Annotated in this window: 53 protein-coding genes, 1 pseudogene and 1 riboswitch; of the genes and pseudogenes, 29 read left to right on the top strand and 25 right to left on the bottom strand. The window is 62.8% G+C overall.

All coding sequences use genetic code 11. The annotated features are described in order from the left end of the window. The first annotated feature begins 135 nt into the window (after positions 1-135). Together NE852_RS14005 and NE852_RS14000 are read left to right on the top strand one after the other, a co-directional pair. Complete coding sequence (locus tag NE852_RS14005) at positions 136-1,038, top strand: LysR family transcriptional regulator (RefSeq protein WP_008533676.1); 903 nt, start codon at positions 136-138, stop codon at positions 1,036-1,038. Positions 1,039-1,208: 170 nt separating this feature from the next. Further along, positions 1,209-1,985, top strand: a complete 777-nt coding sequence (locus tag NE852_RS14000) for a DUF1194 domain-containing protein (RefSeq protein WP_008533678.1) — start codon at positions 1,209-1,211, stop codon at positions 1,983-1,985. 338 nt (positions 1,986-2,323) lie between these two features. Here NE852_RS14000 and NE852_RS13995 read toward each other — a convergent pair whose 3' ends face one another. Then, complete coding sequence (locus NE852_RS13995) at positions 2,324-3,013, bottom strand: VOC family protein (protein ID WP_008533679.1); 690 nt, start codon at positions 3,011-3,013, stop codon at positions 2,324-2,326. Positions 3,014-3,160: 147 nt separating this feature from the next. Continuing rightward, complete coding sequence (locus NE852_RS13990) at positions 3,161-3,595, bottom strand: 6,7-dimethyl-8-ribityllumazine synthase (RefSeq protein ID WP_258155711.1); 435 nt, start codon at positions 3,593-3,595, stop codon at positions 3,161-3,163. A gap of 80 nt (positions 3,596-3,675) precedes the next feature. After that, a riboswitch (FMN riboswitch) is annotated at positions 3,676-3,818 on the bottom strand. Between the two features lie 266 nt (positions 3,819-4,084). Between NE852_RS13990 and NE852_RS13985 the strand changes: the two genes are divergently transcribed. Continuing rightward, a complete protein-coding gene (locus tag NE852_RS13985) occupies positions 4,085-4,531 on the top strand; it encodes an SRPBCC domain-containing protein (RefSeq protein ID WP_008533683.1) in 447 nt (148 codons plus the stop codon). A gap of 185 nt (positions 4,532-4,716) precedes the next feature. Beyond that, positions 4,717-5,046, top strand: a complete 330-nt coding sequence (locus NE852_RS13980) for a GCG_CRPN prefix-to-repeats domain-containing protein (RefSeq protein ID WP_008533684.1) — start codon at positions 4,717-4,719, stop codon at positions 5,044-5,046. 90 nt (positions 5,047-5,136) lie between these two features. On the opposite strand, the gene NE852_RS13975 is transcribed toward NE852_RS13980, so the two are convergent. Further along, a complete protein-coding gene (locus NE852_RS13975; protein ID WP_008533685.1) occupies positions 5,137-5,361 on the bottom strand; it encodes a hypothetical protein in 225 nt (74 codons plus the stop codon). Between the two features lie 239 nt (positions 5,362-5,600). On the opposite strand from NE852_RS13975, the gene NE852_RS13970 reads away from it, so the two are divergent. The 3 genes from NE852_RS13970 to NE852_RS13960 all read left to right on the top strand — a co-directional run bounded on the left by NE852_RS13970 (position 5,601) and on the right by NE852_RS13960 (position 8,773). Beyond that, on the top strand, positions 5,601-6,692 hold the full coding sequence (locus NE852_RS13970) for an adenylate/guanylate cyclase domain-containing protein (RefSeq protein ID WP_258155710.1): 1,092 nt from the start codon (positions 5,601-5,603) through the stop codon (positions 6,690-6,692). A 204-nt stretch (positions 6,693-6,896) separates the two neighbouring features. Next, positions 6,897-7,538, top strand: coding sequence for a helix-turn-helix transcriptional regulator (locus NE852_RS13965; RefSeq protein WP_008536678.1), 642 nt, complete (start codon positions 6,897-6,899; stop codon positions 7,536-7,538). Further along, positions 7,535-8,773: an MFS transporter gene (locus NE852_RS13960; protein WP_258155709.1), complete on the top strand. Its 1,239-nt coding sequence runs from the start codon at positions 7,535-7,537 to the stop codon at positions 8,771-8,773. Before NE852_RS13965 ends, NE852_RS13960 begins: the two co-directional genes overlap by 4 nt. A gap of 10 nt (positions 8,774-8,783) precedes the next feature. Here NE852_RS13960 and NE852_RS13955 read toward each other — a convergent pair whose 3' ends face one another. Further along, positions 8,784-9,692: a LysR family transcriptional regulator gene (locus NE852_RS13955; protein ID WP_008533690.1), complete on the bottom strand. Its 909-nt coding sequence runs from the start codon at positions 9,690-9,692 to the stop codon at positions 8,784-8,786. Positions 9,693-10,082: 390 nt separating this feature from the next. Next, the gene (locus tag NE852_RS13950) at positions 10,083-11,105 is read right to left on the bottom strand and encodes an LLM class flavin-dependent oxidoreductase (RefSeq protein WP_008533691.1); all 1,023 of its coding nucleotides are present in this window, start codon (positions 11,103-11,105) and stop codon (positions 10,083-10,085) included. A gap of 784 nt (positions 11,106-11,889) precedes the next feature. On the opposite strand from NE852_RS13950, the gene NE852_RS13945 reads away from it, so the two are divergent. Beyond that, positions 11,890-12,720: a glycerophosphodiester phosphodiesterase family protein gene (locus NE852_RS13945; RefSeq protein ID WP_037174666.1), complete on the top strand. Its 831-nt coding sequence runs from the start codon at positions 11,890-11,892 to the stop codon at positions 12,718-12,720. Positions 12,721-12,847: 127 nt separating this feature from the next. Beyond that, positions 12,848-13,129 (top strand): hypothetical protein, encoded by a 282-nt coding sequence (locus NE852_RS13940; RefSeq protein ID WP_008533696.1) that lies wholly within the window; start codon positions 12,848-12,850, stop codon positions 13,127-13,129. Between the two features lie 246 nt (positions 13,130-13,375). Here the strand turns inward: NE852_RS13940 and NE852_RS13935 are convergent, their stop codons facing one another. Both NE852_RS13935 and NE852_RS13930 read right to left on the bottom strand, forming a co-directional pair. Beyond that, positions 13,376-13,798, bottom strand: coding sequence for a hypothetical protein (locus tag NE852_RS13935; protein WP_258155707.1), 423 nt, complete (start codon positions 13,796-13,798; stop codon positions 13,376-13,378). A gap of 5 nt (positions 13,799-13,803) precedes the next feature. Continuing rightward, positions 13,804-14,601: a thioredoxin family protein gene (locus tag NE852_RS13930; RefSeq protein ID WP_258155706.1), complete on the bottom strand. Its 798-nt coding sequence runs from the start codon at positions 14,599-14,601 to the stop codon at positions 13,804-13,806. A gap of 115 nt (positions 14,602-14,716) precedes the next feature. Here NE852_RS13930 and NE852_RS13925 point away from each other — a divergent pair, with 115 nt between their 5' ends. From NE852_RS13925 to NE852_RS13915, 3 genes are all read left to right on the top strand, one after another. Continuing rightward, the gene (locus tag NE852_RS13925) at positions 14,717-15,934 is read left to right on the top strand and encodes a helix-turn-helix domain-containing protein (RefSeq protein ID WP_258155704.1); all 1,218 of its coding nucleotides are present in this window, start codon (positions 14,717-14,719) and stop codon (positions 15,932-15,934) included. Between the two features lie 27 nt (positions 15,935-15,961). Then, positions 15,962-16,600: a DUF5074 domain-containing protein gene (locus tag NE852_RS13920; protein WP_037174669.1), complete on the top strand. Its 639-nt coding sequence runs from the start codon at positions 15,962-15,964 to the stop codon at positions 16,598-16,600. Between the two features lie 428 nt (positions 16,601-17,028). Then, entirely contained in the window at positions 17,029-17,943 is a 915-nt protein-coding gene (locus NE852_RS13915; protein ID WP_008533704.1) for a phosphotriesterase, read from the top strand. 25 nt (positions 17,944-17,968) lie between these two features. Here the strand turns inward: NE852_RS13915 and NE852_RS13910 are convergent, their stop codons facing one another. Next, positions 17,969-18,481, bottom strand: a complete 513-nt coding sequence (locus NE852_RS13910) for a GNAT family N-acetyltransferase (RefSeq protein ID WP_008533706.1) — start codon at positions 18,479-18,481, stop codon at positions 17,969-17,971. Positions 18,482-18,691: 210 nt separating this feature from the next. Continuing rightward, a complete protein-coding gene (locus tag NE852_RS13905; protein ID WP_008533707.1) occupies positions 18,692-19,600 on the bottom strand; it encodes a LysR family transcriptional regulator in 909 nt (302 codons plus the stop codon). Positions 19,601-19,710: 110 nt separating this feature from the next. Here NE852_RS13905 and NE852_RS13900 point away from each other — a divergent pair, with 110 nt between their 5' ends. The 3 genes and pseudogenes from NE852_RS13900 to NE852_RS13890 all read left to right on the top strand — a co-directional run bounded on the left by NE852_RS13900 (position 19,711) and on the right by NE852_RS13890 (position 22,816). Next, positions 19,711-20,562 carry an NAD(P)H-binding protein gene (locus NE852_RS13900; RefSeq protein ID WP_258155702.1) on the top strand — a complete coding sequence of 284 codons (852 nt, stop codon included), beginning with the start codon at positions 19,711-19,713 and terminating at the stop codon, positions 20,560-20,562. Positions 20,563-20,707: 145 nt separating this feature from the next. Beyond that, positions 20,708-22,404, top strand: a pseudogene (locus NE852_RS13895) (ATP-binding protein). A 10-nt stretch (positions 22,405-22,414) separates the two neighbouring features. Beyond that, positions 22,415-22,816 (top strand): response regulator, encoded by a 402-nt coding sequence (locus NE852_RS13890; RefSeq protein ID WP_088685310.1) that lies wholly within the window; start codon positions 22,415-22,417, stop codon positions 22,814-22,816. Positions 22,817-23,006: 190 nt separating this feature from the next. Here the strand turns inward: NE852_RS13890 and NE852_RS13885 are convergent, their stop codons facing one another. Further along, a complete protein-coding gene (locus tag NE852_RS13885) occupies positions 23,007-24,428 on the bottom strand; it encodes a PLP-dependent aminotransferase family protein (protein WP_037174675.1) in 1,422 nt (473 codons plus the stop codon). A gap of 180 nt (positions 24,429-24,608) precedes the next feature. Between NE852_RS13885 and NE852_RS13880 the strand changes: the two genes are divergently transcribed. Further along, complete coding sequence (locus NE852_RS13880; RefSeq protein ID WP_008533717.1) at positions 24,609-25,472, top strand: DMT family transporter; 864 nt, start codon at positions 24,609-24,611, stop codon at positions 25,470-25,472. Positions 25,473-25,524: 52 nt separating this feature from the next. Here the strand turns inward: NE852_RS13880 and NE852_RS13875 are convergent, their stop codons facing one another. Beyond that, the gene (locus tag NE852_RS13875; RefSeq protein WP_008533718.1) at positions 25,525-25,860 is read right to left on the bottom strand and encodes an antibiotic biosynthesis monooxygenase; all 336 of its coding nucleotides are present in this window, start codon (positions 25,858-25,860) and stop codon (positions 25,525-25,527) included. A gap of 286 nt (positions 25,861-26,146) precedes the next feature. Here NE852_RS13875 and NE852_RS13870 point away from each other — a divergent pair, with 286 nt between their 5' ends. After that, positions 26,147-26,593, top strand: coding sequence for a DUF4168 domain-containing protein (locus NE852_RS13870; protein WP_008533719.1), 447 nt, complete (start codon positions 26,147-26,149; stop codon positions 26,591-26,593). A 77-nt stretch (positions 26,594-26,670) separates the two neighbouring features. Here the strand turns inward: NE852_RS13870 and NE852_RS13865 are convergent, their stop codons facing one another. Next, on the bottom strand, positions 26,671-28,104 hold the full coding sequence (locus NE852_RS13865; RefSeq protein ID WP_258155700.1) for a hypothetical protein: 1,434 nt from the start codon (positions 28,102-28,104) through the stop codon (positions 26,671-26,673). Positions 28,105-28,672: 568 nt separating this feature from the next. Here NE852_RS13865 and NE852_RS13860 point away from each other — a divergent pair. Beyond that, positions 28,673-30,325, top strand: coding sequence for a globin-coupled sensor protein (locus tag NE852_RS13860; protein WP_008533723.1), 1,653 nt, complete (start codon positions 28,673-28,675; stop codon positions 30,323-30,325). 269 nt (positions 30,326-30,594) lie between these two features. On the opposite strand, the gene NE852_RS13855 is transcribed toward NE852_RS13860, so the two are convergent. The 4 genes from NE852_RS13855 to NE852_RS13840 all read right to left on the bottom strand — a co-directional run bounded on the left by NE852_RS13855 (position 30,595) and on the right by NE852_RS13840 (position 33,453). Then, positions 30,595-30,981 carry a cupin domain-containing protein gene (locus NE852_RS13855; RefSeq protein ID WP_008533724.1) on the bottom strand — a complete coding sequence of 129 codons (387 nt, stop codon included), beginning with the start codon at positions 30,979-30,981 and terminating at the stop codon, positions 30,595-30,597. 145 nt (positions 30,982-31,126) lie between these two features. Then, on the bottom strand, positions 31,127-31,393 hold the full coding sequence (locus tag NE852_RS13850; RefSeq protein WP_008533725.1) for a DUF2277 domain-containing protein: 267 nt from the start codon (positions 31,391-31,393) through the stop codon (positions 31,127-31,129). Between the two features lie 136 nt (positions 31,394-31,529). Further along, entirely contained in the window at positions 31,530-32,441 is a 912-nt protein-coding gene (locus tag NE852_RS13845; protein WP_008533726.1) for an ankyrin repeat domain-containing protein, read from the bottom strand. Positions 32,442-32,520: 79 nt separating this feature from the next. Further along, positions 32,521-33,453, bottom strand: a complete 933-nt coding sequence (locus NE852_RS13840; protein ID WP_008533727.1) for an AraC family transcriptional regulator — start codon at positions 33,451-33,453, stop codon at positions 32,521-32,523. Between the two features lie 99 nt (positions 33,454-33,552). Between NE852_RS13840 and NE852_RS13835 the strand changes: the two genes are divergently transcribed. Beyond that, complete coding sequence (locus NE852_RS13835; protein WP_008533728.1) at positions 33,553-34,311, top strand: SDR family oxidoreductase; 759 nt, start codon at positions 33,553-33,555, stop codon at positions 34,309-34,311. Between the two features lie 36 nt (positions 34,312-34,347). Here NE852_RS13835 and NE852_RS13830 read toward each other — a convergent pair whose 3' ends face one another. Then, positions 34,348-35,559, bottom strand: coding sequence for an ROK family protein (locus NE852_RS13830; RefSeq protein WP_008533730.1), 1,212 nt, complete (start codon positions 35,557-35,559; stop codon positions 34,348-34,350). 196 nt (positions 35,560-35,755) lie between these two features. On the opposite strand from NE852_RS13830, the gene NE852_RS13825 reads away from it, so the two are divergent. The 6 genes from NE852_RS13825 to NE852_RS13800 all read left to right on the top strand — a co-directional run bounded on the left by NE852_RS13825 (position 35,756) and on the right by NE852_RS13800 (position 43,118). Further along, positions 35,756-37,042 (top strand): ABC transporter substrate-binding protein, encoded by a 1,287-nt coding sequence (locus NE852_RS13825; protein ID WP_008533731.1) that lies wholly within the window; start codon positions 35,756-35,758, stop codon positions 37,040-37,042. 136 nt (positions 37,043-37,178) lie between these two features. Next, complete coding sequence (locus tag NE852_RS13820) at positions 37,179-38,063, top strand: carbohydrate ABC transporter permease (RefSeq protein ID WP_008533732.1); 885 nt, start codon at positions 37,179-37,181, stop codon at positions 38,061-38,063. Beyond that, complete coding sequence (locus tag NE852_RS13815; protein ID WP_008533733.1) at positions 38,063-38,914, top strand: carbohydrate ABC transporter permease; 852 nt, start codon at positions 38,063-38,065, stop codon at positions 38,912-38,914. Before NE852_RS13820 ends, NE852_RS13815 begins: the two co-directional genes overlap by 1 nt. A gap of 37 nt (positions 38,915-38,951) precedes the next feature. Then, positions 38,952-40,097 carry an ABC transporter ATP-binding protein gene (locus tag NE852_RS13810; RefSeq protein ID WP_258155699.1) on the top strand — a complete coding sequence of 382 codons (1,146 nt, stop codon included), beginning with the start codon at positions 38,952-38,954 and terminating at the stop codon, positions 40,095-40,097. Positions 40,098-40,113: 16 nt separating this feature from the next. Continuing rightward, positions 40,114-42,246, top strand: a complete 2,133-nt coding sequence (locus tag NE852_RS13805) for a beta-galactosidase (RefSeq protein WP_258155697.1) — start codon at positions 40,114-40,116, stop codon at positions 42,244-42,246. A gap of 431 nt (positions 42,247-42,677) precedes the next feature. Further along, positions 42,678-43,118, top strand: coding sequence for a hypothetical protein (locus NE852_RS13800; RefSeq protein ID WP_008533741.1), 441 nt, complete (start codon positions 42,678-42,680; stop codon positions 43,116-43,118). A 259-nt stretch (positions 43,119-43,377) separates the two neighbouring features. Here the strand turns inward: NE852_RS13800 and NE852_RS13795 are convergent, their stop codons facing one another. The 3 genes from NE852_RS13795 to NE852_RS13785 all read right to left on the bottom strand — a co-directional run bounded on the left by NE852_RS13795 (position 43,378) and on the right by NE852_RS13785 (position 47,009). Continuing rightward, a complete protein-coding gene (locus tag NE852_RS13795) occupies positions 43,378-44,007 on the bottom strand; it encodes a hypothetical protein (protein ID WP_008533742.1) in 630 nt (209 codons plus the stop codon). Positions 44,008-44,097: 90 nt separating this feature from the next. Next, positions 44,098-44,880, bottom strand: a complete 783-nt coding sequence (locus NE852_RS13790) for a hypothetical protein (RefSeq protein WP_205621986.1) — start codon at positions 44,878-44,880, stop codon at positions 44,098-44,100. Continuing rightward, the gene (locus NE852_RS13785; RefSeq protein ID WP_205621987.1) at positions 44,877-47,009 is read right to left on the bottom strand and encodes a class I SAM-dependent DNA methyltransferase; all 2,133 of its coding nucleotides are present in this window, start codon (positions 47,007-47,009) and stop codon (positions 44,877-44,879) included. The genes NE852_RS13790 and NE852_RS13785 overlap by 4 nt, the downstream gene beginning before the upstream one ends. A gap of 437 nt (positions 47,010-47,446) precedes the next feature. Between NE852_RS13785 and NE852_RS13780 the strand changes: the two genes are divergently transcribed. Then, positions 47,447-47,977: a dihydrofolate reductase family protein gene (locus NE852_RS13780; RefSeq protein WP_008533743.1), complete on the top strand. Its 531-nt coding sequence runs from the start codon at positions 47,447-47,449 to the stop codon at positions 47,975-47,977. A gap of 138 nt (positions 47,978-48,115) precedes the next feature. Here the strand turns inward: NE852_RS13780 and NE852_RS13775 are convergent, their stop codons facing one another. Continuing rightward, entirely contained in the window at positions 48,116-48,718 is a 603-nt protein-coding gene (locus tag NE852_RS13775; RefSeq protein ID WP_008533744.1) for a hypothetical protein, read from the bottom strand. Between the two features lie 244 nt (positions 48,719-48,962). Here NE852_RS13775 and NE852_RS13770 point away from each other — a divergent pair, with 244 nt between their 5' ends. Further along, a complete protein-coding gene (locus tag NE852_RS13770; RefSeq protein ID WP_008533748.1) occupies positions 48,963-49,493 on the top strand; it encodes a dihydrofolate reductase family protein in 531 nt (176 codons plus the stop codon). Positions 49,494-50,079: 586 nt separating this feature from the next. Here NE852_RS13770 and NE852_RS13765 read toward each other — a convergent pair. The 4 genes from NE852_RS13765 to NE852_RS13750 form a co-directional block, all read right to left on the bottom strand. Further along, positions 50,080-51,870: an ABC transporter ATP-binding protein gene (locus NE852_RS13765; protein WP_258155694.1), complete on the bottom strand. Its 1,791-nt coding sequence runs from the start codon at positions 51,868-51,870 to the stop codon at positions 50,080-50,082. A gap of 435 nt (positions 51,871-52,305) precedes the next feature. Further along, the gene (locus NE852_RS13760; protein ID WP_052034589.1) at positions 52,306-52,749 is read right to left on the bottom strand and encodes a carboxymuconolactone decarboxylase family protein; all 444 of its coding nucleotides are present in this window, start codon (positions 52,747-52,749) and stop codon (positions 52,306-52,308) included. Continuing rightward, positions 52,685-53,113 carry a MerR family transcriptional regulator gene (locus tag NE852_RS13755; RefSeq protein WP_008533755.1) on the bottom strand — a complete coding sequence of 143 codons (429 nt, stop codon included), beginning with the start codon at positions 53,111-53,113 and terminating at the stop codon, positions 52,685-52,687. The genes NE852_RS13760 and NE852_RS13755 overlap by 65 nt, the downstream gene beginning before the upstream one ends. Before the next feature lie 147 nt (positions 53,114-53,260). Continuing rightward, positions 53,261-53,893, bottom strand: coding sequence for a TetR/AcrR family transcriptional regulator (locus tag NE852_RS13750; RefSeq protein ID WP_258155693.1), 633 nt, complete (start codon positions 53,891-53,893; stop codon positions 53,261-53,263). Between the two features lie 124 nt (positions 53,894-54,017). Between NE852_RS13750 and NE852_RS13745 the strand changes: the two genes are divergently transcribed. After that, on the top strand, positions 54,018-54,266 hold the full coding sequence (locus tag NE852_RS13745; protein ID WP_205621989.1) for an alcohol dehydrogenase catalytic domain-containing protein: 249 nt from the start codon (positions 54,018-54,020) through the stop codon (positions 54,264-54,266). Next, on the top strand, positions 54,263-55,009 hold the full coding sequence (locus NE852_RS13740; RefSeq protein WP_205621990.1) for a zinc-binding dehydrogenase: 747 nt from the start codon (positions 54,263-54,265) through the stop codon (positions 55,007-55,009). Before NE852_RS13745 ends, NE852_RS13740 begins: the two co-directional genes overlap by 4 nt. Positions 55,010-55,350: the final 341 nt, after the last annotated feature.

The following is a 55,350-nucleotide window of genomic DNA, read 5'->3' as shown; positions in this document are numbered from 1 at the left end:
CGAGATGGGGCCGCCGCGATCGCGCCGCCATCGGCTTGTTGTTCGTTTTCGCAAGGTGAATATGGCGAAATCTTCATTCCCCGATTAGGTGGAAATATCTGGATTCTCTTTTGCATCAGTGCAAAAGTGACGGTCATGGCCGATTTGAACGACATCGCCGTTTTCGTGAAGGTGGCGCAATATGGCAGCTTCAGCCGTGCGGCCCATTCGCTGGGCATGCCTGTTTCCACCGTCAGCCGGAAGGTGACGTCGCTCGAAGAGCAGCTCGGCGTCACGCTCTTGCAGCGGACGACCCGCAAGCTCAGCCTCACCGCGCAGGGGCGGGCCTACTACGACAGGTGCAGCGAACCGCTCGCCCATCTGATCGACGCCGAGCAGGCGCTGACGGAAACACAGAGGAAGCCGGAAGGGCTCTTGAAGATCTCCGTGCCCGTCACCTTCGGGCAGGAGGTCTTCTATGAATTCATCTCGTCCTTCCTGAAGGCCTATCCCGATATCCAGGTCGATCTCTTCGTCACCAACCTGTTCCTCGATCTGGTCGCGGAGAATATCGATCTCGCCATCCGTTTCGGCGAACTCAAGGATTCCTCGATCGTCGCGCAGCGGCTCGGCAAGAGCGTTCGCTATCTGGTTGCGACATCAGGCTATCTCGAGGGCAGGGCGCTTCCGTCAAAGCCCGAGGATCTGAAGGAGCATCGATGCGTGCTGTTGAACGGCCGCAACGGCGAGGCGGACTGGCATCTGGTCAGCGGCCGCAAATCGATTGACGTGCGCGTGTCCGGGCCGGTATCGAGCCGCGATTTCGATGCGGTCAGCGCCTTTACCTATCGCGGCCACGGCATCGGGCTCCTACCTTCGACCTATTGCGACGAAGAGATCAAGCGAGGCGAGCTCATCCGCCTGCTGCCCGACTGGTCGTCGCCGGAAATCTTCGTGCACGCCGTCTACCCGACCCGCCGCTTCCTGCCCTTGCGCCTGCAGGTCTTCCTCGAAGCGCTAAAGGCATGGAAAAGCCCTTTGTGGCTGCCTTTGCGTTGAGGGTTGCGGGATCGGCGCGACAAGAGAGCCTCGCGCGGAGGGCGCGGCTCAAGGCAGCTCGCCCGGCCAATCCATCACCGAAAATTGAAGCCCAGCGCGTGGCGGCGCGTCCTGCCCCGATCAAGCTGTGGTAAAATTTGCCGGCTTGTGAATGGCGCGGGGATTTGCCGATGCTGACGACACTTGCGGTGCTGATGGGTCTTTCCGGCGTCGCCCCGATCGCGGAGATCGGGAGAAGCGAGGTCGATGTGGCGCTGGTGCTTGCCGTCGACACCTCGCGGTCGATGGATTTCGAGGAGATCGGCATCCAGCGCCAGGGTTATGTCGAGGCGCTCAAGCACAAGGAATTCATCGATGCGGTCAAGGGTGGACTCACCGGCCGCATCGCCATCAGCTATTTCGAATGGGCGGGCTATGTCGTCCAGGATTCGGTGATCGACTGGCAGGTGATCGAGACGGAAGCCGATGCGATCGCCTTTGCCGACAAACTCGAAGCCCGGCCGATCGCCACGCAGCGGCGCACCTCGATCTCCACCGCCATCGCCCAGGGCGCCAGCATGATCATCGCCAGTCCCTTTCAGGCCAGGCGGGAGGTGATCGACGTTTCCGGCGACGGCCCGAACAACTCGGGCAATCCGGTGATGCTGGCCCGTGACAGGGCGGTGGAAGCGGGCATGGTCATTAACGGCCTCGCCATCATGCTGCGGCCTTCCGATGCGCCCGAGGGTCTCGACAAATATTACGCCGATTGCGTCATCGGCGGCCCCGGCGCCTTTGTGCTGCCGGTCCACAAGATCGAGGATTTCGCCGTCGCCGTACGCCGCAAGCTGGTGCTCGAAATCAGCGGCCTTTGGCCGCCGGTGACGGTGCGTGAGATTGCGGGGGATGCGCCCGCGGCCGACTGTCTGTTTGGCGAGAAACAGTGGCGGGACTTTTTCGAGCGGTGAGGGGTGGTGGCTTGCCGGCGCGATTTGGGATGAGAGGACATGTCGTGTGGCACCCCCCTCTGTCCTGCCGGACATCTCCCCCACAAGGAGGGAGATCGGCTGGGCGTGACGGCTTCCCCAAACAGCCGAGCATTGTGATTGCCGCTGCCGTTCGACAGGGGGCGTGGTCAAGCCTCCTGTCGATCTCCACCCTTGTGGGGGAGATGGCCGGCAGGCCAGAGGGGGTGCCACACGGCATGCCGGTAAAGAAGAGACGCGCGGCATCCAATAGAGCTTCGCCCTGGGCGCCTGCGAGGGCCTCGAAGGGCGAAGCGGGGGCTTACGGCCTCTGCCGCCACCTACAACGGCAACTCCCGGCCCGCCCGTTCGCTGACCATGTATTCGGCGTACCAGTCCGGCCAGTTCTCGTCGTGTTTGCCGCCGTTTCGTTTCTCGTGTTCGCCGTGGGCGGTGGCGGCGCGGCGCAGCGCGGCGGCGAGGTCGCTTGATGTCGAGAAGGCCGTCTCGTCGGCGTCGATGCGGCCCGGCAGCCGCGTGGTGACCTCCTGGAACAGCCAGCCGTTGCCATCGGGATCCTTGAACGAGGCGAAGGAGCGGTAGCTGCGGTGGTCGGGATCGCGGCCGGCGATTCTGAGGCGTCCGAACAGATAGGGTTCATCCTTGCCGGCATAGACGCCTGCTGCGTCGTGGAAGACGTCGCTCACCTCGACGCCGCGGGCGATGAGATCGCGGCGGGCGGCCTCGATGTCCGAGACGACGAGGTAAAGGCCCTGGGCGGAGCCGGGGGCGGCGGCGGTGATATTTTTGCCGAAGATGATCGCGCAGCCGGAGCCGGGCGGGGTGAACTGGATCACCCGGAAATCGGCATCATTGGCGAAGTCGGCGTCAAGCCGCCAGCCGAGGCCGTCGTAAAAGCGTTTCGCGCGGTCGACGTCCGAAACGGGGATGACGACCACTTCGAGCTTGGTGTCGACCGGTCGTGTTCTCGTGGATAGGGTGGGGGTTTCACTGCGCATTGCATTGCTCATCTTCAGCTCCCTTGAGGTTTGGACGCATTAAGAATGGCGATACATGTCGGGGTCGAGTGGACCACAGCGCGGCGAGGGCGTCGAATCAATTCTTCTGTCGGTAGGGAGAAGACGGCGGGCCGATCCCGCCGCCTGTTGCGCGGGTCTCTACGCCGCAAGAGCGGCGCGCGTCTTGCCGATCATCAGAGCGGCGCGCGCGGCCTCGCGGCCCTTTTCGACGAAGTGAGCGCGGTAGATCTGTTGATGGTGCTCGGTTTCCTGATAGTGATGCGGCGTCAGCGAGACCGACAGCACCGGCACGCCGGTATCCATTCCGGCGCGCATCAGCCCGTCGACGACGGCCTGGGCCACGAAGTCATGGCGATAGATTCCGCCGTCGACGACGAAGGCGGCGGCGATGACGGCGCCATAACGCCCGCTCGCGGCAAGATCGCGCGACAAGAGCGGCATTTCGAAAGCGCCTGGAACATCGAACACGTCGATCTGCTCGGCGGGAATGAGCTGTTGAAAGCCTTCAAGCGCACGATCGACGATATCGGCGTGCCAGCCGGCTTTGATGAAGGCATAACGGGTGGGTGTCATGGTAATCTCCTTTGGCGTACAGACACGTCACCCAAGGCGATCACGAGCGTCCGCCGCCAGCCCGAAAGGGCAGCGGCAACGCACGTTCTCTTTCATCCGGACTATGACCGTCGGCTCAGGCATCTCACCTGATCTGCTGACCCTTCCGAGGAAGGCGCTCGCGGGCTCGCAATCGAAACTGCATACCGCCGGTAGGGACTTTCACCCCGCCCTGAGAACGGCGCGACAATAGGGTCAAGGCGGCGGGCTGGCAATAGGGGAAGATGGTTTCGGGATGGAGGCGGGGTTGCGACCCCAAGAGAGCCTCTCCTGAGGCGCCCCGCAGTGGCCTCGAAGGACGAGGCGGGTGCGCTATCGGCTGATGGATGTGTGCTCCAACGCCCTTGTTGAGCGCGCTCTTCCGCCTAAATGCTTCTGCTGAGGACATCCATGTCGAAAAAGCATCTCGTGCCGCGTCATAGGGCAGGACAGCAATCATGGGAGAATGTGATGCCAGACCCATTCATCGTGCGCCGCGAGGCGCATATAGCAGCACCCCCGGCTGCGGTGTTTGCACTGATGACCGATCCGGAGAAGATCCTGCGCTGGATGGGAACGGAGGCGCAGATCGAGCCTGAGCCGGGCGGGCTCTATCTCGTCAACGTGACAGGCGCCCGCTTCGCGCGCGGTTCGTTTCGCGAGGTGGTGCCGGTTCATCGCCTGGCCTACAGCTTCGGCTGGGACGGCAGCGAGGTGGTGCCGCCGGGCTCGAGCCTGGTCGAGATCGACCTGATCGAGCAGCCCGACGGGACGCTCCTGCGGCTCACCCATAGCGGCCTGCCGAGTGCGGAGCAATGCGCCGGCCATACGGAAGGCTGGGTGCATTATCTCGGGCGGCTGACCGAGGTCGCCGCCGGGCGCGATCCGGGTCCGGATGTCTTTAGCGGCAGGAAATGAACGGTTTTGCGCGGGCCTCGCCACGGCCCGCAACCGCCTGACATTGCGGAAAAAATGGCCGTCCGGCGCACTGCCCGGCCGTCCGCAAACGCGCCTTTTTCCCCGGCAAACATGAACGCGCAATTCATCCCCAGTTCAATTTGGCATCCCTAAGGTGGGTACGGCTGGATTGAATGGAGTTCGTTATGAAGGCACTTTCTATCGCGGCTGCCTTGCTCGCTGGCAGCCTCTCGATCGGCACAGCTGAGGCCATGCCGATGGGGTCAATCAACGTTCAGAGCAATATCGTCAAGGCCGACTACGCCTGCGGTCGCGGCTGGCACCTGACGCCGTGGGGCGAATGCCGCCGCAACTGGCAACGCCCGCCGATGGCTTTTTATGGCGGTCCGCCGCGCTGGGGCTGGGATGGTCCGCGCTGGCGCCACGAACGCCGCTGGGATCGGGATCGTCGCTGGAATGACGACCGTCGCTGGTATGGCGATCGCCGCTGGGATCGCGATCGTAACTGGGATTGATACCCCGCCCAGAACCAAAACCCCGGAACCAAAACGATGGAGGCCGGCGCGATCTTCGCCCGGCCTCTTTTCATGCGCGGACGCTTGGGCTCAGATCGGAGTGACGAGCCAATGCTTGCCGTCGATCAGCTCTTCGAGCTCGACCGGATCCTTGACGCCGAACTCGAACCATTCGACGAGTTCCTTCGCTTTCCGCTTGCTCTCTTCGGCGGTGAATTCGATCCCGTAGCGCGTGCACCATCGCCGAAGGATCGACGTCAGCAGCGTTATGTCGTTTCCGTCAAGCGGATCTTTCGGCCAGTACGTCGTGCCCATCGCAACCCCTCAATCATACGATGACGAACGGCGCATAATGGAATCAAATCCGCGCAAGTTTAAAGTGTTTTTTTCTTTGTTTTCCACCGCGCTGAATGGTTTTCCACAGGGTTGTTTGGCGGTGGGGTTGACAGGGGTTGCGGGGGATGGCCGCGGGCGCAAGAGCCAAGAGGAAGCGCTGCGTCCGCTTGCGGACGCACCGGGGTTGCCGAGGCTCGGACCGAGTGCAATGCTAGGGCATGGATCTGCCTTCCTCTCTTGCCTGGTTGATTGACGAGGCCGCCGCTTCGCCCGGTCCCGAACGGTTTCTCGCCGAACTCGGGCGTCGGCTGCTGGCCGATGGCTTGCCGCTCGCCGGCGGCGCGCTGACGCTTTCGGTGCCGCATCCGATCATTGCGCGGCGCACATGGCTGTGGCGGGCGGAGAGCGGGACCGTCATCGAGGCGCTGGCCTTCGCCGCGGCACCGCCCGTCGGGGCCGGGCGTGAGTGGCTGGCCGGGCTCGGGCCGGTCTGGGAAGAAAGGATCGGGCCTTCTCCGGACGACCCCATCCTCGGCTGGGCAGGCCTTGCCGACGGGGCAGGGGCTTTTGCTCCTGGTGATGCGGCCCGGCTGCGCGAGGTCGCGCGTTTTGCCGCAGCACCGCTTGCTGCCCTTGCGGCGCGCGAGGCGCGGGCGGCCCTGCTCGAAGCCTATCTCGGCCGGCGCAGCGCTGCCCGGGTGCAGGCCGGCGCGCTTGCGCGCGGCACAGGCGAAATCATCCGCGCCGCCCTTCTCTGCGCTGATCTCAGAGATTTCACCGCCCTTTCCGAAGTGACCGAGCCGTATGCGATGATTGCAGCGCTCGACGCCTATTTCGACCGTGTCGCCGGCGCCGTGCATGCCTTCGGGGGCGAGGTGCTAAAATTCATGGGCGACGGCGTGCTCGCGATCTTTCCCGTCGCGGGCGCCTCCGGCGAAGAGGCCGGGGGCGATCGCAATGCTTGCGAGGCGGCGCTGAGGGCGGTCGCCGCCTGCCGCGCCGGCATGGCCCATCTCGACCAGCTGCGCCGGGCGCAGGGGCTGGCGCCGCTGCCCTTCGGCGCCGCACTGCATTTCGGCGAGATCCTCTGGGGCAATATCGGCGCGGCCGACCGGCTTGACTTCACCGCCATCGGTCCGGCTGTCAATCTCGTCAGTCGCCTGGAAGGGCTTTGCAAGCCGCTTGGCCGCAGCGTGCTGATCTCGGGCGCGGTGGCGGCGAACACTGGATCAGCCCTCACGCCGCTTGGCGAGCACGCCTTGCGCGGCATCGCCGAATCCTGCGCCGTCTTCGCCTTGCCGGAAGATTAGCGTGACGCCCCAGGTGCGGGGCGCGGCGATCAGCCTGGTGTCGCCTATCCCTGCGTTGCAGGCTTTCAGTCCGGGCTATGAGGCGAGGGGGCGGAGCTTCTCTCATCGGCGGGCGACCTCGCGTCGCGCTCGCATCTCCTGATGTATGTATAATTTGCAAAGAAATGTTTGCAAAGTTTTCTTTGCAAACTATACTCTCGGCTCATGAAAAAGCCGCGCCCACAGCCCGCCACAGATGCCCGTACCCTCAGCCGGGTCGTTCCCGATCCGGCCGCGCTGAAGGCGCTGGCGCATCCGGTGCGGCTGCGCATGCTCGGCATGCTCCGGGTGGATGGCCCGGCTACGGCGACGCAGCTGGCCGTGCGCCTCGGCTTGAACAGCGGAGCCACGAGCTATCATCTGCGCCAGCTTGCCCAATATGGTTTCATCGAGGAGGCGCCGCATGTCTCGCGGCGCGACCGCTGGTGGCGCGCAAGCCACGAACTGACGTCAGTGCCGGCGAGCGAGATCGAGGGGGAGGCGCTCGATCTCGACATCGCCTTCAACCAGGCGGTACTCTCCCTGCAGGTCGGCCAGATGCAGCAGGCGGCGGAGGAATATGCCGAACTGCCGGCCGAATGGCGCAAGGCGAGCACGGCGAACGACATCATCATCCCGATGACGGCAGAACAGGCCGAGGCCCTGACCCGGCGGCTGACCGACATCATCCTGGAAGCGATGCGGGCAGCGCCGCAGCTCGGCGAGGCGGCGTCTCGGAAGCCCGGCATGGTTCCCTTCTCGGTCATGCTGCACGCCTTTCCCTATCCGGGCCGCCTGCCGCATCGCGAGGGGGAGGAGGAGCCGTGAGGCGGGGCGGGCCGTTCCTGGCACTTGCCGCCGCCGAGACGCTGTCGCTTTCCGGCACGCGGCTTTCGACCATCGCCATTCCCTGGCTGGTGCTGAGCGCGACCGCCAGTCCTGTGCTGACGGGGCTGACGGCGATGATGGAAATGCTGCCCTATGTGATCGCCAAGGCGCTCGGCGGGCCGCTGATCGACCAGGTCGGCGCCAAGCGCATCGCCATAACCTGCGACCTGGCCTCCGTCGCTGTCGTGGGGCTGGTGCCGCTTCTCGATCTCTTCGGTCTGTTGAGCGTGCCGATGCTGCTGCCTGTCGTCTTTGCCATGGGCGTGCTGCGCGGCCCATCCGATGCCGCCAAGCAGGCGATGGTTCCCGATATCGCAGCACTCGCCGACGTGCCGCTCGAGCGGGTGACCGGCGTCGCCGGCGCAATCGAGCGGCTGGCCTCGACGGCGGGTGCGGCGGGCGCCGGCGCGTTGATCGGGTTGATCGGCCCGGGCCAGGCGCTCCTCGTCAATGCCGCCACCTTTGCCGCCGCCGCCCTGATCGTTGCGGCCGGCATCCCCGGCATCAGGCGCACCGCCGAGCGAGCCGCCACATCAGGCGGACGTCCGGGCATGGTGTCTTCCTATCTCGACGATCTCCGGGAAGGCTGGCGCTTTCTGCGCGGCGATGCGGTGCTCGTCAGCATCGTCGCCATGGTGGCTATCACCAATCTCATGGACCAGGCCTATGGGGCGGTGCTGCTGCCGGTCTGGACGCGGGAGACCGGCCACGGCCCGGAGCTGCTCGGCGCCATGCTGGCCGCCTTCACCGGCGCCTCGATCGCAGGGGCTGCGATTGCGGCTGTCATCGGCGAGCGCATGCCGCGCCTGATGGTCTATACGGTGGCCTTCCTGCTGACCGGATTTCCGCGCTTTCTGGTGCTTGCACTCGATGCGCCGCTCGGCTCCGTCTTTGCGACGCTCGCCGTCGCAGGATTTGCCTCGGGTTTCCTCAACCCCATCCTGTCGGCGGTGATTTTCGAGCGCATCCCGAAGCCGCTGACCGGCCGCGTCACGGCGATGAACGCCGCCCTCTGCTTCGCCCTCATTCCCTTCGGCGGCCTCGTCGGCGGCGCTTTGATCAGCGGCATCGGCCTTGCCGCAGCGCTGTTCGTGACCGGGCTTGCCTATCTCTGCGCAACACTTGCGCCGCTGGCGCTAAAGAGTTTCCGCGGCTTCGAAAAGGCGCTCGCCTGAAGGCCGAGCCTCACGCTTTATGCCCCAGTTCTTCGACGATCAGATCGATAAAGCCGCGCACGCGCGGTTCGATAAGGCGTTTGTCGGGATAGAGGATCACGATCTTTGCCTCGTCGGTCTCAGGGTCCGGCAGGACCTGACGCAGGCGGCCGGCGGCGAGATCGGCGGCAATGAAGAAGTCGGGCAGGAGAGCGATGCCCAATCCCGCCAGCGCCGCATCGCGGATGGCCTCGCCGCTGTCGAGCCGCAGGCGGCTTACCCCCGGCGCCTTGATCCAGGTCCCGCCTTTGCCGCGAAAGCGCCAGCCCTGCCGTTGATTGCGGCACATAAAAAACAGGCAGTCGTGGTCGGCGAGATCATCGATATCGCGCGGCTCGCCGCGCTCGGCGAGGTAGGAAGGCGAGGCGCAAAGCCGCGTCTTGTAGGCGGCGATGACGCGCGAGGCCAACCCTTCATCCGACGCAGATGCGTTCGTGCCGATCCGGATCTCCAGATCAAAGCCTTCCTCGACGATATCGGCCAGGCGATCGGTGAAGCTCACCTCGGCCTGGAGATCGGGCCAGGCGCGAAGATATTTTTCGAGCAGCGGCAACACCACGAGCCGCCCGAAGGCGCGGGGGACGGTGAGCCGGAGGACGCCGCGCGGCGTGCCGCTGCGCCCCGCAACACTTGCTTCGGCCTCGTCGACCGAGGCGAGGATATGCAGCCCGCGCTCATAAAACAGGCGTCCTTCGTCGGTCAGGCTCAGCGTCCTCGTCGTGCGGTTGAGCAGGCGCGCGCCCAGCCGGTCTTCCAGGCGGATGACCGCCTTTCCCGCCGCCGAACGCGACAACCCCATGGCCTGCCCACCGGCAATAAAGCTTCCGGCATCGACGACGGCCATGAAGATCAGGATATCGTTCAGGTTGGTGCGCGGCATGAGGCAACTCGAGCGGTTCTACGGCCATAACTCGGTCAGCCATGCAATGGTTCAAGGTTTGGGCTGTGGACGCGCGTCGAGGCGATCAGGGAGGGGACGCCGAATGTTGGCGGCATGCCGTGCGGCACCCCCTCTGGCCTGCCGGCCATCTCCCCCACAGGTGGGGAGATTGGCTGGGCGTACTGGCTTCCCCAAACAATTAGGCGTCGTGGTTGTCGCTGCCGTTAGAGAGCGAGCGATGGTCAAGCCTCTTGCCGATCTCCACCCTTGTGGGGGAGATGGCCGGCAGGCCAGAGGGGGGTGCCACACGGCACGTCCGCTCTTGGTCGCCCTGACAAGACGATGCCCACGCCCAAAGCCCGCTCGTCAATCAAGCCGTCAACGCAACCCTCAACGCCAGCCGAGCGCCGGCGCGACGTGGGTCAGGATGGCTTCGATGACATGGGCGTTATACTCAACGCCGAGCTGGTTGGGCACGGTGAGCAGCAGCGTGTCGGCCTCGGCGATCGCCTCGTCCTCGGCGAGCTGCTTGATCAGCACGTCGGGTTCGGCGGCGTAGCTGCGGCCGAAGATCGCGCGGGTCTTTTCGTCGATGAATCCGATCTTGTCGCCTTCTTCGCCGCCATAGCCGAAATAGGCGCGGTCGCGCTCATCGACCAGCGCGAAGATGCTGCGGCTGACCGAGACACGCGGCTGGCGCGTATGGCCGGCCGCCTTCCAGGCCTCGCGATAGGCGCGGATCTGGGCGGCCTGCTGGACGTGGAAGGGCTCGCCCGTCTCGTCGTCCTTCAGCGTCGAGCTCTGCAGGTTCATGCCGAGCTTGGCGGCCCAGACGGCGGTGGCGTTGGAGCTTGCGCCCCACCAGATGCGCTCGCGCAGGCCTTCCGAATGCGGCTCGAGACGCAGCAGGCCCGGCGGGTTCGGAAACATCGGCCGTGGGTTCGGCTTGGCGAAGCCTTCGCCGCGCAGCACTTCGAGGAAGACTTCGGCGTGGCGCCTCGCCATGTCGGCATCGCTCTCGCCTTCCGGCGGGCCATAGCCGAAATGGCGCCAGCCGTCGATCACCTGCTCGGGCGAGCCGCGGCTGATGCCAAGCTGCAGCCGCCCTCCGGCGATGAGGTCGGCCGCACCCGCATCCTCGGCCATGTAGAGCGGGTTCTCGTAACGCATGTCGATGACCGCGGTGCCGATCTCGATCCGGCTGGTCCTGGCGCCGACGGCTGACAGCAGCGGGAAGGGTGCTGCGAGCTGGCGGGCGAAATGGTGGACGCGGAAATAGGCGCCATCGGCACCGAGCTCCTCGGCCGCCACCGCAAGGTCGATCGACTGCAGCAGCGCATCACCCGCCGAGCGCGTCTGCGACTGGGGCGAGGGCGTCCAATGCCCGAACGAGAGAAAACCGATCTTCTTCATGCTGATGCCGCACCTTGGTCTGTTGCGCTTGTGGTCAACGGGTCATGGCACAGTTTGGGCGCGGATGACAATCGGAACCGGCGGGCGCTGGCTTGCGGCGGTTGCGTCTTCCTTCGTGCGTTCGCGCACTTGATACCCCCTAACCACTTGCCGATCTCCCCCACAAAGAGCGAGATCGGCAAGTGGCTAGACCTTCCGGTCTCTCTACCGTGTCGTCGAGCTGCAAGGCCAATTGTTTGGGGAAACCGTTGCGTCCGGCCGATCTCCCCACCTGTGGGGGAGATGCCCGGCAGGGCAGAGGGGGGTACCACACGGCACGCCTTTTATAGAATCAGCCGCGATCGCTCGGCCCGAGCTCTCCTCAAGCGAAAAGAGAGGCAATCCCCTTAAGCAATTGAGCGCGAGTCGGTTTCCGCTCGCGCCGATCACATACCCAATCTCAACAGCAAGCCGCCGCTTTCGGCGTTTCCGTTCCTGCAGCCCGGCAGCGGCACTATGTCGCCACGAGCGTGTTACGCCAGTCACCAAATTTCTACACGTTGTGTGTAATGACTTTTTCATTACCTGCCGGCGACGGACCTAGCCAGCTCTCACATTCCCGGCCTCCCGCCTGTATCTCCTCGATCGGGCGGGCGGCGGACCAGGCGCTCATGGATCCGGATATCAGCTCTGTCGGCCTAACTCAGAATCCGTGAGTTTAATCAAATGGTTGTAGCGCTATGTGGCTCGAAAGCCGCTCAACGCTTTCGGCATCATGCTCCGGCGCAAATTGAAGGAACTTCCCATGAAATATATCGATCATATTGCCGATCCGTCGCGTCCTTGCGCCATCGTCGCCCATCGCGGCGCCTGGCATGAGGCTCCCGAGAACAGCCTTGCGGCGATCGAAAAGGCGATTGCCGCCGGCTACGACATCGTCGAAGTGGATATCCGCCGCAGCGCCGACGGTGTGCTGTTCATCCTGCATGACGATACGCTGGAGCGCATGGCGGGCCTCGACCTCATTCCCGAGGAAATGACGATCGCCGAAATCACCAGCCTGAGGCTGCGCATGGCCGATGGCGGTCCGAACCAGCCGTTTACGACCGAGACCGTTCCGACGCTGGAACAGCTGCTCGAAACCGCGCGCGGCCGTATCTTCGTCGATCTTGATATCAAGCACCTGGAGATGATGGAGATCGTCGCGGCCAAGATCAAGGAAATGGGCATGGTCGACCAGGTCGACCTCAAGGCGCCCGCCGGCACGCCGGAGGCGCTCGCCTGGCTTGCCGGGCAGCGCGGGATCGACGGCATCCCCTTCATCGGGCTGGCCACCTTCCATGAGGAAAGCGCCGATCAGACAGCCGAGGCGATCCTCTCGATCCGGCCTTTCATGTGCGAAGCCAAGTTCGATCGGCTGGAGACGCTGGCCGGGCTGCATCAGCGCCTTCGCGAGGCCGGGATCTCGCTCTGGGTCAATACGCTCGATCAGGTCTCCTCCGGCGGCCTGACCGACTGCGCGGCCCTTGCCGATCCCGATGCAGTCTGGGGCCGGATGATGGCGGCTGGCGTCAGCGTCATCCAGACCGACCAGCCGGCCGCGCTCAAGGCCTATATCGAGGCGCGGCTGAGGTGAGGGGATTTCCAATGGGGACGCCGCCAGCCGCGTATGTCAGGTGCAAACGGAACTTGCGCCCAACGCCAAAATACCGATGCTTCCCCGGAGGCATTTCAGGTCGCAGCAGATATCAGGAGATTGAGCTTTGGGAGTCGAGATAGTCCGCGTTCCCGTTGATTGGCATCACCCGGAAGAGGAGGGTGAACTCGTGGTCGGGGGACACCATGAGCCGCTTTACTACATGGACAGCGCTTCCAAGACCGCCTTCCAGCTTTATGAAAATGTCAGCGAAGGCTCCCCTGTGAGCCCGGTCTTCCCCACCAGCGAAAAGCTCGTGGAATGGCTGAAGCAGAAGGGCTGGACTACGGAATCCGTCGAGTTCCTGCTTTCGAACGGACATGCGCCCACCGCGATTGCGTGCCTGTGAATGGCGCCGCTACACTGAGAACGCCGCCGCGTCGGCGACTGGCTTTGCGCGGCCGGCACCAGTTTTGGTAGGCGGTAGCACGGCTGCATAGTACGCAGTTCTGGATTCTTGTACGGTGCGTGTGGCACCCCCCTCTGCCCTGCCGGGCATCTCCCCCACAAGGGGAGAGATCGGATGGGTGCGATGGTCTCCCCAAACAACTGGCGTCGCAGTCGGGCGAAACGGTAGATCAGGGTGGAGTTCGGGCTACTTGCCGATCTCCCCCCTTGTGGGGGAGATGCCCGGCAGGGCAGAGGGGGGTGCTCCGCCCTGCCAAGCTGAAACGAGCCTCAGCCACGGAGCCAGGTGAAAGCCGCTCATCAGCAGGTACATCGGCACCATTCCGCCGAGAGGAAAGGCATCCGGTGTGGACATGCAGATCATATCAGGACTACCGGTCGCGGCCGTCAGCAGCGCCATGACGGCGAAGGTCGGGGCGGCGGCGAGCGAGAGCCAATCGGCTGCGGCGTAGCGGGCGGGTTTGCCTCGCCAGCCCGCTGATCCGTCCGCTGCGGCGGCGAGGGACAGCCATTCGGCGGCGTTGAGAGCGGCACTGCCATCCGGGATCGCCAGGCCAGCCGAGGCGGCCGGATCGCCGCCTCCTTTCACGCTGTGGAGGGAGAGGGCCATCACCGTCACTCCGTGCCGTAGCGGTCGTGGTGGCGCCACCAGATGCCGGTTTCGTTGCGGCCCTTGGGGGCGCGGTCGAGCCATTGGAACATGCCCCACAGGCCGTCGAGCCCGCGCGCATAGGTGGAATAGCTGTGGTAGACGGCGCCGTCGATGAGTTCGAAAGCGCTGACTCCAGGCCGGTCGCGGGTGTAGGTGGGAATGTCGGTGCCGGTCATGGCGGCCATCTGGCCGACCGGTCCTTCGCCGCCGCTGGTCTGAGATTCTGCGATTGTCTTGTCCGCAAGCGGCCCGGGGGCGGCCGGTTCGCGCCGGTAATTATACTCTATGCCGGCCGCGCGCTGCTGCTCGGGCGTGAACAAGACGCTGAAATCGGCGTTGAAATCGCTGCCGGCGGAAGACGCCCAGGGAAAGCTCCAGTCCATGCGCCGCTTGAAGGCCTGGAGCTTTTCGAGCGGCGCGCGCGAGACTGCGGTGAAGGCGACGTCGTGGTTTTGGAGATGGACGAAGAAGCCGTTGAAGCCGTCGGCGATCGACGAGCAGGATGGGCATCCGGCGCTGTAATCCGGCCCGAACATGAAGTGATAGACGAGAAGCTGCGAGCGCCCGCCGAAGAGATCCTTCAGCGAGGCATCGCCGCCTTCGGTGTCGAAGCGATATTGCTTGTCGATCCTGACACGGGGCAATTGCTGGCGTTTGGCCGCCAGCGCATCGCTTTGCCGCGTCAGTTCCTTCTCTTGCTCGAGCAGATCGAGCCTCGCCGCCAGCCATTGCTCGCGTGTTGCATTCAGCTGTGCCGTCATGGGGCTTCTCCTTTGCCTGTCAATCGTCGTAGCATCCGGCGCGGTTGCCGCCGGCCGAGAGAAGATTACGGCCGGATGGGCGGATGGGGGGAGTGACAAGTGTGACGGGATTTGAATGGACTCGCTGATCACGGCCGCCGCATTGGCGCTGGCATCGGGCGATGCGCTGGGCGCGCTGAAACGGGTGGCGCTGCGCGACGATGCGCCGGCGCTGGCGTTGCGCGGCATTGCGATGGCGCAGCTCGGCGATCTCGTCCGCGCCAAGGCGCTTTTGAAGAATGCGGCGCGCGCCTTCGGGCCGCGGGAAGCAGTGGCGCGGGCGCGCTGCGTCGTTGCCGAGGCCGAGATCGCACTCGTCTCGCGCGATCTCACCTGGCCGCCGAAGGCGCTGGATGCGGCGAGCAAGGTGCTGGAAGCGCATGGCGACCGGGTCAATTCAGCCCATGCCGGCAACATCGCCATTCGCCGGCTGGTGCTGATCGGCCGGCTTGATGAAGCCGAGCAGTCTCTCGCCGCGCTCGACCCGACGCCGCTGCCGCCGCCACTGCGGGCCGCCCATGAGCTTGTCGCCGCCGGCATCGCCGTTCGCCGCCTGCGGACGGAGGCGGCGCGCGCCGCGCTCGACCGGGCGAGGCTTGCGGCGCGGCAGGCCGGCATGCCTGTGCTGACGGCGGAGGTCGAAACCGCCGCCCGCGTGCTCGACCTCCCGGCGGCGCGGCTGATTTTGCGTGGGGATGAGCGACCGCTGCTGCTTGCCGAGGTGGAGGCGCTGTTTTCCCGCACGCTCGTCGTCGATGCCTGCCGCCATGTCGTGCGCGGGCCCAGTGCGGTCGTGCCTTTGGGGTCCCGACCGGTGCTTTTCGCGCTTGCCCGGGCGCTTGCAGAAGCCTGGCCGTCGGATGTCTCCCGGGGAGTGCTGATTGCGCGCGCCTTCCGCGGCAAACATGCCGATGAATCGCATCGCGCCCGGCTGCGCGTCGAGATCGGCCGGCTGCGCACCGAGCTTGCCGGGCTGGCGGCGGTCTCGGCGACGAAACGCGGTTTTACGCTTTCACCGCATGGCGGGGGCGAGATCGCGGTGCTCGCGCCCCTCGTCGAAGGGCCGCATGCGGCGGTGCTCGCCTTTCTCGCCGATGGCGAGGCGTGGTCGAGTTCGGCGCTTTCGATCGCCCTTGGCGCCAGCCCGCGGACGGTGCAGCGGGCGCTGGATTCGCTTGCCGGCGAGGGCAAGGCGCAGGCGATCGGGCGCGGGCGCGCGCGCCGCTGGATGAGCCCGCCGCTCTCCGGTTTCCCGACGATCTTGTTACTCCCCGGACCGCTGCCGAGCGACTAGTATGGGGCAACCTACAAGGAGAAAAAGATGAAGAAATCGGCTGCGACGATCCTGCGTGAATATGGACCCTTCCCGGACGCCGCCCGCGTCAACGGCGTCACCTTCGACGGCCGGCACGTCTGGTTCGCCTCGGGCGACAGGCTGAATGCGTTCGACCCCGACAGCGGCGCGCTGGTGCGCTCCATCGAGGTCGCCTCGCATGCCGGCACGGCCTTCGACGGCGAATTCCTCTATCAGATCGCCGAGAGCGTCATTCACAAGGTCGACCCGAAGACCGGCCAGATCCTCACCACCATCCCGGCCCCCGGCAATGGCGGCGATTCCGGCCTTGCCTGGGCCGAAGGCACGCTCTGGGTCGGCCAGCATCGCGGCCGCAAGATCCACCAGATCGATCCCGAGACCGGCGAGATCCTGCGCACCATCGAATCCAACCGCGTCGTCACCGGCGTCACCTGGGTCGACGGCCAGCTCTGGCACGGCACCTGGGAAGGGGATGAGAGTGACGTCAGGCGGATCGACCCCGAGACCGGCGAGGTGCTGGAGCGGCTGGAGATGCCCGAAGGCACCGCCGTCTCCGGCCTCGAATCCGACGGCGCCGACTGCTTTTTCTGCGGCGGAGGCAGCAGCGGCAAGATCCGCGCGGTGCGCCGGCCGAAGGGGAAGTGATTGGATTCATACTTGTTTTGGACGTGTGCCGTGCAGCCCCCTCATCCGACTCTTCGGGCCACCTTCTCCCCGGCGGGGAGAAGGGAAGGCAAGGCGCGGGCACGCATCACCTGCCCTTTTCCTTCGAGGCGCCCCTTCGGATGTCGATGTGGGTAAAAGCAAATTTGCCGGCGCGGCAGCTGTCTTCTCCCCGGCGGGGAGAAGGTGCCGGCAGGCGGATGAGGGGGCCACGCGGCACGTCATTCGAGGCGATCCTGTGGATCGAACCTCGGCATGAGGGCTGATCGAGGGCCGTGCCGAATAGAATCTGAATTGCGAATACTCCGCCGCTGTCTGCCAGTGAGCGATTGATTTCGTCACCCGACGATCTAGTTTCGCGGCAGTGTCGAGGCTGGACGCAACGCTAACGTGATCCGGGGGGGAAGACTGTGAAACATCTGCGCACGACGCTCGGGCCCAAGAGCAAATCCGAACTTGGTATGATCCTGCCGCACGAGCACGTCTTCGTCGACCTCAGGACACCCGATCAGCCCGGTTATGCCGAAGCGGAGGCCGAACACGTCGTTCGGCTGATGGCCCCCGAAATCGAGAAGATCAAGAAGCTCGGGGTGACAGCACTTGTGGAATGCTCGACGGGCGGCGTCGGACGCCGTGCGGATATCGATCTTGCCGTGTCGCTTGCGACGGATTTTCCGATCGTCGTTCCGACAGGCAATTACCGCGAGCCCTGGATTCCCGAATGGGTCCGCCATGCATCGGAAAAGCAGCTGGAGGCGTGGATGCTGCGCGAACTGACGGATGAGATCGGCGAGACCGGGTTTCAGGCAGGCTGGATCAAGCTTAGCGCCGGGGATGACGGCATGACGGCGCTCGAGACGAAAATCCTGCGGGCAGCCGCGCGCGCCGCGGCGCAGACGGACGCCGTCATCGGCAGCCATACGATCAAGGGGCGGGTCGTCATGGACCAGCTCGATGTCATCGAGGCGGAAGGCTATCGGGCCGACAGGTTCATCTCGATCCACACGCAGGAAGAAAAGGACTTCGCCTATAATGTCGCCGTTGCCGAGCGAGGCGCCTGGATCGAGTATGACCATGTCGGCCGCGCCGCGGACGACGAGGTGGCCGAGCTGGTGATCAAGGCGCTGGAGGCCGGCTGCGGCGACCGTCTGTTGTTGAGCCATGACCGGGGCTGGTACGATCCGGCGCTGCCGATGGGCGGGACACCCAAGCCGTACACCCATCTTTCCACGATCCTGCTGCCCGAGCTGAAACGGCGGGGCGTGGACGACGGGACGCTGATGCGCCTGACCCACGACAACCCTTTCGAGGCTTTCGCCCGGTAAGGGGAGCGGCAGCACCTATCCCTCCTCAAAACAAAAGCGCCATCCCGATCGCATCGATGAACCGGCCGTCGATCCGCGCTGCGCGCCGGATGATGCCTTCCCGCTTGAAGCCCACCTTTTCATAAAGGGCGATCGCACGGCTATTGTCTTCGTAGACGTCGAGTTCGACCCTGGCGAAACCGGCTTCCCTTGCCGTTCTCAACGTCGTCTCGATGAGCCGTCGTCCTAGACCCCTGCCGCGATAGGCGGGAAGGATGCCCATTCCGAGGCGGCCGCGATGGGCGTGCGAGGGGAAGAAATGCCGTGAGATATCGCACCAGCCGATGACCTCGTCTGCGATGACGGCGACGAATTGCGGATTGCCTTTTTCGATCATCCCCATCACGAAATCGCGCGTCTGCGGCAGGGGCGATGCCTCAAGCATGCTCAGATATTTCCTCTCCCGCGCGACTATGTCGAGTGCGCGGTGAAAGCCGTCAATATGGGCTGTTGTAATCGGTTCGATCCTGACGGCTGACATGTCCGCTCCGGTGTCCATTTTCTCTCCTGCCATGGCGACCGACGATGCCGATTTGTAGCTAAATCCGCGCGTGTGCTGAAGCGATTATTGAACGCCCAGGCGAACTTACTCCGAGCGCCGGCGGCCGAGAGAGCATTCATCCTGAGGGCGAGGGACGAGGCGGGGGTAACCGGTATTCCCTCACCACGTTGTCCTCCTGCTGGCCCGAAGCGGACGAATGACAGCGCTTCACCTCATCGTGGTTTCGCTGCGGCAGACATCGATGAATGCACGCAGCGGCGTGGATGTGAAGCGCCTTGGATAATAGAGGCGCGGCCCCTCCTGCTCAGCCCACCAGTCGGGCAATACGGAAACCAGAGTCCCGGCGCGGAAGTCATCGTCAAGCCAGTTGCGGAACGTGCCGATGATGCCCAGTCCGGCTCGCGCATAGCTCAATCCGGTGTTCAATGCGTTCACGCTCAGAACCAGACGCGTCAAAGGCTTCACGTTTGCCGTTTTGTCTCCGTTTCGCAACGCCCAGGGAAGAAGCGGTCCGCCGGGCAACCTGTATCGGATCGCGTAATGGTCCGTCAGTTGGGCTGGATTTTCAGGTTGGCCGTGCTTCCCGATGTAGGACGGTGCCGCTGCAAGCGCCATCTGCTGGAGACGAGGACCAATCGGAATGGAGATCATGTCTTTCTCGATAGATCCGCCATAGCGGATGCCCGCGTCACATCCTGCCTCGACGATGTCGACGAGACTGTTCTCCATCACGATCTCGACTTCCACTTTCGGATGCCTTTGCTGGAATTCCACGATGAGACGCGGCAGGATGTCCGGCATGACCGCACCGGGAACGTTGAGTTTCAAGCGTCCTTGTACGACGTCCGTCGAGCGTGTCGCTTCCAGACAAGCCGCGTCCATTTCGATCATCAGAGGCTGGATGCGGCTTGCCAGTGCCTGACCTTGTTCCGTGGCCCGGATACTCCGGGTGGTTCGCAGGAGAAGCGCCACACCGAGTTGCTTCTCGATCCGCGAGACCGTCGTGCTTATTTTCGAAGGCGCGACGCCCAGCCGTTTTGCTGCAGCCCGGAAACCTCCTTCGTTCAGCACAGTCAGAAACACCTGGAGGTCGTTCGGCGGCACATTGTTCTTCATGGAGAACAGGCTATTCGAGATCTGGCGGATTATCAATCAAATGAACTGCAATTAGGTTTGCTTCCGCAGCCATCGTCCGAGCAAAGGCATCAAACTGAAGGAATAGAGCAATGTTCATCGTCACGGGTGCCTCTGGCAAGCTCGGCCGCAAGGTCGTAGAAAACCTGCTGCTTCATGTGCCTGCCGACGAGATCGGCGTCAGCGTGCGTGATCCGAAAAAGGTTTCGGATATCGTGGTACGCGTGCGCCAAGGGGATTTCAGCGACGCCGCGAGTCTGCGCCACGCCTGGATCGGTGCCAGGCGTCTTCTCCTGATCTCGTCCAACGCCGCTGCAACAGGTGGCGACCCGTTGGAACAGCATGCTATCGCCATACGCATCGCACGCGAAATTGGCGTAGAGCGCATTTTCTACACAAGTCAGGTATCAAGCTCCGCGACTTCTCATTTCCCGCCTGGCCGAGATCATGCCGCCACGGAGAAGATGCTGGCGGAGTCGGGAATTGCCTGGACGGCCATGCGTCATGGTTTCTATGCCGCAAGTGCGCTGATGATGCACAAACGCGGTTTCGACGCGGGTAAGCTGGAAGGTCCTGAAGACGGCAAGGTTGCATGGGCGACGCATGACGACCTCGCGGCCGCCGACGCTGCCCTGCTCGCCGGGGACGAAGTGATCGACGGCCCGACCCCGCCGCTGACGGGCAGCGAGGCGCTGGATCTTGCCGACATCGCAGAACTCGCAGGCAGGATGCTGGGCAAGCCGATCGAACGGACAGTTGTGAGCGAGGAGAGCATGGAAGCGACAGCACGCAACGCAGGCATGCCGGACGGCTCCATTGCCGTCATGCTGGGATATTACCGCGCCGCTCGTGCAGGCGAATTTAGGGCCATTGACCCTGCGCTGGCCAGGATGCTCGGACGCGCGCCGGAGACCATGAGCACGTTCCTGAAGGCCAATCTCTAGTCCCGTTTTTGTTGCGCTGATGGAGTTAATGGGCTCTCAGGTCCAACCGCCACGATGTCCACAATTGCCCAAGCGAGCAATTCACCGTCCGTCAACCTTTACGTGTCAAATTCTCGGCGGCGGTGCCATCAAAGGGTTGCGGGTATTGAAGGTCAGGCTCACTTCGCACATCACGTTTGTCCTGGTGACGCTTACCTGTGCGGCGGCGGTGTTGCTGTGCGGATTTGCCTGGCTTGCCGCCGTCAAGGTCGACGACATTTCGTTGCGCCGGCAGGCCGATTTCGTCAACCAGGGATTGGAAGAACAGATCGGGGCGCTGCCGCGGGAGCAGGAAAGCGTCACCAAATGGGATGACGCCTTCCTTTACGCCAAGCAGCGCAATCATGAATGGCTGCTCGACAATATCGGCCTGTGGACGAGCCAGTATTTCGGCCACGACCGGACCTATATCTTCGACGATACGAACCGGCTGATGTTTGCGTTTCGCGACGGCGGGGATGTCATGCCGGCGCGGCTGGGGGACGATGACGCGAGCGAAATGACCGCCCTTGCCGGCGAGATGCGCGCCGCCCTTGTCGAGCGGGCCACAAAGTCCGGCGCCGAGCCGCTCGGGCAATTGGCGCATGTGCGCACGATCATTATCGGCGGCAGGCCGGCGATCGCAAGCGCGCGACCGATCCTGCCGAGTTCGGCCAGGATGCAGATCGAGGCGGGGCAGGAATTCATCGCCGTCTCGGTGAAGTTCATCGATGGCAAGGCGAGCGAAAACATCGCCCATTATGCGCGCCTCGAAGGCCTGCATTTCACGGCTTCGAAGGGCCTGGACGAGCGGGCCGAGGTGCCGGTGTCCTCCCATGACGGCGGCACGATCGGCTATCTCGTCTGGCCGCCGATCCGGCCCGGCTTCATGCTGATCCAGCAGATCGCGCCGATGGGGCTTGCCTGCCTGGCGGTGCTGATGGCCGTGGTGTTCTGGCTGGGGGGGGGCTTCACCGCACCTCGCTCACCCTTCTGGATAGTCAAGCCGAGCTTACCCACCACCGCAACCATCTGGAAGAGATGGTGGCCGACAGGACGGCCGAGATCGAAAGGCAGAGGCAGGAGCTCGACAGGCTGCTCGCGCATGAGCGCCAAGTGAACGCACTGCAGCGCCAGTTCGTCGCCATGGCCTCGCACGAGTTCCGCACGCCGCTTGCCATCATCGATGCCGCCGCCCAGCGGCTCTGCCGCTCGACCGCCACTGTCGGCGGAGACTATGTTCGTGAAAAAGCCGGCGTCATCCGCAGCGCCGTCGTGCGCATGGTCGGCCTCATGGAGAGCATCCTTGCCAATGGCAGGCTGGAAACCGGACAGATCATCCTCAAACGCAGCGAAGGCGACCTGAAGGCCCTGCTCGTCGAGTGCTGCGAGAGGCAGCGTCCGCTCAGCCGCTCGCATGTGTTCCATCTCGATATCGAGCCGCTGCCGGCGTCGCTCACCTTCGATCGCAGCGCCATGGAGCAGGTGTTCACCAACCTGATTTCCAACGCCGTCAAATATTCGCCTGACGCGCCCGATATTCATATCCGCGCCCGGACCGACGAGAAGACGGTGGAGATTTCGGTCGCCGACAACGGCATCGGCATGGATGCCGAGGACCTGCCGAAACTCTTCCAGCCCTATTTCCGCGCCCGCAGCGCGACCGGCATTGCCGGAACCGGCATCGGCCTCAACGTCGTCAAGCAGGTCGTCGAGCTGCATGGCGGCACCGTCGAGGTGGCGAGCGCGCTCGGCAAGGGCACCACCTTTACCATTCTCCTGCCAATAGCGCGCCTGTTGCAGGATCAACCGATCGCAGCCTGAGGAACAGCTTATGGTCACCGTCCTGTGCATAGAAGATGAAGTCGAGATCCGGAACCTGCTCGTCGAGGAGCTGAACGAAGCCGGATACAGGACGCTCGAGGCCGCAAACGGCGCCGAAGGCCTGGAGATGATCCTGTCGAAATGGCCCGACATCGTCATCTCAGACATCTCCATGCCCGTCATGGACGGCCACCAGCTGCTGGCGGAAATCCAGATCAACCACCCGCAATTCTCCAACATCCCCTTCATCCTGCTGACGGCGCTGACCGATCGCGAAAACACGCTCGCGGGCTTGCGCGCCGGGGCTGCGGATTATCTGACGAAGCCGCTCGATTTTGATTTGCTGCTCGCCAAGCTGGAGGGCTGCGTGACGCGGCTGGAGAACGACAAGGCGGTCAATCGGTCGTTTTGATGGGTGGTGGCGGGGGCTGCGCTGGCGCTGCTGGAGTCAGGCTTCTCGACAGAACTCGAGGTCGCTGGACGACCTTCACTTAATCGGAGGAGTACGAGCCGTGATGATTGATTCTGGCGCGAACCTCTCCTCCCTCATTCCTGTGACAAGCACAGGAATGAGGGAGGGTGGGGCTGGAGCCGCGTATCTCTCATCTTCTCTGCCTCGCCAACACATCCCTCAGCACCTCGAACACTCTGTCATCCAGCGTCTGCGACACGTTGAACCGCATGAAATCCGTCGCCGACTGCGAGAGGCTGAAGGCGTTGCCCGGCGCCAGCACGATCCGCTTTTCCAATGCTGCCCGCGCCACGTCAGCCGCGTCGAGGCCGTCGGGCAGGCGGCACCAGAGGAACATGCCGGCCTGGGGTTCCAGCCAGGGAGTGATGCCGAGACCCTTCAGCCGGGCCGAGACCTCGCCCATCGTGCGGGCCAACCGCTGGCGCAGCGTTTCCATGTGCTTGCGGTAGCTGCCGTCGCTCAAGGCGTTCAGCACGATTTCGGCCGTCATCCGGCCGCCGCCGAAGGAGGTGGCGATCTTGAGGTCCGTGAGGCCGTCGATCCATTCGGGTTTGGCCGCGACGAAGCCGCAGCGGGCGGAGGCGGAAAGCGTCTTCGAGAAGCTGCCGATATGGATGACGCGCTCAAGCCCGTCGAAGGCGGCAAGGCGCGGGGCCGGCATATGCTCGAAATCGGCGAAGATATCGTCCTCGATGATGGTCAGGTCGAATTGGTCGGCGAGTTTGAGGACGCGGTGAGCCGTGACCGGGGAGAGTGTGGCGCCTGTGGGATTGTGGATGGCGGAGTTGGTGATGTAGAGCCGCGGCCGATGCTCGGCGACGACCTCAGCGAAACGCTCGAGATCGGGGCCGGACGGCGTGTAGGGCACGCTGACAATCTTCGCCCGGTGGGCGCGCAGGAGTGCGTGGAAGTTGAAGTAGCAGGGATCGTCGACCAGCACGGTGTCGCCGGGTTCGAGCAGGAAACGGCAGAGCAGGTCGATCGCCTGTGTGCCGGAATCGGCGAGCAGGAGCTGATCCGGCGAGGCCTCGATGCCGCGCTCGCCCATGCGCCGCGAAATCAGCTGGCGCAGGGGCGGCAGACCGAGCGGCGAGCCGTAATCGGCAAGGGCCGGGCCGTCGGCGCGGGCAAGCGTCCGGAGCGCCCGGCGCATGCTTTCCCCAGGCAGCCAGGAGGGCGGCAGCCAGCCGCAACCGGGCTTGAGATCGGCTTCGTCGGCCTCCAGCGATTGGCGCGAGATCCAGAACGGGTCGACCGCCCGGTCGAGTTTCGGCCCGGCTTCGGTGAGCGCGAAGGGTGCCGCCTGATTGGCGACATAGAAGCCCGAACCCGGCCGTGAAAGGATCGCGCCCTCCGCGACCAGACGCTCATAGGCATCGACGACGGTCGAGGTCGAGAGCTTCAAGCTGGCCGCAAGCCCGCGCACCGAAGGCAGCCTTGCGCCCGGCGTCAGGCTGCGCCCGGCGATGCGCTGCCGGATCGTTCCCATCACCATCTCGACGCGCGTGCGCCCCGCCATCTCTTCGTTCATCCGTACTGCTTCCCGCACCATAACAGTTTTGCGAAATCGTATCAGACCGTCCCTGTGATGGCTATCCGTTTTGGCGGATAAGGATGATCGGCCGTTCCTCGGAATTTGATTCAGGTAATGCGCCTTAGGTCATTGTTTTTATGCATGCCGTTCTCTGAGACCCAAGCGGTCTCGCCGACATGCATCCGGGAAGGAATGCAGATGGAGCGCATGACGGCAGGATGGATCAATGGTTTGATCGGGGTGGTGATCTTCAGCGGCTCACTGCCGGCGACCCGCGTGGCGGTGGCGCAGTTCGATCCCGTTTTCCTCACAGTGGCGCGCGCGGCAATCGCCGGGCTGCTGGCGCTTTGCCTGCTCATCGTCTTCCGGCAGAGGCGGCCCTCGGGGCGCGAGATCCTCTCGCTTGCCGTCGTCGCACTCGGCGTGGTGGTCGGCTTTCCCTTGCTGACGGCGCTCGCCCTGCAGCACGTCACATCAGCCCATTCGATCGTTTTCGTCGGCCTGCTGCCGCTTGCCACGGCGAGCTTCGCGGTGATCCGCGGTGGCGAACGGCCGAAGCCGGCCTTCTGGCTCTTCTCCATTCTCGGCAGCGCGCTGGTGGCGGGTTTCGCCCTGGCGCAAGGACTGACGGCCTCGCCGGTCGGCGACCTCTTGATGCTGGCGGCGATCCTCGTCTGCGGCCTCGGTTATGCCGAGGGCGGCAGGCTGTCGCGCACGCTCGGCGGCTGGCAGGTGATTTCCTGGGCGCTGGTCCTATCGCTGCCGATCATGATCGCGGTCGCGTTTGTCTACCGGCCGGCCAGTTTCGCCGGGATCGAAACGCCGGCGCTGATCGGCCTTGCCTATGTCTCGCTATTCTCCATGCTGATCGGCTTCATCTTCTGGTATCGCGGTCTCTCGCAGGGCGGCATCGCCGCCGTCGGTCAGCTGCAGCTGCTCCAGCCCTTTTTCGGCCTGGCGCTCGCCGCCACGCTGCTGCACGAGCCGGTCACCTCCGCCATGCTCGGCGTGACGGTTGCCGTCATTCTGTGCGTCGCCGGTGCAAGGAGGTTTGCGCGGTAGAAAGGGTCCGGTGACGGAAGGGTTCGACGCCAAGTTTCTTCGTTAAGCCCATTCACGCCTCTTCGATGTCGAAGCCATAGGCTCGCTCGACGCGCCCAACGCGAATTTCGTAGCGGGTGTACCAATCCGACCGGCCGCGATTTTGCGCCTCGATATGGTCGACGACTGATTTCCAGGCTCGAATGCTGTCCTCATCCTTCCAGTAAGAGATGAGTATGCCGAAGCCGTCTGCGCCGCGCGCGCTTTCGAAACCGAGATATCCGGGCTGCAGTTTTGCAAGTTCCGTCATCGCATATCCCATCTCGCCATAGCCATCGTCGACCTTGGTTCGTTGAGAGGAAAAACTGACCATGTAATAGGGCGGTTCAGGTAAAGCGGCGATGGACATTTGGGCTCCTCCGTTTGGCGTAGTGCAGGACCATACGATTGCCGCCGGGGTCGAACAACGTCATCTGTCACCACAGCCAGAATGCTGCGTCAGGCGATGCGGGCGCGGCGCGGATGGGCCGGTCCCCGTCACAAAGCCGCCGTTCAATCGTCAGGAAATGGCCCCGGTATCGCCGCATCGAGCCCTTTTCGGGCTTCATCGTCGCGACCTCGCCAGCCCCAAATCGGCTGAGCGATCGAGCGAGGCGGTCCTGCCGCTCAAATCATGCACGTGAAAAGGAACGAATATGATCACTCGTTACACATCCCTGGCAATGATGTCCGCTGCCGTGTTCACCCTGCTTGCTTTCGGTCCGGCATCGGCCGTCGAGATGGCCCAGGCGCAGCAGCCGGCCGCACAAGGCACGGCGCCGATGCAGGACCAGAGCGGCGGCACGGCTGCGCCAGCCGCCGTCAGCGATCAGAAACTCGAGGCCTTTGCCGTTGCCTATCTCCAGGTCGACAAGGTCCGGCAGGCCTATTCGGCCAAGATCGACGCGACGAAGGACGAGGCTGCCAAGCAAAAGCTGCAGGATGAAGCCAAGAAACAGATGGTCGACACGGTCCAGGCCTCACAAAACATTTCCGTCGAGGAATATTCGTCGATCCTGACGGCCGTGCAGAGCGACCCGGCTCTCGCCAAAAAGGTTCTGGAAAAGATCGGCACTCCGCCGGCGAAGCCGCAGCAGAAGTAAGGCGTTACAACACGCCCCGCCGTTTTCTCCGGAAGCAGCGCTCGCCGTTTGGCCGGGCGCTGCGTTCCAAGCTTTTCTCACTCCGTATCGAATTTGAAGATCGGGCGGCCGTTGAGCGTAAAGGCTTCGCCTGGATGGTAGAGATAGGCGGCGCAGGCACGGTCGAGGCGCATGGCGAAATCGTTGGCGACGGAGAGGCGGGTTTCACCGCTCGGCGCCTGCTGGACGAAGGCCCGCAAAACTTCCTGATCGCCCTTGGCGAGGAGAAGTTCCGTCACGATGCCGAAGGTTTCGAGATCAGCGGCGAGAGTGGGCGAGACGGCGCCATCGCGAACCTTGGTTGCCATCTCGGTCCAGCGTGGCCAGTCGATCTTGTTGGACAGGTCCTCGGGTTTCGGCGGCATGGCGTCGACCTTGCCTGTCAGGTAAGGCTGTAGAGCTTCGACGGCGAGCAGGCGATCTATGACGTCGCGGATGGTGAAGACAGCTGATGTCCTGACGTAACGATTGCCGTCATAGGGTCTGGCGTCGAAAGCAGTCTCGACCGCCGATCGCCCGGCGAGAGCGACGGCGGCTCGATATTCAAACAGCCAGGCGGCATCCATCGTGCCGCTCCTCCTGATCACGCCGTGAAGCAGAATCGGCTCCACCAGACGCCCGGCAATCAGAGCAGCGATATCATCCCCGCCGTCGATTGCCCTCGCGTGCATAAGAAAGCTCTCCTCAGGCTCGAATCCCGCGCCCGCCATGATCCGCTGGAATCGTTCCTCCTGCAGTGATTTAGCCGGTTTGACCCAGGGGTGGCCAACCATGGCTCGTGTATAATTGGCGTAATAGACCAGCTTATCTGGATTGTCCTGTGCGCTGCCACGCGCCATGAAACGGTCCCATGCCGAGGTATCGATTTCGCTGGCGGAGACGGAGTTTGCAATATCATTCAAGCCGTGGGCTTCCGCCGCGTGGACGACCCTCTCCTTGAATTCGTCCGACTGATCGGCGATGGCGGCGGCAACAATGCCGCCTGCGACCGTGAACGCTTGACCCGAATCGTCGGTCGGCATGAAGGGAGTAGCGGCGAAATGCTTCATCATTACGTCTTCGCCGCCTTCCTGCAGCAGCAGCGCTCGGATGCCGGATATGCCAATGCCCGAAAAGGTCTGGTCAAATTTCGCGCCAGCCGAGGCTTGAATGGCCTTGTAACCGAAATGGTGTAAGTACCAAGCTCCGGCGAGATCGTCGGCGGAGGCGTATTTGTTTTGCTGAAGCAGGTTTGCCAGCAGGACGAGGATTTGCTCGTCGGGAAGTGGCGTATAGCGGATCTTGAGATAGGCGGCCTCCGCGCCATACTTGTAAGGAGCCGTAGGCGCGAAGGTGGCCCAATCGGCGAGCACGATATCGCTGAAGGCGAGGATCGTTTCCCTTTGCGGGCAGAGCTTACCCGCGGCAAGGGCCGGCGAGGTGAGGCAGGACAATAGAAGAAGGCTGAAAAATCCGGTCAATATGCGAAGCATCGTCATTCCCTTGCGATGCAAAGCATCGTCAAATCTCGCGGTTCCCCAAACGCGCCCCCTGAATCGGAGACGCGACCGCCAGGCCGAGGATAGGCGGCGCCGTAGGTGCACCGCAAGAGGATGACACGGGGAAGTGGCGGGTTTTGCCTTGGCTTGGCGGGCAGGAATTTAGGGCGTCGGAATCTGTTCGGGGCCGGCGAATTTCACCTGGCAAGCGATGCGCGCCGCGGTGGGGGAACGAAAATGATTTGCGGTTGCAACTTAAAGGCGTTGATCTAAGTCGTTGAAATGCAACTAATTCTGCGTCTTATGTAGCATCCGGTCGGACGGCCATCCCTTATAGCGGAAGTGTTGCGCCGAGACGACATCCGAGCTTGGCATTTCTATCCATTTTGCGCGGAAAAGTGCCGGCCCATCGAGGCGATTTACACTTCGGAAACCATGCGGGCATCAATTCGATCTCGGCCGACGGGCGCGGGGGCAGCATGACAGGCTGCTGGGAATACGGATTTCGGAGACAGATTCCCGCGCCGCATCGTTTGCCGATTCTGTTTTCAAGGGGGCATTAATGCAGAACCATTTTCATGCGCATACCGGTCAGCACTCTCGTCAGGCCGATGCTGCCTCGCGAAGCGGGGATATCGAGCGCCGCCTCGAATTCATGGGCCTCGACGAACAGGGACGCGCCGGCATCCGTTCGTTGAAGGCTCTGATCCAGCGGGAGCTGCCGCATGGGCTCGACAAGTTCTATGCGCAGCTGCGCAACAGCCCCGAAGTCAAGCGCTTCTTTTCCTCCGACGAGCACATCGCCCGGGCCAAGGGCGCCCAGATGGGCCATTGGGTCAATATATCAGATGGCAATCTCGGCGAAGATTATGTCGGCAAGGTCCGCACCATCGGCGCCGTTCACGCCCGCATCGGCCTGGAGCCGAGATGGTATATCGGCGGCTACGCGATCATCGTCGATCATCTGATCAAAAGCGCCGTAGAGGAGATGTTTCCCCAGGGGATGTTTTCCCGGAAGAGCATGAAGCCGGCGGAGTTCGGCAAGGCGCTCGCAAGCCTCGTCAAGGCCGCGATGCTCGACATGGATCTCGCCATTTCGGTCTACATCGACGAGGCCGAGGTCGCCAAGCAGAAGGCGCAGGCGGATGCGATCGCCAGCGAGCAGAAGCTGGTGAGCGACGTTTTCGGCAAGGCGATGGCCGCCATCGCAGCCAAGGATATCAGCTACCGCATCACCGACGAGCTGCCCGCCGCCTATCACCGGCTGCGCGACGATTTCAACCACGCGCTCGAGCAATTGACGGGCACGATCCGCGAGATCGATTCCGGCGCCTCGCAGATCAATGCCGGATCGCAGGAAATCCGCGCCGCCGCCGACGACCTCGCCAGGCGGACCGAGCAGCAGGCCGCTTCGATCGAGGAGACGGCGGCCGCACTCGAAGAGATCACCACCACGGTCAAGGATTCCAGCCGGCGTGCGGAAGAGGCCGGCGAACTGGTCGGAAAGGCGCGCACAGGCGCGGAACTGTCCGGTCAGATCGTCGAGCGAGCGGTGACGGCGATGGGCGCGATCGACAGTTCCTCGCGCGAGATATCAAGCATCATCGGCGTCATCGACGAGATCGCCTTCCAGACGAACCTGCTGGCGTTGAATGCCGGTGTCGAGGCCGCGCGCGCCGGGGAGGCGGGCAAGGGATTTGCCGTCGTCGCCCAGGAGGTGCGCGAGCTTGCCCAGCGTTCGGCCAAGGCGGCCAAGGAGATCAAGGGACTGATCAACACGTCAGGCGAACACGTGAAGACCGGCGTTTCGCTGGTCGGGGAAACAGGCGAGGCGCTGAGCGTCATCGTCGACGAGGTCAAGGAGATCGACCGCCACATCGGCTCGATCGTCGAGGCCGCCCGCGAACAGGCGACCGCGCTCGCCGAGATCAACACGGCCGTCAACGCCATGGATCAGGGCACCCAGAAGAACGCCGCCATGGTGGAGGAATCCACGGCCGCAAGCCACGCGCTGGTGCGCGAGATCGGCCGGATCGCCGAGATGCTCCGGGAGTTCAATATCGAGAAGACAGGCGCAGTGCAGTCGCGCCGGCCGGCGCCCACACAGCCTGCCGATGCCGGCTCTCCGGCACGCGAGCTCAGGGCCAGGGTCGGCAGGGCGTATCAGGCTCAGGGAAATGCGGCGCTGGCGAGTGGACAGTGGGACGAGTTCTGAGCGTTGTCGTTCGGGTTAGCGAGTGAATGATGGGAAGGTGGAGTTAGGAAGTCCCATTGGCGAGGAGGGGGATGGTGAGGGTGGTGCTGTGCAGCCCCCTCATCCGGCTGCCGCCACCTTCTCCCCGAGGGGCGAAGGGACTTGCGGCAGCGCCGAGCGCACATTCAAGCCACGGCGGTAGATAAAAAGCGAGGCGCCGCCACGAATCTCTTCTCCCCTCGGGGAGAAGGTGCCGGCAGGCGGATGAGGGGGCTGCACGGCACCCAGCCTCACTTTGCCGGCACCACCAGCGGCTCGCCCTTGCGCACGATATAGGTCGCCAGTTCCGAGGCCTTGCCGCTGCCGACGTTCTTTGCCGAGTGAACGGTGCCGGCGGGAATGAACAGGGACTGGCCGGCCTTGAGTGTTACCGGCTCCCTGCCTTCGAGCCGGTATTCCAGCGTGCCCTCGATGACGAAGGCGATCTCTTCGCCGGGATGCGAGTGGTTGGGCGCCAGAACGCCTGGCGCGAAGTCGACGCGCACCTGAACGGCCTCGTGGCCGGGCACGTCGATATCGTTCTTGACGAGATCGGTGCGCTGCAGCGGCTGTTCCGCATGCGCTGCCGCTGCAGTGCCGAGAGCGAGTGCGAGCGCCATGACCTGGATCGTTTTCATCGTGTCATCCTTGCTGAATTGACCATCTGTCGGCTCATCGGCCGCATCGCCATTTCAGTCGATGATTGAACCAGGCATGTGTCTGGAAACCCGTATTTTTGTAAGCGAGTGTATCGAGAGACCGGGCTGAGATCTCTCATGAGACTTACGCGAACCGGATCGCGTTTCTCGCCCGCGCCTTCGCTGCTTCCTCCTCGCGATCGCGAGGCGGTTGAGACGTCTCCAGCGAATCGATGAGTTCACGGGCGCAAGCAGCGATCGAACCGACCGCGCGCTCGAACGCGGCCTCATTGCGCTTCGACGGCTTGGTCGCTCCGCTCAGCTTGCGCACGAACTGGAGCGCGGCATCATGAATCTCGTCGTCCGTCGCCGGCGGATCGAAATTGAACAGAGGTTTTATGTTTCGGCACATGGCTTGCTCACGGGTGATTTCTGTTTGCCACTGAGGGGAGAGTGGCCTCGGATGAAAGGTAGTCGGGTGAGCGCGAATTGCAACCGGGCCGTGGGAGATGGCCGGCAGGTTAGCAGCCATGGGCGCGGCACGGTCCTCAGGGCAGCGGAGCCGGCGCGTCGCTCAGCGTTCTCAGATAAGCGATCACGTTCAGGCGGTCTGTTTCGTCGGGCGCGCCGCGAACGTCCATGTTTACGCCAGGCGTCGTGAGGGTAGGGCCGGCGATGAAAATGTTGAGGTCTTCATAGGTCCATGCGCCGTCCCAAGCCATCAGGGTTTTGGAATAGCCGCCGAATTTGGTCGATGCCTTGTCGCGTCCGACGACGTTCCACAGATTGGGGCCTTTGGTGGGTATGTCCTGCGGACGTTTGCCATGGCAGCTGGAGCAGTTGGAGGCAAAGAAGGTCGCCCCCTTTGCCGCGTCAGCCATTGCCAGTTTCGCCGAAATCGGCTCGGGCCTCTTTATGATGACGCCGTGCGCCAAGAGATAGTCGGCGATCTCGGCACGATTGTCGTGCCTTGCCAGATGATAGGCCGTCACGATGGCAGGGTTGCGGGTGGGATCGCCCCGCACCCAGACGGCGTTGACATCCGCTCCGGCTTCCACAAGCACCTTGACGCAGTCGAGACAATCGCCGGCGACTGCGAAGTGGAGCATACGCTCGCCCCTGACGGCGGCATTGGGGTCGGCGCCGTGCGCCAGCAGCAAACGCATGAGATCGGCGGAATTGTTCAGGACGGCAGCCGTAAGAGGCAGGCCAAGCCCGGACTCCTTGGTTACGCTTGCCCCGCGCTCGATCAGCAATTCCGCTGCTTCGGGATGGCTGCTGCGAATTGCGAGCAGGAGAGCCGTGGCTCCCTTGTCCTGCTCCTCGATGTCGGCCCCTTGGTCGAGGGCCGCGGCGATCGCGGCCACGTCGCCGCTCTTGGCCGCCTCATGAAGTTGACCGGCATTGGACGTTGCAAGAACACTTGCGTAGATGAATATGCCCCCTATCAGCCCGCGCATCTCGCTCTCCCCCGGCTAATTTGGCGGGGGAGAAGTATATACCTGTCCCCTTTGGCTGAACAGGCCGGAGCGGGTCGAGCTATACGACCTCCGTGGACACGATCACGCCCTCCGTTACCCCCGCATTTGATCTCGCATAGGCGCCTGGCGATGTTCCCACGTGCCGGCTAAATGCCACGCTGAATGCGCTTGCCGAGCCATAGCCAACGCGTTGTGCAATCTCTGCCTTTGCAATGTCACTGCGAAGGAGTTCCTTGGCCAGTGCCATCCGCCAGCCGATTGCGTATTCGATAGGGGCCACGCCAACCTCTCTCCGGAACCGCTCGAAGAAGGTTGAACGTGACATGGCTGAATCCTGGGCCAGTGCGTCCACGGTTATACTGCGCCCTGGATCTTCGTGAATCCGCCGCAGTGCGGGCGCCAGCTGCGGATCGGCCATGCCGCGCAAGAGGCCCGGGGGGGCAGCCGCACCGCCCGTTGAGCGTAGCGCCTCAATCAACAGCACCTCCAGCAACCGGCGAAGCACCATTTCTCGGGCGGTCCGGTCGTGTCGGGTTTCTTCGTTTATCATCCGGACCAACACGGTCAGGCGGTCTTCACCGCGGATATGAATGACCTCCGGCAGCAGCGAGACGAGAAGAGCCTTGTCATCCGAGCCGAAAGCACAATGTCCAACCATTGCGCTGAACTCGGCCGGCGCATCAGGATCTCCCAACCGGAATACACCCGGACTGGTCTCAAGACGCTGCGCAAGCGCTCCGCGATGCGGTGGTTCCAAACTGCTCATTGTGAACGAGAAGACTTCCGGAACCAGCACGAAGTCACCTGCTGTCAGCAGCATCGGCTCACGACCAGCGATGGTCATCCGGCAACGACCTTCGACCACGGCGCAATAGAATGGGCTTCCGAGCTCCGTGCGCTCGACGAGCCAGCGGCCGCCGCCTGTCACCAATTTGGATATCGACGGGATCGGCTTCAGCAGGGAAACGACTTCTGCAATGGGGTCGGTCATGAATTGGACTTATGCTAAATTATTTCGGACAAACCAACATAGATAGTCCGGCACAAATAGTCCATCTCTTGGGCACCGTCATCGTCAGGAGACAGACACATGCCAAAGATCCTCATCACCGGTTGCTCTTCCGGATTTGGGCTCGCCATCGCGCGCACCTTTCTGCAGGCCGGATGGGACGTGGCCGCGACCATGCGTACCCCGCGGACCGACCTGCTTCCGGCTGCTGAAAGCCTTCAAGTGATTGCGTTGGATGTCACCGATGCGGAAAGCATCGCAAGGGCCGTCGAAACCGCCGGGCCGATCGATGCTCTGGTCAACAATGCCGGTGTCGGCATGCTGAACGTGCTGGAAGGTGCCGAGATGTCGAAGGTCCGCGATCTCTTCGAGACAAATGTCTGTGGCGCGATCGCGCTGACCAAAGCGGTCCTTCCGCAGATGCGGGTCCGGGGGGCGGGTGTCATCGTGAATGTCAGTTCCAGCGTTACCATCAAGCCGCTGCCTGCACTGTCCGTCTACAGCGCCAGCAAGGCGGCTTTGAACGCTTTCACCGAAAGCCTTGCCCTTGAGGCTGCGCTCTTCGGCGTGCGTACACGGCTGGTGCTGCCCGGTTCGGCTCCGACGACCGCCTTCGGGAAGAATGCAGTGGCGCGCATGGGAATGGAGATCCCCCAGCCTTACAGTGCATTCGTTCACGACTATCTCACGGCCTTGCGCACAGGGACCGAGGTGACGACGCCGGAAGATGTGGCCCAGGCCGTCTGGCGTGCGGTAACGGAGCCGGACGCGCCGATGCGAAGCCCTGCCGGGGCGGATGCGCAGGCCTGGTTCCGCGAGACAGGTCGCCCTGTGGCGTGAAGGCGGCGACAAGGCGGTCCGCCATTCCCGCGCGCCTCACGCCGCCGACGTCGAGCCTCTCACCCCAAGCGTCGCAATATCCGTCACGCCCCCTGACGATTCAAAGTCGAAGATCTTTTGTGTCACCAGCGCGGCCGCGCCCCTTGCCCAGGAATTGTCTTCCCAGTCGGGCAGGAGCGGCGGGGCGGTGCGGAAGGTGCGGGCGGCGAGGGATTCGCGGAGCGGGATGAGGAAAGGGTCGCCGAGGGAGACGGCTTCGCCGCCGGCGACGATGACTTCAGGGTCGGTGATGTTGACGAGATTGGCAAGGGCGGTGCCGATGCCGCGGCCGGAATCGGCGACGAGGGCGGTCGCGGTGGCATCGCCTGATGCGAGTGCTTCGCAGAGTTCGGGCAGGCCGAGTTCCTGACTGCTGCCGGTCGCTTCGCGCCAGCGGCGCAGCATCGAGAGCTCGGAGTGATAGGCCATCAGGCAGCCGCGTTTGCCGCATTCGCAGAGGCGGCCGTTCTCTTCGAACAGCGTGTGGCCGAATTTGCCGGCGGCACCATTGGCGCCGCGATAGAGCTTGCCGTCGATGACGAGGGCGCAGCTGATGCCGACGCCGACGGCGAGCACCGCCATGTTGCGGTGCTGGCGGCCGAGGCCGAAGAGCTGCTGGGCGATGGCGTAGGCGTTGGTATCGTCCTCCAGCCAGACCGGCACATGGACGCGGCTTGCCACCAGCGAGGCCAGCGGCACGTTGTCCCATTGAAAGCGGTGGCTGCGCACGCAGGCTGTCTGCTCGTGGTTGATGACGCCGGGCATGGAGATGCCGATGCCGGCGAGCCTGGCTTTCGGCCGGCCGGCGAGCTTCACCAGTTCAGGCACGGTGGCCGCCAGCAGGTCTGCGACGGCATTGGGATCGTGGTCCTGAAGAGTGACCCGCATGGCGGCGACGGGATTGGTGGCGAGATCGGTCGCCACGCATTCCACCGAATCCACCATCAGCTTGAAGCCGACGGCGAGCGAGTGCTCGTAATTGATCTCGACGGGGATCGGCCGGCGCCCGGCGGGGCCGGGAACGGCCTTGCCCTCGGTGACGATGCCTTCCTCCAGAAGATCTGAAACAACGAAGGTGACGGCGGCGGGGCTGAGGCCGATCACCGTCGCGATATCGGCGCGGCTCCTCGGCCCTTCGCGGCGGAGAAGGTTGAGGATCAGGCGTCGGTTCATGGCTCTCGCCGTGGTCTGGTCGCCTTTGAGCTTCACGATACATTCCTTAATTTTGTAAATTAATTATTGCGGGCCGGGATAATCTATGCATAAGTTCGGCCGCCGATCAACCGAACGCAAGCCGATATAGGCTGGAATTCAAGGGATCGGCGCGTTGAATGCCTGATGGAGCGCGTTCCAAGGAGGAGGCGGCTCACCAGGCGGTGTTGATCGATCAACTGGGAGGAATTCGATGGCATTTTCGAAGCAATTTCCGGCAACCACCCGCAGAAGCTTCCTGAAGGGGGCGGGCATGGTTTCCGCAGCCGCGGTCACGGGCACGGCGGTGGGCAGCTTTCCGATCCCCGCGATCGCGCAGGCGCAGGACGTCACGATCATTTCGTCCGAAAACAATGCCGCCGCACTCGATGCGCTGAAGACGATCGCCGCCAATTTCGGCAAGGAAGCCGGCGTCAACGTCGTCATCAACAATATGGATCACGAGGCGCACAAGACGGCGATCCGCAATTACCTCGTCGCCGGCGCGCCCGATATCTGCTTCTGGTTTTCGGGAAACCGCATGCGTGCCTTCGTCAAGCGCGGCCTGTTCGACGATATTTCCGATCTCTTCGAGAAGGAAAAATACAAGGACGTGTTCGGTGCGACCACCGGCGCCGTCACCGATAACGGCAAGCAATACGGCCTTCCCACCGGCGGCACGCTCTGGGGCATGTTCTACCGCAAGGACGTGTTCGAGCAATATGGGCTGACCATGCCGAAGACCGCCGACGAGTTCCTCGCCTATGGCGAAAAGTGCAAGGCGGCCGGCATCACGCCGGTTGCGATGGGCACCAAGGAATTGTGGCCGGCGGCCGGCTGGTTCGACCAGATGAACCTGCGCATCAACGGGCTGGACAGGCACATGGCGCTGATGAACGGCGAGATGAGCTATCTCGATCCGGCGCTGACCCCGGTTTTCGACCAGTGGGAGGCGATGATCTCAAATGGCTTCTTCACGCCGAACCACACGTCCTTCGGCTGGCAGGAAGCGGCAGCGCTGCTCGCCCAGAAGAAGGCCGGCATGATGAACCTCGGGGCCTTCCTGCGCTCGGCCTTTACCGAAGAGGATATGCCGCAGCTCACCTATGCGACCTTCCCGGTGCTCGACCCCAAGATCGGCCATTTCGAGGAATTCTCGGTCAATTCGGTCCATATTCCCGCCAAGGCCAAGAACAAGCAGGGCGCGCGCGATTTCCTCGCCTATTTCTACAAGCCGGAGAACCTGGCTGTTTACATGGAGCCGGGCGGCAACGTGCCGCCGCGCCACGACCTGCCGCCAAGCAAGGATCCGCTCGTCAATGTCGCTGTCGAGACCATGAAGACGGTGCAGGGCGCCTCGCAATATTACGACCGCGACAGCGATCCCGACATGGCCCAGGCCGGCCTTGTCGGCTTCCAGGAATTCATGGCCAAGCCCGAGCGGCGCCAGGCGATCCTGACGCGGCTCGAGGGGACGCGGAAGCGGATCTATAAGATTTGAGGGCTCTCCCAAGGAGCAGATCAGATCTGCTCCTGCCCGGGGAGTGGGGCTTGTCCCCACTCCCCGGAGAAGAGGCTTGATGCCTGGGCAGCCGGAGCAGGCATTGGCCTGTTCCCGTCACGACGAGGTTCTCGACATGCAGACTTTATGGCGCCGCCAGCGCTGGTGGCTTACCCCGGTTTTGCTCATCGCGCCGGCGATCCTGCTGTTCTTCACCGTCATCCTGCTGTCGGCGGTCAGGAGCGTCTGGATCAGCTTTCACGAGTGGGACGGTTTCGGGCCGATGGTGTGGGTCGGGCTCGGCAATTACGTCGAGCTCTACAACGATCCGCAATTCTACGTGTCGCTGAAGAACAATCTGATCTGGCTCGTGATGTTCATGGCCGCACCGCCGATCGGGCTTGCGATCGCGCTGCTGGTCAACCAGAAAATCGCGGGCATGCGCTTCCTGAAGTCGCTGTTCTTCATTCCGCTGGTGCTCGCCTCGGTTACCGTCGGCGTGGTCTTCACCTGGGTCTATACGCCTGAGTTCGGGCTGCTGGCGCTGATCTTCCGGGCATTCGGGGCGGTGGCGCCGGCCGTGCTATCAGACGAGCATTTCGTCACTTTCGCCATCGTCATCGCAGCCCTCTGGCCGCAGATCACCTTCTGCATGGTGCTTTATCTCGCCGGCCTCAATAACTTAAGCGAAGAGCTGATCGGGGCTGGCCGGGTCGACGGGGCGCGGGGCTGGAACATGCTGCGCCATATCGTGCTGCCGCAGCTGACGCAGGTCACCTTCATCGCCATTGCGGTCACCGTCGTTGGCGCGCTGCGCTCCTTCGACATGATCTCGGTCATGACATCGGGCGGGCCGTTCGGCTCCTCCTCGGTGCTCGCCTACCAGATGTACGAGCAGTCGATCTTTTCCTACCGCTTCGGCTACGGCGCGGCGATCGCCTCGGTGCTCTTCGTGATCATGGCCGTCTTCATCGCCTGGTATCTCACCCACATCATCCGCAGCGAAGAGAGGGGAGGCTGATGTATCCCAGACCCATTCCCGAAACCGCGATCTGGCAGCGCAGGTTCTATGTGCTCGCCGTCGTCATCGTGCTCCTGCTCTGGCTCTGCCCGCTGTTTGCGATCGTCCTCACCTCCTTCCGCTCGACTGAAGATGTGATGGGCGGCAATCTCTGGGGCTGGCCGACCGAAATCGGTCTGATCGACAATTACAGGGCCGTCTTCACCGACACGCCGATGGCGCGTTACTTCCTCAACAGCCTGATCATCACCATCCCCTCGGTGATCGGCGTGCTTGTTCTCTCCACGCTCGCCGGCTACGTGCTGTCGCGCTACCGCTTTCGCGGCAACATGCTGATCTTCGCGCTCTTCGTCGGCGGCAATTTCCTGCCGCACCAGATCATGATGATCCCGGTGCGCGACCTGATGGTGCGCCTCGACCTGATCGACACGACGGCGGCGCTGATCATCTTCCACGTCGCCTTCCAGACGGGATTTGCCACCCTCTTCATGCGCAATTTCATCGCCGCCCTGCCGGACGAGCTGTTCCAGGCGGCGCGCGCCGAAGGCGCGTCGCCCTTCCAGACGCTCATCCATGTGGCGATCCCGCTGGTGCGCCCGGCGCTGGCCGCCCTTGCCATCCTGATCTTCACCTTCGTCTGGAACGATTATTTCTGGGCCGTGGTGCTGACCGTCAGCGACAGCGTCAAGCCCGTCACGGCTGGTCTTGCCAATCTGCGCGGCGAGTGGGTCTCGGCCTGGAACCTGATTTCGGCAGGCACGATCATCGTCGCGGTGCCGCCGGTCGTGATGTTCTTCCTGATGCAGCGGCATTTCATCGCCGGCCTCACCATGGGCGCGGTGAAGGGATGAGCAAGCGTCTTCCGTTTCAACAAGAGAGGGCCAGGATATGACCAGTCTCGAACTCCGTGAGATCAACAAGAATTACGGCGCCTATCATGCGCTGCGCGGCATCGATCTTTCCGTGGCGCAAGGCGAGTTCATCGTCATGGTCGGTCCGTCAGGCTGCGGCAAGTCCACGCTGCTGAAGTCCATTGCCGGGCTGGAGACGATCTCGTCGGGCCAGATCGTGATCAACGGCCGGGATGTGACGCGGCGGGAGCCGGGTGAGCGCGGCATCGCCATGGTCTTCCAGTCCTACGCGCTCTATCCGCATATGACGGTGGCCGAAAATATGGGCTTCGGCCTCAGGATGGCCAAGCGCCCGAAGGCCGAGATCGATGCGGCGGTCGCCCGCGCCGCCAAGATCCTGCGCATCACAGACCAGCTCGACAAGCGGCCGAAGCAGCTTTCCGGCGGCCAGCGCCAGCGCGTGGCGATCGGCCGGGCGATCACCCGCTCGCCCGAGGTTTTCCTGTTCGACGAGCCGCTGTCGAACCTCGATGCGGCGCTGCGCACGCAGATGCGCGTGGAACTCAGCAGCCTGCATGCCGAGCTCGGCGCCACCATGGTCTATGTCACCCACGACCAGGTGGAGGCGATGACCATGGCAAGCCGCATCGTCGTGCTCAACCAGGGCATCATCGAGCAGGTCGGCTCGCCGCTGGAGCTCTACCGCAACCCCGACAATCTCTTCGTCGCCGGCTTCCTCGGCGCGCCGCGGATGAATTTCCTCGGCGTCACCCTCGATGCCGTCAACGGCCGCAGCCTCACGGTTTCGGCCCCCGGCCTTGCGCCGCTGACGGTGGAGCTTGCGCAGCCGACGACGCTCCCGAAAGGCACGGGCCTGACGCTCGGCGTGCGGCCGGAGGCGATCTCCATGGTTGCCGAGGGCAGCGGGGAAGGGGCCGTGCATGGCGAGGTGCGCCTCGTCGAGCATCTCGGCCGCGAGACCATCCTCTATGTCGATGCCGGCAATCTCCGCACCATCGCTTCGGAAAGCGGCACCGGCAACATCACCTCGCAGCTGAGCTACGTCGCGCCCTTTGCCGCCGGGCAGAAGGTGGCGCTGAAGCTCGAGACGAGCGAACTCTATCTCTTTTCCCCAGACGGCGGCCGCACGATCAGCGCCCGCAAGACCATTCTCGACAGATAATCACAGGAAGAACCCCGTGTCCGACAAGACCCTCTCCGTATGGAACCCCGTCAAAACAGACCGCTTTCTGGTCGGTGCGCCGCATTATCCCGAGCATGTCGATGAAAGCTATTGGGAGCGCGATGCCGAGCGCATGGCGAAAGCCGGCTTCAACGTGGTGCGCATGGCCGAGTTCGCCTGGCACATTCTGGAACCCAAGCTCGGCACCTACAATTTCGATCTCTTCGACCGCGCCATATCAATGCTCGGCCGCCACGGCATCGATACGATCATGTGCACGCCGACGGCCACCCCGCCGCGCTGGCTGACTGCTGCCCACCCTGAAATTTTAAGGGTCGACGGCAAGGGCCGGCCGATGAGCCACGGCTCGCGCCAGCATTGCGATACGGCAAGCCCGGTCTTCCGCGAGCACAGCAAGCGCATCACCAAGGCGATGGCCGAGCACTATCGCGACAATCCTTTCGTTGTCGGCTGGCAGACCGACAACGAGCTGAACACCAGCATGCCGGAGAGCTTCTCGAAGGCGACGCTCAGCGAATTCCAGCTGTTCCTTGCCGATAAATATCGTGAGATTGCCGAGCTCAACCGCGCCTGGGGCGGCGATTTCTGGGCGACGGCCTATGACAGCTTCGATCAGGTGGTGTTGCCGATCGAGTTCGGCCCGACCTTTCCGAGCCCCGGCCATGTGCAGGATTACCACCGCTTCCTCGCCTTCTCCACCGCGCGCTTCCAGCACGACCAGGTGGAGATTCTCAGGGAGGTGAAATCCTCCTGGTTCGTCTTCCACAATCTCGGGGGCCTCCGGGATATCGATTTCCGCGGCCAGTTCAGCAAGGATCTCGATTTCGTCGGTTACGACATTTATCCCTTGCTCTATGACGAGTTCCAGCGGCTCGGCAACCACGCCAAGGTGCAGGCGCTGCATCTCGATATCTGCCGCGGCTTCTCCGGCAATTACATCGTGCCCGAGCAGCAATCGGGCTTCGGCAGCCAGCCGGGCTTCTGCACGCTGACGCCGGAGCCGGGCGAACTGCGCCGCATGGCGCTCTCCTCGGTCGCGCACGGCGCCGACGGGCTGATGTTCTTCCGCTGGCGGCCGGCCCATTTCGGCGCCGAGATCTACTGGATGGGCATCATCGACCATGACGATATCGGCCGCCACCGCTATGAGGAGGCGATGCGCTTTGCGACCGAGATGACGGCGCTTCAGCCGAAGATCCTCGGCACCTATGTGCGCATGGATGTCGGCATCGCCGGCTCGGATTTCGACAATCAGGAAGCCCACAAGACCTATCCGATCGGCCTGCCGAGCCCGCAGGACGATGCGATCCTCGTGCACCAGCACTGCTATGACAAGGGCATTGCCTGCGGCTTCATCCACCCCGAGGACGATCTTTCCAGGCTGAAGCTCTTCTATGTGCCCCACTGGGTGATGTGGAAGGACGAATGGACCGCAAAACTCGAAGCCTTTGCGGCCTCCGGCGGCACCGTCGTCATCGGCGCGCGCACCGGCACCCGCAACGAGGATAACCACGTCATCCGCGAGACCGCGCCGGGCACGGCACTCTCGAAGCTGACCGGCGTGCGCGTCGAGGATTTCGGCCGCTTGGCCGCACCCGGCGCCAACGGCCTCTTCGACGTGATGGAACGCTCCGGCGGACTGGTGATCCCGCCGAGCAAACCGGCCGAATCCCACCACCGCCAGCGCCGCTTCAAGATCGGCAACCGCGAACTGACCGCCGGCCACTTCTACGAAAACCTCACCGTCGAGCCCGACGTCGAAGTGATCGCCGCCTGGTCCAACCGCTACGCCGAAGGCCAGCCGATGGCGACCTCCCGCAAGCTCGGCAAGGGCCAGGTGGTCTATCTCGGGGCGTATCTTACGCCGGAGCTGACGGAAGCGCTGACGGAACGGCTGTTCGCGCCGGCGGGCATCGAGCCGCTGGTGGGCGGGCTGCCGGCGGGCGTGGAGGTGACGATGCGGATGAACGACGAGCGGCGGCTGCTGTTTGTGCAGAATTATACGGATCAGGCTGCGACCGTCGGCGGCGTGCCGGCCGGGCGGGATCTGCTGGATGATGGGAAGCCGGTCGCGGGGAGGCTGGAGCTTGCGGGGTATGGGTGTGCGATTGTGGAGTTGGAGGGGTGAGGGGACACGCTAAGGGTTGATAATGTAGGCTGTGCCGTGTGGCCCCCTCATCCGACCCTTCGGGCCACCTTCTCCCCGCTGGGGAGAAGAGGGAGCAAGCCTTGCGCCTCGCCAATCCTCATGCTTCTTGAGGAGCGATAAGGACGAAACATCGCGGCATTCCCCTTCTCCCCAGCGGGGAGAAGGTGGCGGCAGCCGGTTGAGGGGGCCGCACGGCACGCCGCTGCTTATTCCCCTCCACCCACAGTCGGGAATCAGTACAAGGCCGACGCAAATTCACGTGCCATTGATAAAGGCACGTGGCGGCCTTCTCCCGGCCGGATTCTGGCCACCTGCCGGGAACCAATGACGGGCAAGACAGTTTCAGCTGTGACTTGACGCTGACGTGCCCTCCTGGCTGGGTAAGCCTCGATTTTGAGGAGATTCGCATCATGAAGATTTCGTCCAGATTTCGTTCAGTCGCGGTTGCGCTTATCGCAGCAGCGGGAGTGAGCTTTGCCGGCTCTGCGTATGCCGACAGCGGTACGATCAGCTTCTCGGTCTACAAGGCTGCCTTCTTTGTGGGTGGTTCTGGAGGCGAGGGCACGCTGACCTTCCATGGTCGCCATTATCCCATCTCTATCGGCGGCATCTCGGGCGGCCTCGCCTTCGGGGCTTCCAAGACCAATTTTCATGGTACCGTTCGCCATATTCGCCGGGCTCGAGATGTGAGCGGGGTCTACGGTGCGGCGGGTGGTGGTGGCGCGGTCGGCAAAGGGGCCCAGATGATCGTCATGACCAATGAGAAGGGCGCCGAACTCGAACTCTCAGGCAAGCAGGTAGGCCTGCAGGTCAACGCCGATATCAGCGGTATGGCCATCACGGTAAAGTAAAGGCCGTCGTCCCTGCAGTCGGCCCACCAGGCTGAATACGAAGGTCGACCTTCGGCGCTACCATCTAGGAAGGGGCCGTTCCACCGACGGCCCCGAGGCAGTCTTATACGTTTCCCAACGCATACGCTCCGACACTGCTTTTCGCTCGTTCCAGGCAAGCACGGGCTAACTTAAAGCCGGGCACTCCCGGCTGACGGCGGAATGTCCATATTGCGTCAATCCCGGCCGCGTCCCTCTTGAACCTGTGCCCCGGGCGTACTTACATTTCGATCCAGAGATGACTCATAGCGATATCGTTGAGACCGTCGGCGCGGGCGTGGTTGGAATTGAGGATCGCGTGGCGTCCGCCCTTGTCATGATGCTCAAGTTCGAGGCGATCGTTCGCGCTCCATAACGGCTCGGCTGATGTCGACAACTCATCAACCCACTTGTCGAGTTCCTGTTGCCAATGTGGAATATCCTGATCCTGGACATATCCGATCATCGCCGCAAATGCATGATTGGCGGCATGCGCGCCGCTCTTGAAACGCTGGACGCCCCCGGTCGAACTGCTGCCACTGAAAAGATACTCGCGTGGATCGCGCTTTGTGGCGGCAGGGGTGGGGAGGCGCTTGCACTCGATCGGCAGGAATATATCGTAGGGTGAATAATGGCGGTCGCCAATCCAAATCGAGCATCCGCTCGGCTTTGCAGTGATGTCTAGATTACGCCCGCCCTTGCTGTCGTCGCGGGTCTCGCGCTGGAACTTGAAGGCGTCGAACCCTGGTGAATTTCGCGCGGCGTCGTTGAGGAAGTCGCAGAGCTGGTCGGAGAGAGCATCCTCGGCTGTCTCCGACCTGCGGAGTTCATCGTCTCGCCAGAATGGCAGTGCGGCCGCGATAAAGGCCACGAGTTTTCGAAATTGGGTCGAGGGCAGGTGGAGTCCTACTCTCAGTCCCTGTCTTACCGGCCCCTCCTCCCCCCGGTCCGCCAGCATAAGCTAGTACCCTTGCGCACGAAGATCAGCGAGCACCTCGTCGGCGTCGCGCAAAGCGATTGACCGCATCCAGAAGCGGAGCCTGTCTGGTTTGATCAGGAAAAGAAGATTATCGTCGTAGATTCGGGCAATCCGGGTCACCGAGATTGTTTCGCTGCGTTGCTCCCTGATGAGTACGTCGAGCCGGCTGCGCAGTTTATCACTTTCCGCCCAGTCGATTTCGGTCGGGCCAAACGAATAAGGCTGGCAGATGATCCCGGGCCAGGAGTGGTATGGATGAGCAATCAGTGGGTTGTCGCCGTAAAAGCGATTGATCGAAGCGAGGAGCGTCTCGTTGAATTGGGGCATCACATTATGCCCGGTGCTTTTCAGCGCGAAAGATTTATCGCCCATCCGGATGAGTTCGCGCTGAAACTTCACGATATCCTGAACGAGAATGGATTCGCTGGCGCTCAGTGCGAGATCTCCCGTCTCTGGAAACGGAAGGTCGAGAATGTCGCCAGTGCTCGTCACAGTTGCCTTCTTATTATACAGCCGGAAGCTGGTTGCGGCGACATAGGCCGATAGCGCATCTCGATTGGCCGACAGAAACTCCGCGACTTGGTGCAGCGACTTCGCGCTCCTTTCAGCCCCCGAGAAGCCAACGATCTCATCCGCGAAGGTCATATAACCGTCGGTCCACACCCCGTGGTCGAGATCCTGGTGCTTCCGGATGAGGAGGAGCGGCGATTGAAATGCCTGCTCGGACTTCACGTCCGAGATCGGAACCTGCGGCGCGTCCGTCACTTTGCTTCTGTCGATCCCGAACGGGCCGATTGCGCCTGGGGCACCATTTTCTTGCCCCAGATGTGGTCGAGCGAATGCCTATGAGCCTTGTTGCCACGAATGAAGCCTTGGCCGAATATCCAACCTTTCTCATTTGCGAACACGCCCAGCGTCCGCATCTTTGTCAACCGCTGGACGAAGGCGGCGACGCGCTGGCTCCCGAGAAGCCCAGAGCGCCACGTGCGATGATCGGCCAAATCCGGGGTCCTGGAGAGCCAGTGCATATCGTAATAATCAATGTCGAAACTCTGCTCCGCATCCGCCTTGCCGCTGCGACGGAATATGGCGTGCAGGACCTTCCGCGTGGGGTCGGGTTCGCCCGCTGAGGCGACGACGACGATGATTTTCGTGTCCGCGTCGCCCTTGGAGAACAATCCTCGAACCGACACGAAATCGAGAATCTCGCGAACATTCCACTTCTCGAAAAGATGCCTGCGTATCGCTTCGGGGTTCAGGTTGTAGAGGAACCCGGCCGGTTGGATCATACTGATGACCCCGCGCTCCGCGAGGAGGCTCTTCGCATAAACGAGGAATAGGTAAGCAAGCTGGTCATCAGGCAGCTTGCTACCCAGTTCTGTTTTGAACGCGGCGGCGGCGCGCAGAGCTGCCGGCGTCGAAAGCTTGGACTTGAATGGCGGATTACCGACTATCACGCCAACATTTCTCGTAATCACCCCCCGCTCGATTGCCTCGAAGAAGCAACTGAGATGCAAAGTCTTGCCCTCGAGCTCGGGGAACAATTGGACGCTTTTGCGGATATGTTCGGGTTCAAGCGCTTCGCACAGCGCAAGGCAGAGACTGAAAGCGGCGAGCTTGATCGCGCCGGGCTCCAGATCGACGCCATGAACGCGAGCGAGCAACGCCTTCAAATCTGCGGTCTTGGGCCTTTTCCATCCGTTTCGCATCCGCCAGTGAAGAACGAGGCGCTTATAAGCCTCCACTAGGTAGACTGCCGAACCGCACGCCGGATCGAGAATGATCTCGTCGCGTTCGACCAGCGAATCTAAACGCTCCCAGCTCAAGGCCTCGTCAAGCATCAGGCGGACAAGCGCCGGCGGCGTGTAGATCGAGCTATCCTTGTCCTCGACGAACAACTGATAAATGTTGCTGATCAGTTCTACTGGCAGGTCACGGAATGAGTAGAGCCGCCAGAAACTTCCTTGGCCATGCGCATCCAGTTGCCCTTCGATGAGGTCGGCGAAGGCTCCAAGCTGCGTGCTTTCGACAAGTTCCGCGCGGAGATCGTCGTCGAGTTCGAACACATGGCCGTTGAAGCGCTTTTCGAGGGCGGCCAGCAGCTTGACCAGGGCCGGACCGCTACGCATCACTTGGGCGAAGGTCGTGGCTCCGGGCTGGAACTGCGCGAAATAGTCGGTCTCGAGCGCGTTGCGCTCGTCGAGGTACGCGATCAGCAGCGACAAGATCAGCAGCCGACGCTGCAAGCTTTCGCTGAGTAGCGCATCCGCTCTAATCTTCTTGTAGAGACCGAAGATATTGCCAACGAGGTGCCGATGCGCCGACGCCGTGTCCGACAGCAGGTGCTCGCAGACGGTAGGGTCGTCCCATAAGGTGCCATTGCGCAGGCGGCCGAAATCCCACCATGCGGCCGTGGCGCTTTCAGCGTTCGCGATGTTGGCGGCGACGGTTAGCGTATCATAGGCGCGATACTTGGGAATCTCTGTGTTCTGGTCGAAGTCTGCCTTGCTGGCGCAGCGGAACAGCTCCACTTTCCCGGGTGTCTTACGATAGAGCAGGGGAACGCCGCCCCAACTCCACAGCCTCTTGTGCAGGAGAGCGAATTTATCGCTCGCGCCGGGATGATCGCTGACGTAGATGAAAGCCTGAGCCACCTGCGACCGGTTGTTCCGACTAGCCTCGAAAAAGACCGAATGCGCCCCGTAACTCTCCGCCTTCTCCATCATCTCATATTGTTCGGGCGGAAGATCGAGCGCGCGGAAACCTTTCACCAGAACCAGCCCATCGATGCTGCTTTTGGTGTCCTCGTAGGAAAGCTCAATCAGCCAGTTTATAGGGTTTTCGGCCCTCACCGTAAATATCTCCGTCTCGGCAGAATCCTGAATTCCTGCCATTCCCCGGACGTCCATTTGCTCCGTCAGTCCAATGACATATGTACTGAGTCAGTGCAACCAGGCGTATTTTCCTCGCCAGCTCCCGAAAAATGCGAGGCTGTCTTTGCGGCGCTTAATGTGCAGCGCCGTAAGGTCCTTACCTCTAACGAAGATTGGGTTGTCCCATCCAACGACCAAGCTAATGTGGGCTTTCGTAGGTATTGAGCTCAGAGCTGCTTGTCCGCCTTCGGCCCCAAAGCCGTCCCTCGCTGGACATCACGGCATTAGTCTTCACCACATCCCCGCGGCCAAGATGGCTTATGGCAGGCGGGCGGCGAATATTCTGGCGGGCGTGCTCTCCCGAGCCGGCGCCCAATAAAACCAGTTGTTCTCCCTCATGACTGCTTGCATAATGCAATCAGACTCCCACGCATACTCCATCGAGGAAGGAAGCTGACATGGCCAAGCTTATCTTCGGAATGAACCAGTCCCTGGACGGTTATGTCGATCATATGGCGTTTGCGCCGGGGCCGGGGCTCTTCCGCCACTTCATCGAGGAGACCGAGCGGCAGGCGGGCAGTGTCTATGGCCGCAAGATGTATGAGGTCATGCGCTATTGGGACGAGGAGCATCCCGAATGGTGCGCGGAGGAACGGGCCTTTGCGGCGGCGTGGCGGAAGCAGCCGAAATGGGTCGTCTCGCGCACGCTGACATCGGTCGGCCCCAACGCCACGCTCGTTGAAGGTGATCTTGGCGGCGCAATCCGCGTGTTGAAGGCCGAGCGCGGCGGCGAGATCGAAGTTGCCGGCCCGCAGCTGGCGCAGGGCCTGACTGATCTTGGCCTGATCGATGAGTATCGGATCTACCTGCACCCGGTGGTGGTGGGTCATGGCAAACCATTCTTCGCCGGCCCGCGAACGCGGCTGCGCCTGACATCAAGCGAGCCGATGGGCGAGGATGTGATCAGGCTGACTTGCGTTCCGGCTTGATTTCGCGCCGCCGGCGGCCCGGGTCGGCAAGGGAACGGACAAGGCGGCTTATGCCGAGGATCGGCTGCCCTATCGACCGGTTGCAGATGCTTGGGGCACAAGCCCGAGCATGACGAAAGGGGTGTCAGCCATGATCGATCAGTTGCCCCAGCCGATTTGGAACCGGTCAAATCGAACCTCGTTCAACGGCCGGTTGGAGGCGCTCAGCCTTACCGAACGAAGAACGAGATGAAGTTCGGGGGAATAGTATTGTTCGAAAATAATCGGAGGCAATTCCGTCAGTTTCAGACGGCTGTTGATGGCCCAGACTTTGTAGGAACAAGATGCAATCGTTTCCTCTCCCAAGCCGTCGAACCTCATAAAAGTCGTGCCTGAATCGGATTTTTTGCCATTGATGAAAAGCGTGGTGTCGGATTGCCAGTTCTTCTTCTCCGGTAGATCGTCCAACGCGATCGCATTCGCGTATTTCAGCTCATGCGTCCCGCTGGCACTCACTCTCTTTTCGACGAGCAAGGGGTGCAGATAGACGGCCGACACCGGCTGCAGCGAACCGTCGCGCTCCATCAGCCGTTGTTCGGTGAGACGCGAGCCGTCGGGCTTGTAGAATACGGAATAGAAAGGCGCTTCTCTGGTCAGCAGCACGCCCTGTCTGGTCTCGTTGGCGGTCAGGCAATTGCCAAAGGCCGGCACCGCCAATGTTATCCCAACCAGCAGCGACAGGCTTCTCAGCAAGATCGACATACCAGATACCCCTCATCCAAGTCCGCTACCTCGGTGAAATTGCTCCATCCTGGTCAAGCCGTCCCATCTACTCCGCCGTCTTCAGCCAGATCATGAACCGGCAGATACGTATTCTTCTTCAATAATCCGCCCAGGCATGCGCACTCTAAAAATCAATCGTGACATAAAACCGGTTGATCTCGTCCATAACTGATTGCATGATGCAATCAGACTCTCCGAATATGCCATCGAGAAGGAAGCTGACATGGCCAAGCTCGTCTTCGGAATGAACCAGTCGCTGGACGGTTACGTCGATCATATGGCGTTCGCGCCGGGCCCTGCGCTCTTCCGCCACTTCATCGAGGAGGTTGATCGCTCTGCGGGCAGTGTGTACGGCCGCAAGATGTATGAGGTCATGCGTTACTGGGACGACGAACATCCCGAATGGAGTGCGGACGAACAGGCCTTCGCGGCGGCGTGGCGGAAACTGCCGAAATGGGTCGTCTCGCGCACGCTGAAGTCTGTCGGCCCCAACGCCACGCTTATCGAAGGTGATCTCGAGGGCGCGATCCGCGCCTTGAAGGCCGGGCGCGACGGGGGGATCGGAGTTGCCGGCCCGAAGCTCGCGCAAAGCCTGACCGAACTTGGCCTGATCGACGAGTATCAGATCTACCTGCACCCGGTCGTGGTGGGGCAGGGCACGCCGTTCTTCGCCGGCCCGCGATCGCGGCTGCGCCTGACGGCCACGGACCGGATGGACGAGGACGTGATCAGGTTGACTTACGTTCCGGCTTGATTTCGCGCCGCGCTGGGGCATGTCGGCAACGCCCGTGGAGAGTTATTTATCGGGAGCATTCCCACGCTCCCTCGTTCCTGTGCTCGTCACAGGAATGAGGGAGTTTGGAGAGCTTGCCCGTTCCCCTTGGGCCTCGTGCCCGATGAGCGCCAGGGCATCAGCCCTGGCGCCGAACCTCGTCGTTTACCCCGACGTCATCCTCGGCACGAGGCCGTTGCTATCCAGTTCGCGCCGATGGCTGCCTCTCACCTTCTCCGCCGATGCACAGCTGTCGGCAATGCCAGCAGAAAATTTAGAAGGAACGTTTCTCCAAGCTCCCTCATTCCTGTGCTTGTCACAGGAAGCCAGCCACGGCGCGTCCGCGCCGTGAATGAAGCAAGAGAGCCTTTCGCGCCCAAGGACTTGGGCGCACTGGATTCCTGTGACGAGCACAGGAATGAGGGAGCAAGCAGTCGCCTTGTCCGTTCCCTTTCGGCCTCGCGAGGATGAGAGAGGAATAGAGCGAAATCCGGTGAAGGACGCTACTCTGATGGTGCATGGGATGTAATCAAGCTGACGCCAGGGCATCAGCCCTGGCGTTTCTGTTCTAGGCCACCAGACCCTTGGTCAGTTCCAGCGCCTGGCGTTCGAACAGCCGGCGATAGATGCCGTCATGCAGCCGGATCAGCGCCTGGTGGTCGCCTTCTTCGACGATCTTGCCCTTGTCGAAGACGAGCAGCCGGTCCAGTGCGCGGACCGTGGACAGGCGATGGGCGATGACGAGCGTGGTGCGGCCGACCATCAGGCGTTCCATCGCCTGCTGGATCTGCACTTCGCTCTCGCTGTCGAGGCTCGAGGTCGCCTCGTCCAGGATCAGCACCGGCGTATCGGCGAGAAAGGCGCGGGCGATGGCGACGCGCTGGCGCTCGCCGCCCGAGAGCTTGACGCCGCGTTCGCCCACAAGCGTCTCATAGCCCTTGGGAAGGGCCATGATGAAGTCGTGGGCGCTCGCCTGTTTCGCCGCCTGCTCGATCTCGCGCCGCGTGGCGTTCGGCCTGCCATAGGCGATGTTTTCTGCCAGCGTGCGGTGGAACAGGATCGGCTCCTGCTGCACGATGGCGATCTGGCTGCGCAGGCTTGCCTGCCTGACCCGCGCGATATCCTGACCGTCGATGCGGATGGCGCCCGCGTTCACGTCATAGAGGCGCTGGATGAGCTTGACGAAGGTCGTCTTGCCCGATCCCGAATGCCCCACCAGCCCGACGCGCTGCCCCGGCTTGATGATGACCGAGAAGTCGTCATAGAGCGGGGTGGGATGCGCGCCATACTGGAAGGTGACGCGATCGAAGACGATCTCGCCGCTCTCGACCTTGATCGGCGTGGCGTTCGGCCTGTCGTCGACGCCGAGTGGCGTTTTGTCGAGCAGCACTAGTTCCTCCATGTCGTTGACGGCCCGCTGCAGATTGCGGATGTCCTGGCCGACATCGCGCAGATGGCCCTGCAGGACGAAGAACATCGCCAGCACGAAGGTGATGTCACCAGGCGTCGCCAGCCCCTGCCGCCACATGATGAGGCCCGTTCCCAGGATGCCCGCCTGCATGGAGACCATCAGGAAGCCCTGGAGCGTGCCGCTCAGGTTGCCGCGCTTCCATGTCCGCCGCGTGCGGCTGTCCCATCTGGCGAGCACGTGGCTGAGCCGCTTTTCCTCGCGGTTTTCGGCGCCGAAGGCCTTGACCACGGAGTTGCAGCTGATGGCGTCGGCGAGCGCGCCGCCGAGCTTGGTGTCCCAGGCATTGGCAAGCCTTGCCGCCGGCGACACGAAGCCGGTGGAAAGCCCCACGGTCACGCCGATATAGATCAGCGATCCAGCACTCACGATCAGGCCCATGACCGGCCAGTAGCTGCCGAGCACGATGCTGGCGCCGACCAGCATGACGATGGAGGGCAAGAGCGCGACCAGCAGCAGGTCGTTCAGCGAATCCAGCGCCCACATGCCGCGGGTGATCTTGCGCACCGTCGAGCCGGCAAAGCTGTTGGCGTGCCAGTCTGTGGAGAAACGCTGCACCTTGTGGAAGCCGTTATTGACCACATCCGCCATGGTGCGCAGCGTCAGCTTGACGATGCCGTTGAAGATGAACCAGCGCAGCGCGACGCTGGTGAGGCCCAGAGCCACGACGATGACGAAGGCGCTGAGCGCGCCATCGGCCGCATTGCCGCCGGCGATGGCATCGACGATCCGGCCGGAAAATACCGGCACCATGACCTCGGCCAGCGTGCTTGCGATCACCAGCACGATGATGCCACCCACCAGCAAAGGCCGATGGGTCCAATGATGGAAAACAAAGCCGAGCACGTGACGATAGGCATCGGCGCGGAAATCGAGCTTCTTGCGAGTCATTTTAATCGCCCGGCGCCATGCGGCGACCGGTCCTCAAAATAGAGAGTTAAAAGACACGGCCCGCGCGGGAGACACAGTGATCCCGTCAGATCAATCGGGCCATGAGGAGGAAAAACCGCATATCGCGCCCGTGGCGGGCCGCGAATGGAAATGACCTAGTGTAGGTTCATTCCCCATGGGAAGGTTTCGATGTTTGCTGGTCGCATGCAACGCCTCCCTTATGTTCGATCTGGAGCGGTGAGCTTTATGTAACGAAGGAATTCGCCATTGCCAAGCGGGAAATTACAACCTGACGGAAAGTGATGCGAAAACGTCACAATTGGGGGCTGGGGAAAGGGCGGTCGCCGAGATGCCGGCCCTGGATCGTCGCCTGGCGAAAGACATGATCCGCTTCAGGGCGCGCGGCGTCTCGGCAGTGGTGCCCGATGCTAGCGTTTACCTTGAAAACGGGTGTTCGATCGATTGCTCCTGCTCGCCAGGTGCGGGGAACCGGGCCGCAAAGACTTCCTTGGCTGCGAACAGGCCATTGAGTGCTGCTGGAAAACCGGCGTAAACGGCCATCTGTATCATGATCTCGGTAACTTCCTCCCTGGTCAGACCGACGTTCAGGCCCGCTTCTATATGAACCTTCAGTTGAGGAGTGGCGGTTCCCATCGCCGTCAGCGCCGCGATCGTGGCGATCTCGCGGGCGCGCAGATCGAGGCCCGGGCGGCTGTAGATGTCGCCAAATGGAAACTCGAACACGTAATTTGCGAAGTCGGGGGCGATGTCCGCCAGAGCGGCGATGACATTGTGGCCGGCAGCGCCGTCGATTTCAGCGAGCGCCCGCTTGCCGCGTTCCAGCCGGCTTTCGCCTGTCTTCGGGGATTGGTGCGTCATGGTCATTGTTCCTCTGTTCCGTGCCGGCATATCCGGCAATCTTGGCGTCGAGGACGAGAAGGCAGGCTTGCAGTTCGGCCACATGGGCACGGACACGTTCACGGTGCTGTTCAAGCAGCGCGCCGCGCTCCGCTTCCGTGCCGACGCCGCGCTCCCGTAGAGCTGCGTAGCGCAGCATTTCCCGAATAGGCATCCCGGTCGATTTGAGACGGTCGAGAAACTCTATCCAGGTCAGGATTGATGCGTCGTAATCACGTTGGCCCGATTGGTCTCTGTCGGCATGGGGCAGCAACCCGATCCGCTCATAATAGCGGATGGTGTAGGCTGACAGTCCCGAACGCTTTGCCAGTTCGCCAATCTTCATAAACGCCCTTCTTTCGTCACGACGCATGGGAAGCTACCGGTTAGAGCGCACTCTAAGTCAACCCACTAAAAGCGGATTGGCAAGAATTTGCGAAACCGGCAGTTGCCGACTTTTGCGACGGTCGCAAAGTCGGGCTGTGCCCGCGGCCTAATTCGGCTGCTGACCCTCGGGACCATCCGGTGCCAGCGTCTTCCAGGCGGCCATGGCGAGCGTGATGACCGTCTCGAGTTCGGCGCGGCTTGCGCCGTCGCGCGCCTGCACCGATAGGCCGTGCATCACCGTGGTATAGTAGCGGGCGATGGCCGTCAGGCTGTCGGTCGAGGCAGCGAGGTCGCCATCACGGACCCCTCTGACCAGCCGCTCCCTGATCTCCTCGAATTGCGCCCGGCGAACGTCGGCCAGGAATTCCCGTATCGGGTGGTTCTCCAGCGCGCCGGTCGGCGCTGCGAGGACCAGCATGCATCCACGCGGCGAACCGGGAATGGTGATGGTATCGGCCACGGCGCGCAACATGGCGTGGATCGCCGCGCAGGCCGTGGGCTGCTCGGCAAGTGCGAGCCTCGGGGGCTGCCCCTGGGTCGCGGCATTGAGGGCCACGGCTTGCCGGAACAGGGCTTCCTTGCTTCCGAAAGAGGCATAGATGCTGGCCGAAGCAATTCCCATGGCTTCGCTCAGGTCCTTCATCGAGGTTCCTTCGTAGCCGCGCTCCCAAAACAGGTCCATGGCGCTTCGCAAAGCGACGTCCCGGTCAAATGTCATCGGCCTGCCGCGCGTCGCCATCTCATCTCCGTTTTGTTTGTCGATCGACAAACTATAGCTTGACGAATGCCGGAGCGCCATGCATTTATTTATTTGTCGATCGACAAACAAATCTCGCTATCACCTTGAACAAGGACCGATCCCAATGAGCGTCCCCGCCTTCATGCGTGCCTTGCAGCAGACATCCTTCAACGGCCCGCAGGATCTGCGGATGATCACCGATGCGCCGGTGCCGGTTCCCGGTCGCGGCGAAATCCTCATCCGCGTCACTGCCGGCGGTATCAACATGGCCGACATCTCCCAGGCCTACGGCACGTTTCGCGGAGGCCCGCAGCCTCCCTATATTGCCGGCTTCGAGGGGGTGGGTGAGGTCGTGATTCCCAGCGAGGGGTGACGACGGCGGCGCCCGGCGCTCATGTCATCGGGGTCGGATATGGCGCCTTTGCCGACTACATGGTGCTTCCGGCGATGGCTGCAGTACCGGTCCCCAAGGGTTGGTCGGACGAGCAGGCGCTTGGCCTGGTCGTGAACCTGCCGACGGCAGTGGCGGCGATCAAGCTGCTGGGGCAGATCGAGAAGGGTCAGACCGCGCTGATCCATGCGGCGGCGGGTGCTACCGGCCAAGCCGCGGTCAGGATCGCCAAGCACTATGGCGCGACCGTGATTGCGACCGCCTCATCGGAAAAGCACGAGATCGTGCGATCCCTGGGTGCCGATCACGTCCTCGACTCCCGCACCGCCGATATCGCCGCCGAAGTGCTTGGTCTGACAGGCAACGCCGGCGCGGATCTGGTCATCGAGTCGGTCGGGGGTGAGACTTTTGAGGCCAGCCTGGCGTCAGCGCGGCGCGTCAGCGGCCGCGTCGTCGTGACAGGATTGCCCGCCGGCAAAGCATCGCTCACCAATTGGAACCTCGTCTATAAACATCAGGTCCACATTATCGGCTTCAACATGGGGGCGCTGATCCAGGCCGCGCCTGAGATCTTCGGTGCCGTCATGGGCGAGTTGTTCGCACTCATCGGCGCAGGCATATTGCCCCCCGTCCAGCCAACCGTCTACGAACTTGCCGACGGGCCGAAGGCGCTCGCGGCATTGGAGGACCGCTCCAGCATCGGCAAGCTGGCGTTGCGGCTCTGAACCGGAATTCGGTGGCAGATGCTCCACCCGAAGGGAGGTCGTGGCCGCTTTGGGGCCGGAACCGGTCGGTCCGCTCCCGGCGCTGATCGGCAGCCGCAGCCCAATCACGCTCCTGGCACCGCAGCACGGAACCGATTCTACGTGATGTTACGGGCCAAGAATTGGTTCGAATGTTATGATACGGCCGTTTGTGGGAGGGCCTGCCATGACCAGTTCTGACGCTCCGCATCATCAAAGCGTTCGTACGCACCTGGCTTGTTCAATGTCATTGATCATTCCACAGGCCTATCCGTGGAAGTGGGAGCAACCGTAGCACTTCTGGGAAGTATCGAGGACATAGG

The sequence above is a fragment of the Rhizobium sp. Pop5 genome, from assembly GCF_024721175.1.
GTDB lineage: Bacteria > Pseudomonadota > Alphaproteobacteria > Rhizobiales > Rhizobiaceae > Rhizobium.
Note: the sequence above shows the minus strand (reverse complement) of the source record. Positions and strands in the feature narration are given on the sequence as shown.

What these genes read in the sequence shown, in the direction of transcription:
- NE852_RS13935 (WP_258155707.1), bottom strand. Translation starts at nt 13,798, where the DNA reads ATGGCCCTCTCCCTCCACAGCGTGAAAGGAGGCGGCGATCCGGCCGCC.
- NE852_RS13840 (WP_008533727.1), bottom strand. Translation starts at nt 33,453, where the DNA reads ATGACCGACCCCATTGCAGAAGTCGTTTCCCTGCTGAAGCCGATCCCG.
- NE852_RS13905 (WP_008533707.1), bottom strand. Translation starts at nt 19,600, where the DNA reads ATGAAGAACAATGTGCCGCCGAACGACCTCCAGGTGTTTCTGACTGTG.
- NE852_RS13900 (WP_258155702.1), top strand. Translation starts at nt 19,711, where the DNA reads ATGTTCATCGTCACGGGTGCCTCTGGCAAGCTCGGCCGCAAGGTCGTA.
- NE852_RS13995 (WP_008533679.1), bottom strand. Translation starts at nt 3,013, where the DNA reads ATGAGCAATGCAATGCGCAGTGAAACCCCCACCCTATCCACGAGAACA.
- NE852_RS14000 (WP_008533678.1), top strand. Translation starts at nt 1,209, where the DNA reads ATGCTGACGACACTTGCGGTGCTGATGGGTCTTTCCGGCGTCGCCCCG.
- NE852_RS13945 (WP_037174666.1), top strand. Translation starts at nt 11,890, where the DNA reads ATGAAATATATCGATCATATTGCCGATCCGTCGCGTCCTTGCGCCATC.
- NE852_RS13810 (WP_258155699.1), top strand. Translation starts at nt 38,952, where the DNA reads ATGACCAGTCTCGAACTCCGTGAGATCAACAAGAATTACGGCGCCTAT.
- NE852_RS13775 (WP_008533744.1), bottom strand. Translation starts at nt 48,718, where the DNA reads ATGTCGATCTTGCTGAGAAGCCTGTCGCTGCTGGTTGGGATAACATTG.
- NE852_RS13880 (WP_008533717.1), top strand. Translation starts at nt 24,609, where the DNA reads ATGGAGCGCATGACGGCAGGATGGATCAATGGTTTGATCGGGGTGGTG.
- NE852_RS13770 (WP_008533748.1), top strand. Translation starts at nt 48,963, where the DNA reads ATGGCCAAGCTCGTCTTCGGAATGAACCAGTCGCTGGACGGTTACGTC.
- NE852_RS13975 (WP_008533685.1), bottom strand. Translation starts at nt 5,361, where the DNA reads ATGGGCACGACGTACTGGCCGAAAGATCCGCTTGACGGAAACGACATA.
- NE852_RS13815 (WP_008533733.1), top strand. Translation starts at nt 38,063, where the DNA reads ATGTATCCCAGACCCATTCCCGAAACCGCGATCTGGCAGCGCAGGTTC.
- NE852_RS13820 (WP_008533732.1), top strand. Translation starts at nt 37,179, where the DNA reads ATGCAGACTTTATGGCGCCGCCAGCGCTGGTGGCTTACCCCGGTTTTG.
- NE852_RS13875 (WP_008533718.1), bottom strand. Translation starts at nt 25,860, where the DNA reads ATGTCCATCGCCGCTTTACCTGAACCGCCCTATTACATGGTCAGTTTT.
- NE852_RS13985 (WP_008533683.1), top strand. Translation starts at nt 4,085, where the DNA reads ATGCCAGACCCATTCATCGTGCGCCGCGAGGCGCATATAGCAGCACCC.
- NE852_RS13925 (WP_258155704.1), top strand. Translation starts at nt 14,717, where the DNA reads ATGGACTCGCTGATCACGGCCGCCGCATTGGCGCTGGCATCGGGCGAT.
- NE852_RS13920 (WP_037174669.1), top strand. Translation starts at nt 15,962, where the DNA reads ATGAAGAAATCGGCTGCGACGATCCTGCGTGAATATGGACCCTTCCCG.
- NE852_RS13750 (WP_258155693.1), bottom strand. Translation starts at nt 53,893, where the DNA reads ATGGCGACGCGCGGCAGGCCGATGACATTTGACCGGGACGTCGCTTTG.
- NE852_RS13990 (WP_258155711.1), bottom strand. Translation starts at nt 3,595, where the DNA reads ATGACACCCACCCGTTATGCCTTCATCAAAGCCGGCTGGCACGCCGAT.
- NE852_RS13890 (WP_088685310.1), top strand. Translation starts at nt 22,415, where the DNA reads ATGGTCACCGTCCTGTGCATAGAAGATGAAGTCGAGATCCGGAACCTG.
- NE852_RS13870 (WP_008533719.1), top strand. Translation starts at nt 26,147, where the DNA reads ATGATCACTCGTTACACATCCCTGGCAATGATGTCCGCTGCCGTGTTC.
- NE852_RS13825 (WP_008533731.1), top strand. Translation starts at nt 35,756, where the DNA reads ATGGCATTTTCGAAGCAATTTCCGGCAACCACCCGCAGAAGCTTCCTG.
- NE852_RS13765 (WP_258155694.1), bottom strand. Translation starts at nt 51,870, where the DNA reads ATGACTCGCAAGAAGCTCGATTTCCGCGCCGATGCCTATCGTCACGTG.
- NE852_RS13780 (WP_008533743.1), top strand. Translation starts at nt 47,447, where the DNA reads ATGGCCAAGCTTATCTTCGGAATGAACCAGTCCCTGGACGGTTATGTC.
- NE852_RS13865 (WP_258155700.1), bottom strand. Translation starts at nt 28,104, where the DNA reads ATGCTTCGCATATTGACCGGATTTTTCAGCCTTCTTCTATTGTCCTGC.
- NE852_RS13835 (WP_008533728.1), top strand. Translation starts at nt 33,553, where the DNA reads ATGCCAAAGATCCTCATCACCGGTTGCTCTTCCGGATTTGGGCTCGCC.
- NE852_RS13860 (WP_008533723.1), top strand. Translation starts at nt 28,673, where the DNA reads ATGCAGAACCATTTTCATGCGCATACCGGTCAGCACTCTCGTCAGGCC.
- NE852_RS14005 (WP_008533676.1), top strand. Translation starts at nt 136, where the DNA reads ATGGCCGATTTGAACGACATCGCCGTTTTCGTGAAGGTGGCGCAATAT.
- NE852_RS13930 (WP_258155706.1), bottom strand. Translation starts at nt 14,601, where the DNA reads ATGACGGCACAGCTGAATGCAACACGCGAGCAATGGCTGGCGGCGAGG.
- NE852_RS13850 (WP_008533725.1), bottom strand. Translation starts at nt 31,393, where the DNA reads ATGTGCCGAAACATAAAACCTCTGTTCAATTTCGATCCGCCGGCGACG.
- NE852_RS13910 (WP_008533706.1), bottom strand. Translation starts at nt 18,481, where the DNA reads ATGGACACCGGAGCGGACATGTCAGCCGTCAGGATCGAACCGATTACA.
- NE852_RS13965 (WP_008536678.1), top strand. Translation starts at nt 6,897, where the DNA reads ATGAAAAAGCCGCGCCCACAGCCCGCCACAGATGCCCGTACCCTCAGC.
- NE852_RS13950 (WP_008533691.1), bottom strand. Translation starts at nt 11,105, where the DNA reads ATGAAGAAGATCGGTTTTCTCTCGTTCGGGCATTGGACGCCCTCGCCC.
- NE852_RS13855 (WP_008533724.1), bottom strand. Translation starts at nt 30,981, where the DNA reads ATGAAAACGATCCAGGTCATGGCGCTCGCACTCGCTCTCGGCACTGCA.
- NE852_RS13785 (WP_205621987.1), bottom strand. Translation starts at nt 47,009, where the DNA reads ATGGCAGGAATTCAGGATTCTGCCGAGACGGAGATATTTACGGTGAGG.
- NE852_RS13970 (WP_258155710.1), top strand. Translation starts at nt 5,601, where the DNA reads ATGGATCTGCCTTCCTCTCTTGCCTGGTTGATTGACGAGGCCGCCGCT.
- NE852_RS13885 (WP_037174675.1), bottom strand. Translation starts at nt 24,428, where the DNA reads ATGGTGCGGGAAGCAGTACGGATGAACGAAGAGATGGCGGGGCGCACG.
- NE852_RS13745 (WP_205621989.1), top strand. Translation starts at nt 54,018, where the DNA reads ATGAGCGTCCCCGCCTTCATGCGTGCCTTGCAGCAGACATCCTTCAAC.
- NE852_RS13800 (WP_008533741.1), top strand. Translation starts at nt 42,678, where the DNA reads ATGAAGATTTCGTCCAGATTTCGTTCAGTCGCGGTTGCGCTTATCGCA.
- NE852_RS13755 (WP_008533755.1), bottom strand. Translation starts at nt 53,113, where the DNA reads ATGAAGATTGGCGAACTGGCAAAGCGTTCGGGACTGTCAGCCTACACC.
- NE852_RS13845 (WP_008533726.1), bottom strand. Translation starts at nt 32,441, where the DNA reads ATGCGCGGGCTGATAGGGGGCATATTCATCTACGCAAGTGTTCTTGCA.
- NE852_RS13955 (WP_008533690.1), bottom strand. Translation starts at nt 9,692, where the DNA reads ATGCCGCGCACCAACCTGAACGATATCCTGATCTTCATGGCCGTCGTC.
- NE852_RS13760 (WP_052034589.1), bottom strand. Translation starts at nt 52,749, where the DNA reads ATGACGCACCAATCCCCGAAGACAGGCGAAAGCCGGCTGGAACGCGGC.
- NE852_RS13980 (WP_008533684.1), top strand. Translation starts at nt 4,717, where the DNA reads ATGAAGGCACTTTCTATCGCGGCTGCCTTGCTCGCTGGCAGCCTCTCG.